Source organism: Mycobacterium sp. OTB74, from assembly GCF_029892685.1.
Lineage (GTDB): Bacteria > Actinomycetota > Actinomycetes > Mycobacteriales > Mycobacteriaceae > Mycobacterium.
The window spans coordinates 114,940-172,610 of record NZ_JARXVD010000003.1 but is presented as its reverse complement, the minus strand read 5'-3'; the positions used below and the strand labels follow the sequence as shown (position 1 = coordinate 172,610).

The 57,671-nt window shown below is 65.7% G+C and carries 51 protein-coding genes, 2 tRNA genes and 1 pseudogene; 27 read left to right on the top strand and 27 right to left on the bottom strand.

Going from position 1 to position 57,671, the window contains the following annotated elements; translation table 11 throughout:
• Nucleotides 1–235 precede the first annotated feature (235 nt).
• A complete protein-coding gene (locus M2432_RS06345; RefSeq protein WP_280825914.1) occupies nucleotides 236–757 on the top strand; it encodes a 2-oxo-4-hydroxy-4-carboxy-5-ureidoimidazoline decarboxylase in 522 nt (173 codons plus the stop codon).
• On the opposite strand, the gene M2432_RS06340 is transcribed toward M2432_RS06345, so the two are convergent.
• Entirely contained in the window at nucleotides 758–2,311 is a 1,554-nt protein-coding gene (locus M2432_RS06340) for an aldehyde dehydrogenase (NADP(+)) (protein WP_280826169.1), read from the bottom strand.
• Between the two features lie 152 nt (nucleotides 2,312–2,463).
• On the opposite strand from M2432_RS06340, the gene M2432_RS06335 reads away from it, so the two are divergent.
• The 5 genes from M2432_RS06335 to M2432_RS06315 are packed head-to-tail and all read left to right on the top strand — an operon-like array spanning nucleotide 2,464 to nucleotide 10,011.
• Nucleotides 2,464–6,321: a Pls/PosA family non-ribosomal peptide synthetase gene (locus M2432_RS06335; protein WP_280826168.1), complete on the top strand. Its 3,858-nt coding sequence runs from the start codon at nucleotides 2,464–2,466 to the stop codon at nucleotides 6,319–6,321.
• A complete protein-coding gene (locus M2432_RS06330) occupies nucleotides 6,318–7,652 on the top strand; it encodes a M1 family metallopeptidase (RefSeq protein ID WP_280825913.1) in 1,335 nt (444 codons plus the stop codon). Before M2432_RS06335 ends, M2432_RS06330 begins: the two co-directional genes overlap by 4 nt.
• Nucleotides 7,649–8,896: a hypothetical protein gene (locus tag M2432_RS06325; protein WP_280825912.1), complete on the top strand. Its 1,248-nt coding sequence runs from the start codon at nucleotides 7,649–7,651 to the stop codon at nucleotides 8,894–8,896. The genes M2432_RS06330 and M2432_RS06325 overlap by 4 nt, the downstream gene beginning before the upstream one ends.
• 21 nt (nucleotides 8,897–8,917) lie before the next feature.
• Entirely contained in the window at nucleotides 8,918–9,637 is a 720-nt protein-coding gene (locus M2432_RS06320) for a glycosyltransferase family 2 protein (RefSeq protein ID WP_280825911.1), read from the top strand.
• Nucleotides 9,634–10,011 (top strand): DUF2304 domain-containing protein, encoded by a 378-nt coding sequence (locus M2432_RS06315; RefSeq protein WP_280825910.1) that lies wholly within the window; start codon nucleotides 9,634–9,636, stop codon nucleotides 10,009–10,011. The genes M2432_RS06320 and M2432_RS06315 overlap by 4 nt, the downstream gene beginning before the upstream one ends.
• Here M2432_RS06315 and M2432_RS06310 read toward each other — a convergent pair.
• Nucleotides 10,008–10,907: a LysR substrate-binding domain-containing protein gene (locus M2432_RS06310; RefSeq protein WP_280825909.1), complete on the bottom strand. Its 900-nt coding sequence runs from the start codon at nucleotides 10,905–10,907 to the stop codon at nucleotides 10,008–10,010. The two genes, M2432_RS06315 and M2432_RS06310, sit on opposite strands and share 4 nt — an antisense overlap.
• Nucleotides 10,908–10,977: 70 nt before the next feature.
• Here M2432_RS06310 and dapA point away from each other — a divergent pair, with 70 nt between their 5' ends.
• On the top strand, nucleotides 10,978–11,862 hold the full coding sequence (gene dapA, locus M2432_RS06305; RefSeq protein WP_280825908.1) for a 4-hydroxy-tetrahydrodipicolinate synthase: 885 nt from the start codon (nucleotides 10,978–10,980) through the stop codon (nucleotides 11,860–11,862).
• Here the strand turns inward: dapA and M2432_RS06300 are convergent.
• The 3 genes from M2432_RS06300 to M2432_RS06290 all read right to left on the bottom strand — a co-directional run bounded on the left by M2432_RS06300 (nucleotide 11,831) and on the right by M2432_RS06290 (nucleotide 15,219).
• Complete coding sequence (locus M2432_RS06300) at nucleotides 11,831–12,433, bottom strand: TetR/AcrR family transcriptional regulator (RefSeq protein ID WP_280825907.1); 603 nt, start codon at nucleotides 12,431–12,433, stop codon at nucleotides 11,831–11,833. The two genes, dapA and M2432_RS06300, sit on opposite strands and share 32 nt — an antisense overlap.
• 1 nt (nucleotide 12,434) lies before the next feature.
• Nucleotides 12,435–14,219: an amidohydrolase family protein gene (locus M2432_RS06295; RefSeq protein ID WP_280825906.1), complete on the bottom strand. Its 1,785-nt coding sequence runs from the start codon at nucleotides 14,217–14,219 to the stop codon at nucleotides 12,435–12,437.
• 67 nt (nucleotides 14,220–14,286) lie between these two features.
• The gene (locus tag M2432_RS06290; RefSeq protein ID WP_280825905.1) at nucleotides 14,287–15,219 is read right to left on the bottom strand and encodes an NAD-dependent epimerase/dehydratase family protein; all 933 of its coding nucleotides are present in this window, start codon (nucleotides 15,217–15,219) and stop codon (nucleotides 14,287–14,289) included.
• Here M2432_RS06290 and M2432_RS06285 point away from each other — a divergent pair.
• From M2432_RS06285 to M2432_RS06265, 5 genes and pseudogenes are all read left to right on the top strand, one after another.
• Nucleotides 15,185–17,028: pseudogene (locus M2432_RS06285) on the top strand (hypothetical protein). The gene M2432_RS06290 and the pseudogene M2432_RS06285 overlap by 35 nt on opposite strands.
• Before the next feature lie 491 nt (nucleotides 17,029–17,519).
• A complete protein-coding gene (locus M2432_RS06280; RefSeq protein ID WP_280825904.1) occupies nucleotides 17,520–18,551 on the top strand; it encodes a peptidoglycan-binding domain-containing protein in 1,032 nt (343 codons plus the stop codon).
• A gap of 46 nt (nucleotides 18,552–18,597) precedes the next feature.
• Nucleotides 18,598–18,963, top strand: coding sequence for a carboxymuconolactone decarboxylase family protein (locus M2432_RS06275; protein WP_280825903.1), 366 nt, complete (start codon nucleotides 18,598–18,600; stop codon nucleotides 18,961–18,963).
• Nucleotides 18,964–19,345: 382 nt separating this feature from the next.
• A complete protein-coding gene (locus tag M2432_RS06270) occupies nucleotides 19,346–19,585 on the top strand; it encodes a hypothetical protein (protein WP_280825902.1) in 240 nt (79 codons plus the stop codon).
• Between the two features lie 356 nt (nucleotides 19,586–19,941).
• Nucleotides 19,942–20,178, top strand: coding sequence for a hypothetical protein (locus M2432_RS06265; RefSeq protein WP_280825901.1), 237 nt, complete (start codon nucleotides 19,942–19,944; stop codon nucleotides 20,176–20,178).
• A 236-nt stretch (nucleotides 20,179–20,414) separates the two neighbouring features.
• On the opposite strand, the gene M2432_RS06260 is transcribed toward M2432_RS06265, so the two are convergent.
• Together M2432_RS06260 and M2432_RS06255 are read right to left on the bottom strand one after the other, a co-directional pair.
• A tRNA-Thr gene (locus tag M2432_RS06260) sits at nucleotides 20,415–20,490 on the bottom strand.
• 67 nt (nucleotides 20,491–20,557) lie between these two features.
• Nucleotides 20,558–21,769 carry a DNA polymerase III subunit delta' gene (locus M2432_RS06255; RefSeq protein ID WP_280825900.1) on the bottom strand — a complete coding sequence of 404 codons (1,212 nt, stop codon included), beginning with the start codon at nucleotides 21,767–21,769 and terminating at the stop codon, nucleotides 20,558–20,560.
• Nucleotides 21,770–21,803: 34 nt separating this feature from the next.
• Between M2432_RS06255 and M2432_RS06250 the strand changes: the two genes are divergently transcribed.
• Nucleotides 21,804–23,462 (top strand): adenylate/guanylate cyclase domain-containing protein, encoded by a 1,659-nt coding sequence (locus M2432_RS06250; protein WP_280826167.1) that lies wholly within the window; start codon nucleotides 21,804–21,806, stop codon nucleotides 23,460–23,462.
• Between the two features lie 31 nt (nucleotides 23,463–23,493).
• Here M2432_RS06250 and topA read toward each other — a convergent pair whose 3' ends face one another.
• From topA to M2432_RS06235, 3 genes are all read right to left on the bottom strand, one after another.
• The gene (topA, locus tag M2432_RS06245) at nucleotides 23,494–26,358 is read right to left on the bottom strand and encodes a type I DNA topoisomerase (protein ID WP_280826166.1); all 2,865 of its coding nucleotides are present in this window, start codon (nucleotides 26,356–26,358) and stop codon (nucleotides 23,494–23,496) included.
• Nucleotides 26,359–26,485: 127 nt separating this feature from the next.
• Nucleotides 26,486–27,079 carry a hypothetical protein gene (locus tag M2432_RS06240; protein WP_280825899.1) on the bottom strand — a complete coding sequence of 198 codons (594 nt, stop codon included), beginning with the start codon at nucleotides 27,077–27,079 and terminating at the stop codon, nucleotides 26,486–26,488.
• A gap of 100 nt (nucleotides 27,080–27,179) precedes the next feature.
• Complete coding sequence (locus tag M2432_RS06235; protein ID WP_280825898.1) at nucleotides 27,180–27,383, bottom strand: cold-shock protein; 204 nt, start codon at nucleotides 27,381–27,383, stop codon at nucleotides 27,180–27,182.
• 301 nt (nucleotides 27,384–27,684) lie between these two features.
• On the opposite strand from M2432_RS06235, the gene M2432_RS06230 reads away from it, so the two are divergent.
• Nucleotides 27,685–30,042, top strand: coding sequence for a DEAD/DEAH box helicase (locus M2432_RS06230; RefSeq protein WP_280825897.1), 2,358 nt, complete (start codon nucleotides 27,685–27,687; stop codon nucleotides 30,040–30,042).
• Between the two features lie 362 nt (nucleotides 30,043–30,404).
• Nucleotides 30,405–31,463, top strand: coding sequence for a PAS domain-containing protein (locus tag M2432_RS06225; RefSeq protein ID WP_280825896.1), 1,059 nt, complete (start codon nucleotides 30,405–30,407; stop codon nucleotides 31,461–31,463).
• A gap of 24 nt (nucleotides 31,464–31,487) precedes the next feature.
• Here M2432_RS06225 and M2432_RS06220 read toward each other — a convergent pair whose 3' ends face one another.
• The 7 genes from M2432_RS06220 to ssd are packed head-to-tail and all read right to left on the bottom strand — an operon-like array spanning nucleotide 31,488 to nucleotide 36,047.
• Nucleotides 31,488–31,829, bottom strand: a complete 342-nt coding sequence (locus M2432_RS06220) for an Rv3654c family TadE-like protein (RefSeq protein ID WP_280825895.1) — start codon at nucleotides 31,827–31,829, stop codon at nucleotides 31,488–31,490.
• Between the two features lie 25 nt (nucleotides 31,830–31,854).
• The gene (locus M2432_RS06215; RefSeq protein WP_280825894.1) at nucleotides 31,855–32,196 is read right to left on the bottom strand and encodes a TadE family type IV pilus minor pilin; all 342 of its coding nucleotides are present in this window, start codon (nucleotides 32,194–32,196) and stop codon (nucleotides 31,855–31,857) included.
• Nucleotides 32,193–32,396: a DUF4244 domain-containing protein gene (locus tag M2432_RS06210; RefSeq protein ID WP_280825893.1), complete on the bottom strand. Its 204-nt coding sequence runs from the start codon at nucleotides 32,394–32,396 to the stop codon at nucleotides 32,193–32,195. Before M2432_RS06210 ends, M2432_RS06215 begins: the two co-directional genes overlap by 4 nt.
• Nucleotides 32,397–32,447: 51 nt before the next feature.
• On the bottom strand, nucleotides 32,448–33,020 hold the full coding sequence (locus M2432_RS06205) for a type II secretion system F family protein (protein WP_280825892.1): 573 nt from the start codon (nucleotides 33,018–33,020) through the stop codon (nucleotides 32,448–32,450).
• Nucleotides 33,017–33,820 (bottom strand): type II secretion system F family protein, encoded by an 804-nt coding sequence (locus M2432_RS06200; protein ID WP_280825891.1) that lies wholly within the window; start codon nucleotides 33,818–33,820, stop codon nucleotides 33,017–33,019. Before M2432_RS06200 ends, M2432_RS06205 begins: the two co-directional genes overlap by 4 nt.
• A complete protein-coding gene (locus M2432_RS06195) occupies nucleotides 33,817–34,980 on the bottom strand; it encodes a TadA family conjugal transfer-associated ATPase (RefSeq protein WP_280825890.1) in 1,164 nt (387 codons plus the stop codon). Before M2432_RS06195 ends, M2432_RS06200 begins: the two co-directional genes overlap by 4 nt.
• Nucleotides 34,977–36,047 carry a septum site-determining protein Ssd gene (ssd, locus tag M2432_RS06190; protein WP_280825889.1) on the bottom strand — a complete coding sequence of 357 codons (1,071 nt, stop codon included), beginning with the start codon at nucleotides 36,045–36,047 and terminating at the stop codon, nucleotides 34,977–34,979. Before ssd ends, M2432_RS06195 begins: the two co-directional genes overlap by 4 nt.
• A 569-nt stretch (nucleotides 36,048–36,616) precedes the next feature.
• Here ssd and M2432_RS06185 point away from each other — a divergent pair.
• The gene (locus tag M2432_RS06185) at nucleotides 36,617–37,405 is read left to right on the top strand and encodes an HAD-IB family hydrolase (RefSeq protein ID WP_280826165.1); all 789 of its coding nucleotides are present in this window, start codon (nucleotides 36,617–36,619) and stop codon (nucleotides 37,403–37,405) included.
• Nucleotides 37,406–37,866: 461 nt separating this feature from the next.
• Here M2432_RS06185 and M2432_RS06180 read toward each other — a convergent pair whose 3' ends face one another.
• Nucleotides 37,867–38,610, bottom strand: coding sequence for an oxidoreductase (locus M2432_RS06180; RefSeq protein WP_280825888.1), 744 nt, complete (start codon nucleotides 38,608–38,610; stop codon nucleotides 37,867–37,869).
• Between the two features lie 117 nt (nucleotides 38,611–38,727).
• Here M2432_RS06180 and acs point away from each other — a divergent pair, with 117 nt between their 5' ends.
• Nucleotides 38,728–40,704 (top strand): acetate--CoA ligase, encoded by a 1,977-nt coding sequence (gene acs, locus M2432_RS06175; protein ID WP_280825887.1) that lies wholly within the window; start codon nucleotides 38,728–38,730, stop codon nucleotides 40,702–40,704.
• A gap of 46 nt (nucleotides 40,705–40,750) precedes the next feature.
• On the opposite strand, the gene M2432_RS06170 is transcribed toward acs, so the two are convergent.
• Nucleotides 40,751–41,461, bottom strand: coding sequence for a S1 family peptidase (locus tag M2432_RS06170; protein ID WP_280825886.1), 711 nt, complete (start codon nucleotides 41,459–41,461; stop codon nucleotides 40,751–40,753).
• A 137-nt stretch (nucleotides 41,462–41,598) separates the two neighbouring features.
• Between M2432_RS06170 and M2432_RS06165 the strand changes: the two genes are divergently transcribed.
• Nucleotides 41,599–42,114: a phage holin family protein gene (locus M2432_RS06165; RefSeq protein WP_280825885.1), complete on the top strand. Its 516-nt coding sequence runs from the start codon at nucleotides 41,599–41,601 to the stop codon at nucleotides 42,112–42,114.
• Nucleotides 42,114–43,079 (top strand): alpha/beta hydrolase, encoded by a 966-nt coding sequence (locus M2432_RS06160; protein WP_280825884.1) that lies wholly within the window; start codon nucleotides 42,114–42,116, stop codon nucleotides 43,077–43,079. The genes M2432_RS06165 and M2432_RS06160 overlap by 1 nt, the downstream gene beginning before the upstream one ends.
• Here M2432_RS06160 and marP read toward each other — a convergent pair.
• The 4 genes from marP to nth are packed head-to-tail and all read right to left on the bottom strand — an operon-like array spanning nucleotide 43,068 to nucleotide 46,373.
• Nucleotides 43,068–44,267, bottom strand: a complete 1,200-nt coding sequence (gene marP / locus M2432_RS06155) for an acid resistance serine protease MarP (protein WP_280825883.1) — start codon at nucleotides 44,265–44,267, stop codon at nucleotides 43,068–43,070. The two genes, M2432_RS06160 and marP, sit on opposite strands and share 12 nt — an antisense overlap.
• Nucleotides 44,264–45,028 (bottom strand): CoA pyrophosphatase, encoded by a 765-nt coding sequence (locus tag M2432_RS06150; protein ID WP_280825882.1) that lies wholly within the window; start codon nucleotides 45,026–45,028, stop codon nucleotides 44,264–44,266. Before M2432_RS06150 ends, marP begins: the two co-directional genes overlap by 4 nt.
• A complete protein-coding gene (locus M2432_RS06145) occupies nucleotides 45,025–45,681 on the bottom strand; it encodes a TlpA disulfide reductase family protein (RefSeq protein ID WP_280825881.1) in 657 nt (218 codons plus the stop codon). The genes M2432_RS06150 and M2432_RS06145 overlap by 4 nt, the downstream gene beginning before the upstream one ends.
• Nucleotides 45,678–46,373 carry an endonuclease III gene (gene nth, locus M2432_RS06140; protein WP_280826164.1) on the bottom strand — a complete coding sequence of 232 codons (696 nt, stop codon included), beginning with the start codon at nucleotides 46,371–46,373 and terminating at the stop codon, nucleotides 45,678–45,680. Before nth ends, M2432_RS06145 begins: the two co-directional genes overlap by 4 nt.
• Before the next feature lie 205 nt (nucleotides 46,374–46,578).
• Here nth and M2432_RS06135 point away from each other — a divergent pair, with 205 nt between their 5' ends.
• A complete protein-coding gene (locus M2432_RS06135) occupies nucleotides 46,579–46,902 on the top strand; it encodes a hypothetical protein (RefSeq protein ID WP_280825880.1) in 324 nt (107 codons plus the stop codon).
• A gap of 104 nt (nucleotides 46,903–47,006) precedes the next feature.
• On the top strand, nucleotides 47,007–47,681 hold the full coding sequence (crp, locus tag M2432_RS06130) for a cAMP-activated global transcriptional regulator CRP (RefSeq protein WP_280825879.1): 675 nt from the start codon (nucleotides 47,007–47,009) through the stop codon (nucleotides 47,679–47,681).
• Nucleotides 47,682–47,769: 88 nt separating this feature from the next.
• Here the strand turns inward: crp and M2432_RS06125 are convergent, their stop codons facing one another.
• The 3 genes from M2432_RS06125 to M2432_RS06115 form a co-directional block, all read right to left on the bottom strand.
• Nucleotides 47,770–48,555, bottom strand: coding sequence for an MBL fold metallo-hydrolase (locus M2432_RS06125; protein WP_280825878.1), 786 nt, complete (start codon nucleotides 48,553–48,555; stop codon nucleotides 47,770–47,772).
• Nucleotides 48,556–48,655: 100 nt separating this feature from the next.
• A complete protein-coding gene (locus tag M2432_RS06120) occupies nucleotides 48,656–49,120 on the bottom strand; it encodes a RidA family protein (RefSeq protein ID WP_280825877.1) in 465 nt (154 codons plus the stop codon).
• Nucleotides 49,117–49,278: a DUF4177 domain-containing protein gene (locus M2432_RS06115; protein ID WP_280825876.1), complete on the bottom strand. Its 162-nt coding sequence runs from the start codon at nucleotides 49,276–49,278 to the stop codon at nucleotides 49,117–49,119. Before M2432_RS06115 ends, M2432_RS06120 begins: the two co-directional genes overlap by 4 nt.
• A gap of 48 nt (nucleotides 49,279–49,326) precedes the next feature.
• Here M2432_RS06115 and M2432_RS06110 point away from each other — a divergent pair, with 48 nt between their 5' ends.
• Both M2432_RS06110 and M2432_RS06105 read left to right on the top strand, forming a co-directional pair.
• Nucleotides 49,327–50,367 (top strand): ArsA-related P-loop ATPase, encoded by a 1,041-nt coding sequence (locus M2432_RS06110; RefSeq protein WP_280825875.1) that lies wholly within the window; start codon nucleotides 49,327–49,329, stop codon nucleotides 50,365–50,367.
• A 23-nt stretch (nucleotides 50,368–50,390) separates the two neighbouring features.
• Nucleotides 50,391–51,494: an ArsA family ATPase gene (locus M2432_RS06105; protein WP_280826163.1), complete on the top strand. Its 1,104-nt coding sequence runs from the start codon at nucleotides 50,391–50,393 to the stop codon at nucleotides 51,492–51,494.
• Between the two features lie 158 nt (nucleotides 51,495–51,652).
• On the opposite strand, the gene M2432_RS06100 is transcribed toward M2432_RS06105, so the two are convergent.
• A complete protein-coding gene (locus M2432_RS06100) occupies nucleotides 51,653–51,982 on the bottom strand; it encodes a WhiB family transcriptional regulator (protein WP_280826162.1) in 330 nt (109 codons plus the stop codon).
• Between the two features lie 312 nt (nucleotides 51,983–52,294).
• Here M2432_RS06100 and ponA2 point away from each other — a divergent pair, with 312 nt between their 5' ends.
• The 4 genes from ponA2 (at nucleotide 52,295) to M2432_RS06080 (ending at nucleotide 57,233) form a co-directional block, all read left to right on the top strand.
• A complete protein-coding gene (gene ponA2, locus M2432_RS06095; RefSeq protein ID WP_280825874.1) occupies nucleotides 52,295–54,748 on the top strand; it encodes a transglycosylase/D,D-transpeptidase PonA2 in 2,454 nt (817 codons plus the stop codon).
• Nucleotides 54,749–54,828: 80 nt separating this feature from the next.
• A complete protein-coding gene (locus tag M2432_RS06090) occupies nucleotides 54,829–55,779 on the top strand; it encodes a metallophosphoesterase (protein WP_280825873.1) in 951 nt (316 codons plus the stop codon).
• Nucleotides 55,776–56,897 (top strand): PLP-dependent cysteine synthase family protein, encoded by a 1,122-nt coding sequence (locus M2432_RS06085; protein WP_280825872.1) that lies wholly within the window; start codon nucleotides 55,776–55,778, stop codon nucleotides 56,895–56,897. Before M2432_RS06090 ends, M2432_RS06085 begins: the two co-directional genes overlap by 4 nt.
• Nucleotides 56,898–57,159: 262 nt before the next feature.
• Nucleotides 57,160–57,233 (top strand) — tRNA-Pro (locus M2432_RS06080).
• Nucleotides 57,234–57,671: the final 438 nt, after the last annotated feature.

Sequence of the window (57,671 nt, the reverse complement as noted above, 5' to 3'; positions counted from 1 at the left end):
ATTCAGCTTCCAGACGCATCGGCTGTTCGTGGCATTGCGGGCGTTGTTGCGCGGCAAGCGATCCGAGACATCACGGGCTGTCGGCGTCGAGGTCGAGGGCGACGCGGACGAACTTGCCGCCGTGCTAACGCCGGACTGAGCCACGACATGTGCAGCGCAGTGCATTCACAGGCAAGTTTGCACCGTTGTAACACAGGGAAATCTGTACGTACCCTGCGAATTCGATGATGACGGTGTGTTGATGCATCAGGGAATCGGACTCGACGCGTTCAACGGCATGTCGAAGCAGCGGGCCATGCACGCCCTGTACGAGTGCTGCTACAGCGTCCCACTGGCCGGCAGCCTGGCCGACGGACGTGCTTACCAGGACCACGACCACCTGTTCCGGCAGGCCGACACGCTGCTGTTTTCCCTGGACGAGGTCTCGATCGATGCAATCCTGCCGGCCTATCCCCAAGTGGGCCGTCGACCAGGCAGCACCCGATCGCACTTCGAACAGTGCGCGGTGTGCGACCAGAACCCTGATCTGATGACGACGCTACGCACCAAGGCCGCTGACTACCGCGGCCATTTCGGCTTCGACTTCGTCATGTACGTGGGCAACATGTCAACGGTCGGGGTGCTGAATCACATGGCCGACCGCATGCTCAACGAGCCCGAAACCGAACGCAAAGTGGTGCGTAACGAGATGGCCCGCATCAACCGGACCCGGCTGGAACGGATGCTCGGACCCGAGGGTGGCTACGACAACTGGTGATCAGTCGCGGCTCAAGCGGCCGTCGATCCGGCGCCAGATGCCGTCCGGATTTCCGTCGGCAATGACTTTGGGCTGCAAGGAATCTGGCAGACTCTGATAGCAAACCGGCCGCAGGAATCGTTCAATCGCGCGGGCGCCCACTGAGGTGCTGCGCGCATCCGTGGTGGCCGGACAGGGTCCACCATGAATCATGGCGTGACCCACCTCAACCCCGGTGGGCCAGTCGTTGAACACAATTCGTCCGGCGATGAGTTCGAGTTCGGGCAGCAGCCGTGCCGCGATCGCCAGGTCGGATTCGTCACTGTGTACCGACACGGTCAACTGGCCTTCCAAATATCTTGCTAAAGCAATCATTTCGTCTTCATCGCGGCAGCGCACCACCACTGCGGCTGCACCGAAGACCTCGGCCTGCAATTCCAGCGAGGCCAGAAACGTCGCCGCATCGGTGCTGAACAACGCTGCCTGACCATGCTGACGAGGGCCCTCCTGGCCCTGCGCAACCAACGCAGCGTGCAGCGACAGTTCGGCGACACCCCGCTCGTAGTTGGCCGCGATGCCCGGCGTCAACATGGGCTGTGCGGGACGACTCTGCAGGTCTTCGCCTGCGGCAGTGAGGAACTCGTCCAGCTCGGGTCCATCGACTCCGATCACCAGCCCTGGGTTGGTGCAGAACTGACCCGAACCCATCGTGAGCGACCCCACGAACCCCGACGCAATCGCAGCTGCTTGCGAACCGAGCGCACCCGGCAGCAGGAATACCGGGTTGATCGCACTCATCTCGGCGTACACCGGGATGGGCTGCGGTCGCGCCGCAGCGATCGCCGCCAATGCCGTTCCGCCGGAACGTGAACCGGTGAAACCCACCGCCTTGATCCTCGGGTCGGCAACCAGCGCGCCGCCCAGTTCCGGCCCGTCACCGTAGAGCAATGAGAAAGTCCCGGCCGGCATCCCGGTGGCACGGACGGCGTCGGCCACCACCCGGCCAACCAGCTCGGAGGTTCCCGGGTGTGCGTCATGCGCTTTGGCTACCACGGGGCACCCCGCGGCCAACGCGGACGCTGTGTCACCGCCGGCCACCGAGAAGGCGAGGGGGAAATTGCCGGCCCCGAAGACCGCCACTGGCCCCAGCGGGACAGCTCGCTGCCGAATGTCGGGACGCGGCGCGGGTGTGCGATCCGGCTGCCCCGGGTCGATCCAGACGCCCTGCCAACTGCCTTCAGCCAGCACCGCGGCGAACAGTCTCAATTGCGCAGCGGTACGACCGACTTCGCCGGCGATCCGCGCCTGCGGCAGGCCGGTCTCGGCTACGGCCCGGTCGACCAGTTCCGGTCCGAGTGTCTCCAGTCCCGCGGCGATCGCCTCCAGGAACTCGGCCCGACGGCGCGGGTCGACGGCCCGATAGACGTGAAATGCCTCACCGGCCGCAGCACACGCGGCGTCGACATGACTCCCATCGCCATATCGGTAGGCAGGTTCAAGCGGTGTCCCAGTCGCCGGGTCGAATCCGCGAACTTCGGCGCCCGTCCCCGCGACGCTCTCACCTGCGATGATCATTCGTCCGGTCAGCTCAGTGGTCACGAATCCACGTTAGCCAAGGCCGCGAGGGCCCAGGTCGGACGCCTAGAACCCGCCATGGCCGCCAGACGGAGGAACGGTCCAACCCTTAGTAGGTTGTACGGGTGGCACAGGAGATCCCCCCGCAGTACATGCGCTCGGCAGACGCACCGCAGGCGCGGACACTCATCGACATCGTCTACGCCACAGCCGAGCGTTACCCTGACGCGCCCGCCATCGATGACGGCGAGGTGCAGCTCACCTACGCCGAATTGATCGCCGACATCCAAGACAGCGTCACTTGGATGGCTGCCCGCGGCATCGGTCGCGGTGACCGCATCGGCATCCGGATGCCGTCCGGTAGTTACGCGCTGTACGTAGCCATCCTGGCTACCCTGGCCACCGGCGCCGCTTATGTGCCAGTGGACGCCGACGACCCCGACGAACGCGCCGAACTGGTCTTCGGTGAGGCCGGTGTGGTCGGCATCATCACCGAGGCCGGGCTGATTCGCGGCCCCGGATCGTCCCGCGGTTGGCAGGCCGGCAGACCCTTGACCCGCGACGACGCCTGGATCATCTTCACTTCTGGTTCTACCGGCACCCCGAAGGGTGTTGCGGTCACGCACCGTAACGCCGCAGCCTTCGTCGACGCCGAGGCCGAGGTCTTCCTGAAGGACAATCCACTGGGGCCTGGCGACCGGGTGTTGGCCGGACTTTCGGTGGCGTTCGACGCGTCCTGCGAAGAGATGTGGCTGGCCTGGCGGTACGGCGCCTGCCTGGTGCCGGCGCCCCGTTCGCTGGTCCGCAGTGGCATGGATTTGGGGCCGTGGCTGGTGTCCCGGGACATCACTGTGGTCTCGACGGTCCCTACCCTCGCGGCACTCTGGCCGGCCGAGGCCCTTGAAGCGGTGCGGCTGCTGATCTTCGGCGGCGAAGCCTGCCCGCCGGAACTCGGCGAACGACTGGCAGTGGAAGGGCGCGAGGTCTGGAACACCTACGGCCCCACCGAAGCTACCGTGGTCGCGTGCCTGGCGCCGCTGGACGGCGGACCGGTCAGCATCGGCCTGCCATTGCCGGGCTGGGACCTCGCCGTCGTCGACAAGGATGGGCAGCAGGTCGGTTACGGCGAGGTCGGCGAACTTGTGATCGGTGGCGTCGGTCTGGCCCGCTACCTCGACCCGGACAAGGACGCCGAAAAATACGCGCCGATGGAGACGCTGGGTTGGGGCCGCGCATACCGCAGCGGTGACCTGGTCCGGTTGGAGCGCGACGGACTGTACTTCCAGGGCCGCGCCGACGATCAGGTCAAGGTCGGCGGGCGCCGCATCGAGCTTGGTGAGGTAGACGCCGCACTGGTCAACCTGCCCGGAGTCAGCGGCGGTGCCGCGGCAGTGCGTAAGACCGCCACCGGCACGCCCTTGCTGGTGGGCTACATCGCCAGCGCCGACCCTGACTTCGATATCGCCGAGGCCCGCAAGGCCCTGGCCAAGGCACTGCCGGCGGCCCTGGTGCCGCGGTTGGTGTTGCTCGACGAATTGCCAACTCGCACATCGGGAAAGGTCGACCGCAACGCACTGCCCTGGCCGGTCGACTCCGGCAGCGACGACGGCCCCGAACTGGCCGGCACCCTGGGCTGGCTCGCCGGACTGTGGCGCGACGTGCTCGCTGCGCCGGTCGACGGACCGAGTGCGGACTTCTTTGCGCTCGGCGGTGGGTCGCTGTCTGCGGCGCAACTGGTTTCACTGCTGCGCGAGAAGCACCCCGAGGTCACCGTCGCCGACCTGTACGACCACCCGCGGTTGGGTTCGCTGGCCAGCTATCTGGACGAGCTGGACCCGCCACCCGTGATCGAAGCCCGCAACGTCGCACCGGTTCCGCTGTTGACCCAGCTGGCTCAGGTGGTGCTGGCGTTGCCGTTGGCGACGCTGTCCGGCATGCAGTGGGTGGTGTGGCTGGCGCTGTTGAACAACGTTGCCGCGAAACTGCATCTGCTGCCCTGGGCCACCACCGTCAACTGGTGGTGGATTCTCGCCGGCTTCCTGGTGTTCGTCACCCCGCTCGGACGGATGGGCATCGCGGCAATCTGTGCCCGGACATTGCTGTCCGGGTTGCAACCGGGAACGTATCGCCGCGGCGGCTCCGAACACCTGCGGGTGTGGCTGGCCGAGCGGCTCAGCGAGGCCAGCGGCGCCGAAAACCAGGCCGGCGCACCGTGGTTGGTGTACTACGCCCGCGCACTGGGCAACCAGGTGGGCAAAGCCGTCGACCTGCATTCGGCGCCACCGGTCACCGGCATGCTCACCCTTGGGCACCGCTGCTCCATCGAGCCCGAGGTCGACCTCACCGGGCACTGGATCGACGGTGACCTGTTCCACGTCGGGCCCATCAACATCGACAACGACGCCACCATCGGCGCGCGAACGACGCTGCTGCCGGGCGCGGTGGTCGGCAAAAACGCTGACGTGGCACCGGGTTCCGGCGTCATCGGCAAGGTCAAGGCCGGCCAGTACTGGAAGGGCTCGCCCGCGGTGAAGTCGGGCAAGGCCCACCACCCGTGGCCCGAGGCGCGCCCGGCCCGAGCGCCGCTGTGGGTCGCCATGTACGGGCTGACTTCGATGCTGCTCGGCGGACTGCCGCTGCTGGCCTTGGGATCCGGTCTGGCCGTGTTGAGTGTGCCTATACGCCACACGCATTCACTGAAAGAGGCGATCCTGCCCGCAGCAATCTGGACTCCTGTCGCCACCGTGGTAGCCCTGGCGGTGTACGCCGCACTCACGGTGATCGGGGTGCGGGTCATGTCGCTGGGCCTGGACGAGGGCTACCACCCGGTGCGCAGTCGGGTCGGCTGGCAGTTGTGGGCCACCGAACGGCTGATGGACGCCGCCCGCCACTACCTCTTCCCCATCTACGCCAGCCTGTTGACCCCGTGGTGGCTGCGCATTCTGGGTGCGAAAGTCGGTAAAGAAACCGAGATTTCGACGGCGCTACTGACACCCAAGTTCACCGAGGTGCAGGACGGTGCGTTCCTGGCCGACGACACCATGGTGGCGTCCTACGAACTGGGCGGCGGCTGGATTCACGTCGCCAAGGCCACCGTCGGACGGCGCGCCTTCCTGGGTAACTCCGGTATCACCCAGCCCGGGCGCCGAGTACCTGACGACGGCCTGGTGGCGGTGTTGTCTGCCACCCCGCACAAGGCCAAGGCCGGGTCGTCCTGGCTGGGCAGCCCGCCGATCAGGTTGCGCCGCCAGCCCACCGAGGCCGATGCCCTGCGCACCTTTCACCCGACCATCTGGCTCAAGGTGATGCGAGGCACGGTGGAGACGCTGCGCATTGTCCCGGTGATGCTGACATTCGCGATCGGTGTCGCGGTGCTCGGTGCAATACAGGCTCTGGCCGGCAGGTTCGGTTGGCTGTGGGCGTCATTGGCCTGCGGTGTGGTCCTGCTCGGCGCCGGGCTGATCGCCGGTGCCATGGCGGTGGCCGCAAAGTGGTTGATGGTGGGCCGGATTCGGGCCGTCGAGCATCCGCTGTGGTCGCCGTTCGTGTGGCGCAACGAAGTTGCAGATACGTTCGTCGAATCCGTGGCCGCGCCGTGGTTTGCCCGGGCGGCCAGCGGAACGCCGGTGATGAACCTGTGGCTTCGAGCACTCGGCGCGGCGATCGGCCGCGGCGTGTGGTGCGAAACCTACTGGCTGCCTGAGGCCGACCTGGTGACTCTGGGCCGTGGCGCGACAGTGAACCGGGGCTGCGTGGTGCAGACCCACCTGTTCCACGACCGGATCATGCAACTGGACACCGTGGTGCTGTCCGCAGGCGCGACGCTGGGCACCCACTGCGTGGCGTTGCCCGCGGCCAGCATCGGCGCGGGCGCGACGGTCGGCCCGGCTTCGCTTGTGATGCGCGGTGATTCGGTGCCACCGTCCACCCGCTGGCAGGGCAACCCGATCGCGCCGTGGACCGGCAAGAAGCGCAAGTCCGGCAACCGCCAAAAGGCAACCGCCGCATGACCCGAGCGAGCAAGAAAGTACGTAAGGCCATTCAACCCGTCATCGATCCATACCTTCCGAATACCGGCAATTTCGGCTACCGAATCTCGCGGTACGAGCTGGCCATCGAGTACAAGATGGAGAGCAACCGGCTGGCCGGGACAGCGACCATCACCGCGGTGACGCTGGCGTCGTTGCGCTCGTTCACCCTGGACCTGTCCGACGCGATGACGGTGTCCAAGGTGGACGTCAACGGCCGCCGCCCGGCCAAATATCGGTGCGCCGCCGGAAAACTGAACGTCACCCTGGCTACCCTGGTGCCGGCCGGTGCGGCGCTGACCATCACCGTGCGCTATGGCGGAAATCCGCGTCCCATCCAATCTGCTTGGGGTCCAGTCGGTTTCGAGGAGCTGTCCGAAGGCGTACTGGTTGCCGGCCAACCCAACGGCGCGGCGTCCTGGTTTCCGTGCGATGACCACCCGAGTTCCAAGGCCAGCTACCGCATCCAGATCAGCACCGACAGCCCCTACCGGGCCGTGGCCAACGGCGAACTGGTCAGCCGGAAAACCCGTGCGGGACAAACCACCTGGACCTACGAGCTGGCCGAGCCGACGTCGACGTACCTGATCACGCTGCAGATCGGACGCTACGAATCGGTGCGTCTGGCCAAATCGCCGGTGCCGCTGTACGCGGCGCTGCCAGCCCGTCTGATCGACAATTTCGAGCACGACTTCGCCCGCCAGTCGCAGATGATGAAGCTGTTCACGAGGCTGTTCGGCCCGTACCCGCTGTCCACCGGGTACACCGTGGTGATCACCGATGACGAGCTCGAAATACCGCTTGAAGCACAAGGGATTTCGATCTTCGGCGCCAATCACTGCGACGGTCGTCGTAGTGCCGAGAGGTTGATCGCGCATGAAATGGCGCATCAGTGGTTTGGTAATTCCGTCACCGTGCGGCGCTGGCGCGACATCTGGCTGCACGAGGGCTTTGCCTGTTACGCCGAGTGGTTGTGGGCCGAAGAGTCCGGCTGGCGCAGCGCCGACGAACTGGCGGTGCATTATCACCAGAAGCTGCAGAGCCGCCCTCAGGATCTACTGCTGTCCGATCCGGGGCCGCAAGAGATGTTCGACGACCGCGTCTACAAGCGCGGCGCGCTCACCCTGCACGTGTTGCGCCGCAGCATCGGGGACGAGAATTTCTTTGCCCTGCTTCGTGATTGGACCACCCGGTACCGTCACTCCACGGCCGTGACCGACGACTTCACCGGGCTGGCCGCCAACTATGCCGAGCAATCGTTGCGCGGACTGTGGACTGCCTGGCTCTACTCGACCAGGCTGCCATCGCTGTGACCGACGGCGCGCCGAGTACCGGAGCCATCAGCCGCGGCAGCGTGGCCCGGGTCGGCGTGGCCACCGTGCTCAGTGCGTTGTGCGGCTACGTCATCCTGTATCTGGCGGCTCGCGACCTCGCCCCGGCGGGGTTCTCTGTGTTCGGCGTGTTCTGGGGCGCGTTCGGGCTGTTCACCGGTGCGGCCAATGGCCTGCTGCAGGAGGCGACGCGCGAGGTGCGCAGCGCGCGCGCCAGCAAGCAGGGCGGAACCCAGCCCGGCCCACACATCCAACCGATCCGGGTGGCCGCAGCCGTCGCGGTCGGGGCCGGTGCGGTGATCGCCGGCACCGCACCACTGTGGGCCGGCCACGTGTTCGTCGCCTCCGAGCCGCTCAGCGTGACGCTGCTCAGCGTCGGCCTGGCCGGCTTTTGCCTGCACGCCACGCTGCTCGGCGTCCTTGCCGGCGTGGACGGCTGGACCCAGTACGGTGCGCTGATGGTCACCGACGCGGGGATCCGCGTCGCCGTCGCTATCGCCTCGTTCCTGTTGGGCTGGGGACTGGACGGCTACCTGTGGGCAACCGTCGCCGGGTCCATGTCCTGGCTGCTGGTGCTGCTGGCCTCGCGGGTGGCCCGGGCCGCCGCGGCGATCAAAACCCCCGGCACCCCCCGCACCTTCCTCAACGGAGCGTGGCACTCGATCGCGGCCGCCGGAGCCAGCGCTGTCCTGGTGATGGGGTTCCCGGTGCTGCTCAAGGCCACTTCCAGCGATCTCGGCGCCACCGGCGGTGTCGTCATCCTGGCGGTGACGCTGACCCGGGCTCCCCTGCTGGTCCCGCTGACCGCTATGCAGGGCAATTTGATCGCCCATTTCGTGGACAACCCGAGATTGCGGGCACTGGTGACGCCGACGCTGGTGCTGGCCGGGTTGGGGGCGCTTGCGGTACTGGCCGCCGGGCTGACCGGGCCGTGGCTGTTGCGCACTTTCTTCGGCCCCGAGTATGTCGCCGACGGAGCGCTGCTGGCGTGGCTGACCGCCGGAGCCGTCGCCATTGCGTTCCTGACCTTGACCGGGGCAGCGACCGTGGCGGCTGCGCAGCACCGCGCATACGCCGTCGGCTGGGTGGGTGCGACGTTGGCCGCGACGCTCTTGTTGCTGTTGCCGATCGATCTGCAGACCCGGACCATCGTCGCCTTGCTGTGCGGTCCACTGGTCGGCATCGCCGTGCATCTGGTTGGACTGATCCGCCTCCGGGCCCGCTGAGCGTGTATTTTCGGCATCAACATGACCCTTCACCACGAACACCTCGGCAACCACCGCCGCGGTGACGTATGGATCATCATCCCTGCCTTCAACGAGGCGAGCGTCATCGCCGACGTAGTCACCGATGTCCGTTCGGCCTTCTCCAACGTGGTCTGCGTCGACGACGGCGGCCATGACGACACCGGCGACCGCGCCTTCACGGCCGGCGCACACGTGGTGCGTCATCCGGTGAACCTGGGTCAGGGCGCGGCTATCCAGACCGGCGTCGAGTACGCCCGATCCCGGCCTGGCGCACGGGTTTTCGCCACCTTCGACGCCGACGGGCAGCATCGGGTCGCCGACGTGTTGCGAATGATCGAGCGGTTGCGCACCGACGATCTGGACATCGTGATCGGCACCCGGTTCGCCGACCACCCACCGGAGCGGATGCCGGTACTCAAACGGCTGCTGCTGCCGATCGTCGCCAAGCTCAGCCCGTCCAGCCGCAAGCTGCACCTCACTGACGCGCACAACGGCCTGCGGGTTTTCAACAAGACTGTCGCCGACGGGCTGAACCTGACCATGAACGGCATGAGCCACGCCAGTGAGTTCGTCACGCTGATCGTGGAAAATCACTGGCGGGTGGCCGAGGAACCGGTGCACATTCTCTACACCGACTATTCGATGTCCAAAGGCCAGTCGCTGGTCAACGGGGTGAACATCATCGTGGATGGACTGTTGCGCGGGAGGTTGCGCCGATGATCTGGACTAAGGGACTGCTGATCGGCTCGGTCGTCCTGTTGCTGGCCTACCTGTTGCGGTCGCGACGCAGCGCCAAATCCCGTGCGTGGGTGAAGCTCGGTTATGCGATGTTCGTGATCGGTGCCATCTACGCCATCATCCGCCCCGACGACACCACGGTGGTGGCGCACTGGTTCGGCATCGGGCGCGGCGCCGATCTCCTGCTGTACGCGATGGTCATCGCGTTTCTATTCACCACGATCAGCGCCTACATGCGATTCAAGGACCTGGAACTGCGCTACGCCCAGCTGGCGCGGGCAGTGGCGCTGGAAGGCGCCCGGGTGCCGCCCGAGTCTCCCGTAGACCCTGCACCCACGGCGTACTTGGGCGACTAACCCTGGCCGGGTGCGCAGGGTGAACAATTCGACTGCGCGGCTACGACCGTCAACGCGGCACGCGCGGCCGCGATCGCCGGGTGCGCGCCGGTCCCCCGGCGGTACGCCAATTGCGTCCGGCGCCGAATCTCGAGCGGGTTGAGCACCACACCGTCCGGGGCCGCCGCCGCGCCGAGTTCGGGCACAAACGCCACCCCCTGACCGGCCGCCACCAGCGCCAGCACGGCGCCGAAGTCATCGACGTGGTGACGGATATGCGGGATGAAACCGGCTGCTGCACATGCTCGTTCGGTCAGTACGTGGCATAGCGTGCCAGCAGTGCCGGCGATCCAACTGGCGTCCCGGCGGTCGATCAACGGGTCGATGGTGAGCGCTGCCAGGTACACCACTTCGTCCAGCAACGGCTCGGTCTGCAGCGCCGCATCGGTGGCTGCCGGGACATAGTCGTACTCCTGCACCAAGGCGATGTCGAGACGTTCCTCGCGCAGCGCGTTCGGCACCTCGGCTGGATCAAGTTCGGTGACAAGCAGATCCAGGTCTGGATGGTCTGCGCTCAGCTCGACGATGGCGGGCGTGAGGATCTCCGCGATGGCCGAAGGAAAGACGCCGACTCGCAGTGCGCCACTGACTTTCGCGGTATCTGAGGCGAGTTCGGCGGCAGCTTCCTGCAATGTCGCGATGACCAATTCGGCGTGCTCGACAAGCCTGACCGCGGCCGCCGTCAGGGTGACCGCACGACCCGTGCGCTCCAGCAGCGGCACCCCGGCCTCTCGTTCCAGCACGGACAGCTGCTGCGACACCGCCGACGGCGTGTACGCGAGCGCCTCAGCGACAGCGGCGATGGTGCCGCGGTGAGCCAGCTCCCGAAGCAGACGCAACCTGCGCACATCAAGCATTAGTTCAACTTACGCTTGCCATCAAAAAGAAGAACTAGACCTACATGAAATATTGGCTGATCGTTGAATCATGTCGTTCACCGGACTCTTCGTTCCGCTCGTCACGCCGTTCACCGCCTCAGACGAACTCGATTGCGGCGCACTGGAAGCGCTTGCACACACCGCCCTCCACGCCGGCGCGGCCGGATTGGTGGCCCTGGGCACCACTGCCGAGCCAGCCAATCTGACTGCATCCGAACGACGATTGGTCGTCGACATCTGTGCGGCGGCGTGCGCTGAACACAACGCACAGCTGATCGTCGGCGCGGGGTCCAACTCAACGGCTGATTCCCTCGGCCAACTGCGGGCTCTCGACCCGCGCAGCTTCGCCGCGCTCACCGTCGTTCCGTATTACACCCGCCCGAGCGAAGACGGCGTCGTCGAACATTTCCGGCGCCTCGCCGCCGCGAGCCCGGTGCCGCTGATCGTCTACAACGTGCCGCATCGCACGGGTCGGGCGCTATCGGCGGAAACCCTGCTCCGGCTTGCCGAACTCCCGAACGTCAGCGGATTCAAGCACGCCGTTGGCGGCATCGACGACACTACCGTCGCATTCATGGCCGATGTGGCGCCCACCGTTTCCGTACTCGGAGGCGACGACCTGTTCGTCGGGCCACTCATCGCGCTCGGCGCCTCGGGCGCAATCATGGCCAGCGCGAATGTGGCCACCCGCAGTTACGCCGATCTGGTGCAGACGTGGCGCAGCGGTCAGATCGAGGATGCGCGCGGTCTGGGCAACCGACTGGCCCCACTGTCAGCAGCTCTGTTTGCCGAGCCGAATCCCGTTGTGATCAAAGGGGTTCTGGCAGCCCAGGGGCAGATATCGAGTCCCCATGTCCGGCTGCCCTTACTACCCGCGAGCCCCGAAGCCGTTGAGGCAGCACTCAGTCTTGAGCCGCTGGTGCCAGCCCGCTGAGCATCGCCAGCAGCAACTGGATGCGACCGTCCTCCAGCTCTGGTTGCGGTAGCGCGGCACGCATCAACCCAGCGCCGTCGAACACATTGATCAGGATCGTGACCAGCATGGCCAAATGCTCGGCCGGAAGCTGGTCCGCTCCCGGCATCGCCTGAGCGGTCTCGTAGATATTGCTGGAGTACTCGATGAGTGCGCCCTGCAAGGTCGTCCGCAGTTTCTCGTCCGTGCGGGCGGCGACCCGCAACTCATGCAGCACGGTATTGGTGGCGTTGCCACTCACATCGCGCAGCGCGACCAGCGCTCCTTCCAAAGCCGGCTTATCGGAAGGAATCTCGGCAACCTGCTTGTTGAACGCGTCCAGCTGCCGGCGCATGACCTCCCGCGTGACCTCCGACATGAAGTCACCCATAGTGGCGAAGTGCTTGAACAGCGCACCGTCGGAAACCTGGGCCCGCTGGGCGATCACCTTCGCCGAGGCCCGGGCGTAGCCCACCTCGACGATGGTGTCGATCGCTGCGTCCAAGAGTCGGGTCCGGGTTTCCTCACGGCGCTGCTGTTGCGTGCGAGCCATGTCAGACCGGCTGCGCCGCAGGAATTTTCGCGCCGCGCGCCGGCAGGTAGTGACCGGACTGCACATCCTTGCCGTAGCCGTCGCGGAACTGGCCGCCACGGAACACCACCTGGCCGCCCACCGCAGTGGCGGCGACGGCGTTGTCATTGCGGTTCACCATGCGGCTCAGGCCGCCGTAGAACGGCACCGAATCCTCTTGGTAGGCATCGACTTCGGCGTTCAGGCCAGCCGGGTCAATCACCACGAAGTCGGCGCGGTCACCCAGACGCAAGGTGCCGGCGTCCAGGCCGAACCAGTCAGCGACCTCACCGGTCAGCCGGTGCACGGCGTGTTCGGTGGTCATGAACGGACGGCCGCTACGGTCGGCATCCCGCACTCGCTTCAACATGCGCAACGCGTAGTTGTAGAACGCCATGTTCCGCAGGTGCGCACCGGCGTCGGAGAAGCCCATGTGCACCGACGGTTCGACGGCCAGCTTGTCCAGTTGCTTGGGCCGGTGGTTGGCCACGATAGTGGTCCAGCGGACGTTGCGCTCACCGTTCTCCACCAGCACATCGAGGAATGCATCCAGCGGGTGGATGCCGCGCTCGTCGGCGATCTGGCCAAAGCTCTTGCCCACCAACGACTTATCTGGGCATTCGACGATGGTGGAGTCGTGGAAGTCGCGGTGCCACAGGGTCGGACCGAGCACCCGCTTGTCGAACGACGTGCGGAACCGGCGCCGGTACTCCGGATCGGCCATCAACTTGTTGCGTTCCAACTGGTCTTTGAGATGCAGGGCTGCGGTGCCGGCGCCGAACTCCTCGAAAACCGGCAGATCGATTCCATCCGAATACAATTCGAACGGCACCGGCAGATGCTGGAAACGGACCTTGGAGTCCAGGAACTTGTTCGCCAGCCGGGTGATGGGGCCCAGCACGTACACCGCACCAGGCGAAGACTTGGCGTCGGCGGACACCAACAGACTCATCCGGACACCGCGACGGCGGCCGAACCAGCCGCTGCTCTCCAGGAAGAAGTTCAGCGCCTCTTGAATTTTGGCGACGTTCGGCGCGCTCTGCAGAATGCGGCCGTGCTTGCGCAGCACCTTGATCAGCCGGCGGCGCTCACGCCACGTGGCAAACGTCGACGGCAGCGCACGCGACCGGAAGCGGTCACCGTCGAGTTTGTCGATAGCGGCGTCCATGCCCGACATGCCGAGCATGCCTGCGTCCAAGGCGGCTTCCAGCCGCGAGGCCATGGCCTCCAGTTCGGCGTTGGTCGGGGTGACTCCGCGGGTGGTGGCGCGGTCCAGACCCAGCACCGAGGTACGCAGATCGGAGTGGCCCAGCAGCGAGCTGACGTTGGGCCCGAGTGGCAAGGCCTCGATCGCACGGACGTAGTCAGCCGGTCCGGACCAGGTCCGGTTCTGCTCCAGCGCGCCGACGACGAAGTTGCGCGGCACCGCCTCGACCCGGCTGAACAGATCAGCCGCGTCATCGTTGTCGGCGTACACCGTCGACAACGAGCACATGCCCAGCAGCACGGTGGTGACGCCATGTCGAACCGACTCACGCAGGCCCGGATCGAGCAGCACCTCAGCGTCGTAATGGGTGTGCACGTCGATGAAGCCGGGCGTCACCCACTTGCCGGTGGCGTCGATGACGTCGGGACAGCCGGTCTCGTCCAGCGGTTCAGCAGACACCGCGACGACGACGCCGTCGCGAATACCCAGGTTTCGCTTCAGGGGCTTGCTACCGGTGCCGTCGAACCAGAGGCCACCCGAGACGATCACGTCGTATGTCATGGCACGACGCTAACCGAAAAGGTCAAAGAAAGTAAGCACTTACAATCTTTTTCTTGAAAGTCCCAGGTCAGACGCGGAAGAAATCGACCGTCCGCGCCACGCCCTCGGTCAACGCCACCTTCGCGCTCCACCCCAGTACCTGCTGCGCACGAGTGGTGTCGAGCTGCGAACGGCGCAGGTCACCGAGGCGGGGCGGGTAGAACTCCGGCGCATCCGGCACCCCGACAGCCGCAGCGATTGCGGTGTGCATCTGCCGCGTCGAGGTTTCGACCCCGGTGCCGACGTTGAACCGCAGTCCACCCCCGGCTTCCCCACCGGCCCGAACAAAGGCGTCCACGACGTCATCGACGAAGACGTAGTCGCGGGTGTCGGTGCCGTCACCGAAAATCTTGGTAGGCCGGCCGGCCAGGAGGGCCTGGCTGAAGATCGCCACCACGCCGGCCTCGCCATGCGGGTCCTGGCGCGGGCCATAGACGTTGGCCGGCGCGATGTGCGAGCAGTCCAGCCCGTACAAGTTGCGGAACATGTTGAGGTACACCTCACCGCACACCTTGCTGGCGGCGTACGGGGACGACGGGTCGGTCGGCATGTCCTCGTTGGTCGGGTAGCCCGGCGGGACGCCGTAGATGGAGCCGCCCGACGACGTGTGGACCACCTTGCGCACGCCGTTGCTGCGCGCCGCCTCTGCCAGCCGCACCGTGCCGACGACGTTGACCCCGGCATCGAACGGCGCTTCCGTCACCGACCGCGCGACGGAGATCTGCGCGGCCAGGTGGAAGATCACTTCCGGCCGCTCCTCGGCCACGATGGCCTGCAGATCGGCGTCGACGATGTCGGCTTTGACGAACTCGAACTTCGCGTTCTGTTCGGCGTTGACGAGGTTGTCAACATTGCCGGTGCTCAGGTCGTCGAGCCCGACGACGTCATGCCCTTCGGAGAGAAGCCGGTCGACCAGCGTCGACCCGATGAACCCGGCAGCACCAGTAACAAGTGTTCGCACGGGGCAACCATACCGACGGTCACTGCCAACTGCCCCGTACAGTCGGCAAGAGTGAACTGGGTCGCCCGAACCACTGCCGCACTGGTGGTGCTGCAGCTTGTATTGCGGGCGGTGCTGGCTTTTCAGGGCTATTTCTACTGGGACGACCTGATCCTGATCGGCAAAGCAGGCACGCACCCGCTGTTCTCTTCGGACTTTCTGTTCAATGATCACGACGGGCACGTCATGCCCGGCGGATTCCTGCTAGCCGGGGCAATCTCCAGGCTGGCGCCGCTGAACTGGTTCTGGCCCGCGGTCAGTCTGGTGGTGCTGCAACTGCTCGCATCGCTGGCTCTGGTGCGGGCGCTGCGGGTAATCCTCGGCTGGCGGCCGGTGCTGCTGATTCCGTTGATCTTCGCGTTGTTCACCCCACTGGGCGTACCCGCGTTTGCCTGGTGGTCTGCCGGCTTGAACGCACTTCCGATGGCCGCCGCAATGGCCTGGGTGTGCGCCGACGCAATCCTGTTGGTGCGCACCGGGAATCAACGGTACGTGTGGACCGGCTGGGCGGCATACCTCGGTGGGCTGTTGTTCTTCGAGAAGTGCGCGGTGATCCCTTTCGTCGCCTTCGCCGTGTGCTGGCTGCTGGCCTATGTCAACGGCACCGGATCAATAAGGACCCTGTGGCGCAGAGGTTTACGCCTGTGGCTCGGGCTGCTGGCCATGACCATCGGCTGGGTCGGGGTGTACGTGCTGGTGGTCAACCAGCAGCGCTGGACCCTGGATCTAGGTATGACGTGGGAGTTGCTGAGTCGGTCAGTCACCCACGGATTAGTTCCGACGCTGGCCGGCGGCCCCTGGGAATGGCAGCGGTGGGCGCCCGCATCACCCTGGGCCACACCGACTTTGGGATCCATGATCCTGGGATGGCTGGTGCTCGCCGCTGTTTTCGCCGTGTCCTGGGCGCGCAAGCAACGGTTGGGCCCGGTCTGGCTCGCGGCGGTCGGATACGTGGTGGCTTGTCAGGTGCCGATCTATCTGATGCGGTCATCCCGGTTCACCGCGCTGGAGTTGGCACAAACGTTGCGCTACCTATCCGATCTGGTGGTGGTACTGGCGCTACTGGCCGCGGTGGCATTCTGCGCACCCAACAGTGCCGACTCACAGCGACTTGATGCGTCCGTCCGCCACAGCGTTGTTGTCACCTGCGCTGCCACACTGTTCGTGGCCAGCAGCCTGTACTCGTGGGCCACGTTCCTGCCCAGTTGGCGGGACAACCCGACGCGCCCATACCTGCAGAACGTCCAGGCCGCACTCGCCGCGGCGCCGCGGGACGTGCCATTGCTGGATCAGGAAGTCGACCCGCTGGTGCTGCAACGGGTGGCGTGGCCGGAGAACCTGGCCAGCCATATGTTCGCACTGGTTCGGGACCGACCCGAATTCTCCTCCAGCACGACCTCTTTACAGATGTTCACCGCGACCGGTCAGATGATCCCGGCCAAGGTGACCTGGGTGCGCACCATTGTGCCCGGGCCCGCGCCTCACTGCGGCTACCTGGTCCAGACCGACGCCCCGGTGAGCGTGCCACTGGACGGCCCACTGCTGCCGGCCGACTGGACCGCCGAGATCAACTACCTGGCCAACAGCGACGGATCGATGACGCTGTCACTGACCGAAGGGCACGACGCCCGGGTTCCCGTGCATCCCGGACTGAACCGGGTGTTCGTCCGATTGTCCGGCGCCGGCAACACAATTCGCGTGCGCGCCAACACCGCGGCGCTGTCCGTGTGCCTGGCGTCCGGCCCGGTCGGGTTCCTGGCGCCGCGGTAACTACGGGCGGCCTTCTTTTCCCTCGTTTTCGGGTTCGGTCCAGTCAACCCATTCCAGCAGCGGCAAGTCGGGCATCTCGCCCCCGCGCAGCCCGTACTCCCCGATGTTCGGATCGCGATACGCGCGCGTAATTTGACCACCCGCCGACGCCGGATATAGGTGACCACAATGGTCACCACTCCGATAGCGATGAACGCCAGCAAGGCGATTTTCAGGACTCCACGACCATCGGATTCCCCTTTTGCGCGGTTACACGCTAGCGGTTGAACAGCCCCGAACGAGTCCTTCGATCCGATTTATAAGCAAGACGCATTGCAAGGTGCTTGAGGTAGTTCGGCACACCTCGTTGATCAAAATTGAGTAGTCAACTACGCAAGGACTTCGAGTCAACGCTCCCTAGCATCGACCGTGCGGCGGTCCTGCGAGAGATCACCACGGCGAGGTCCTCGACCTGGGGCCGTCGCGACAACGACAAGCTAAGGAGCCCCCCGATGCCTCTACCATACGAGCTCGGCGCCCACGGTCCCGAAATCGAATACTGGCAGGCCTGGTTCCAGCGTGTGTACCGCGCGTACGCGCCGACGAAGGACGGCATCTACGGTCAGGGCGATGTCGCCGCGGTCAACGAAATGCAACGGCGCCTGGGGCTGCCGCAGACCGGGATCTTCGACGACACAACAGCGCAAGCGGCCCGCTTCACACCGCCGCCGCCAAATCTGCTGCCGATCATGTTCACCGTCGAGGGTCACATGTCGGACATGTTCCACGGGCCGGTCGCGGACACCGCGACAGACCTTGAGTCCAAAGGCATCTGCCATCACCAGCCCATCGGCTACGACTGTGGGGCGCTCCCGTTCGACAACGACAGCGGTGTCGACGAGCTCGCCCGACTGGTCGGCGCCACACAGATGGACAACGGTGTGCCGTTCCCGGAGGGAACGCCTTGGTCGCTCGGCATCTACTCCCAGGGCGCGATCGTGGGTTCGTACTTCTACTTCCGATACCTGCAGCCTGGTCAGCCGCTAGCCTGGCGCACCCCGGACCTCAAAGGCGTTCTGACGTACGCAAACCCGTGCCGGCAGACCGATTCCATCGCGTCCTGGGCCAGACCGTGGGTGAAAGCGACCGGCACGCACGGCCTGGACCCGATCCAGCGGTTCGGGTTGCCCGGGTTCCCCACCAAGCCCGACAACTGGGTGGACGTCTACCGGGAAGGCGACATCTTCTCGGAAAACCGCGACGACCAGGCCAGTGCGGTCCGAGCCGCCGTCTATGAGGCGGTGATGAACGACTGGACCACCGAGCCGTTCTCCCTCGCCGGGCAGATCGCGGCGGCTCTGCATGCGCCGTTCGAGGAGGTTATCGCCGTGATCCAGGCGATCGTCTCGGGCCTGGTGTTCCTGGCCAGCAACCCGCAGCCGCACTACTCGCCGTTCGAGATCACGGGCGGCATCGCCTGGATGCGGGGACGACTTGTCCCCGGGTCCGTTGAGGCACAGGAACTCGCACCGGGAATCTTGTGACCATCACGATTCACCTTCGCACCCCCGTACTGGCACGATCGTCGGTGTGACCAACTGGCGTGAAGAAGGTTTGAAGGTGTTCCGCAAGATGCTGCCGGGTGTGCTGCCCGACGGTGACGTGGACTTCGGCGGCGGGTTCGCCCCAGAGTTGATGGACATCGGAGTTGAGGGCATCTTCGGCCGACTGTGGAGTCGCGAAGGATTGAGCCTTCGCGACCGCAGTCTGGTGACTTTGGGCATCCTGATCGCCCTCCGGGCCGAGGACGAACTACAGGCACACTTCAAGATCGCCCGGCAGAACGGCCTGACCGACGACGAACTGGCCGAGGTCATCTACCACTCCAGTGGATACGCCGGCTTCCCCGCTGCTAACACCGCCAAGGGTGTCGCGGCCAAAGTGCTGAAGCCTTAAAGGCAATCCGGGCGTCGGAGCATGCCCGGCATCACGCAGGCTCAACGCCAAGGATGATGGAGCCGCCTGGGGGAAACGAACCCCCGACCTGTTCAAGCCACTTTCCCGAACATGCGACTTCGCGTGAGTGCGTTAAAGTGTTGTGCTGCAATCACTCTCACTGGTAACCGATAGGCAGAGATACAGGTAAGTACACCGCGAATCAGGGGCGTTTTTACGGGGAAAATACGGAGCAGCTGCAAACGTGAACTGTTGCCCCTACACCCGGAGCGCGGTGCCGCTTCCTGAAGCGCCTCGTTGTTCGGGCCGCAACCACTCCCAGGTGGCGGCCCGACATCATTTATATCGACAGACTCAGCTCCACAGGGGCACACTGATTGTCATGATCGCAATGACCGAAAAGCAGATCATCGACGAACTCTATGGCCGACTCGTCGCGTCCTACCAGCAGGTCGAACCGGCCCAAGTCCACCGCATCATCGAAGACGAGTACGCCCGGTTCGAGGGCAGACCAGTTCGCGACTTCGTCCCGTTGTTCGTGGAACGTCACGCCAAGGAAGCGCTGTCTATGCTCGGCGCCGCAGTTCCTTCTCGTCAGGAAACCGTCGCCCGAGCGCTCTGAGCATTCGATCGATCGCACCCAGGTCACCCACGGTTTTGCTGATCGCAACACGTGCCTGGCTAATTGAAGTCAGCTCGCCCCCGTTCGTGCACATTGTCAACCGAAGTGCCTGTACAGCAAGAAGCTCCTCGAGCTCGGATTTCTTCTGCTCGAGGAAGGCGCGGTAATACTGGGCTTGAGCCTTGTCAGCCACGCCGGTCGGGTGATGCTGCCCCCACATTCGAGTCAACATAGCCCCACCGCTCAGCGATTGGGGAGGATTTCCCACACTCGGCCTTCGGCGCAGTCATTCCAATATGGACACAACACATCTCAACCAAACGACTCGCAACACGAAGGCTGCGATGATGCGAATCGTGGACGGTGCAAACACCGCGCAGGCCCGCGTTCTGCTGGCCGCGCTGTGGGAGCAGGTGAACGAAACGTCATCGATGCTCGAAGCAGCCGAACACCGGCTGGCGCATAAACACTCGCAGCACTGCCGACGGGCCGCAGCCGACCTGCGACATGAGCTCTACCACACACATCGATTGATCGACGGGCTGCATCGTCGCTTTCCCGCGACGCGCCCGGAACGCACCGCCACGCCGTAGCGGCCACGCGGGCAAGGCGACTCCCTGGTAGTTCATGATCGGGCTTCTAGAGCTGCCCAGCTCGCAACGACTGAGGGACACTATGCGCAGCGGGTGACCGCCGGACCGGATACTCGCGCTGTGCTGGACCAATGGGCCGGCAACGCGATCTGAGAATCGAATCTACGGGGAAAGTACGGGATTCAGCCCCGCCGAGTTTGCCGGCAAACCAGCATATATGCCCTGAACTGGGCAAATGGAGCCGCCTGGGGGAATCGAACCCCCGACCTATTCATTACGAGTGAATCGCTCTACCGACTGAGCTAAGGCGGCGTGCCCCACGTAAGCGGGGCGGCACGAGTCTACGGCAGAGCTTCGGCACCACCAAAGTCAGTGCCGGTCAGCCCCGCAGTGCCTGCCCCATGGTCGCCACCATAGCGTCCACCGCGAACTTCGGTTTGACGTTGGTGGCCAGCGCCTCGCGGCACTCCAGTACGGCTTCGATGCAGCGGAGCAGCCGATCTGCAGGCGCGTGCGCGGCCATGGCCGCAGCCTTGTCCGCCATGTCCGGATGGTTTGCCGACGCCGCACCAGCAGCACCGGACGCCACCAGCAATGCGTCCCGGAAATAGGTGGCCAGGTCGATCAGTGCCCGGTCCAGCGCATCCCGCGAGGCCCGGGTCTGCCGTGATTTCTGTCGCTTCTCAAGGTCTTTCAGCGCCCCGGCCGCACCGCGCAGGGCGCCCGCCGCGCCTTTGCCGGTGCCACCGGCACCGAGGGCCGTCCTCAACTCCTCGGTCTCGGCCTCGTTGCGGCTGGCCGTCAGCGCCACTGCCTCGGCCTCCGCGGAGGCCACCAGCTCCTCGACCGCGCCAAACGCCCGGGACGGGGTGGCCGCGTCGCGGGCCAGGCCCAGCGCCCGCTCCCGCCGCGACCGGGCCTGCTCATCGGTGGCCAACCGGCGCGCACGGCCCACATGACCACCACTGACCGATGCCGCCCAGCGAGCGTCAGCCTCATCCAGGCCGTCGGCATCCATCAGTACCTGCGCTATCGCGTCGACCCGCGGCGTAGTCAGCGCGACGTGCCGGCACCGCGACCGCAGCGTCACGGCTATGTCCTCGGGGTCCACCGATGGCGCACACAACAGGAACACAGTCGACGGCGGAGGCTCCTCGACCACCTTCAGCAGCGCGTTGGCCGCGCCTTCTGTGAGCCGGTCGGCGTCCTCGACCACCACGATCTGCCAGCGGCCGGTACCTGGACGCCGCGACGCGGTCTGCACGATGGCCCGCATCTCGTCGACGCCGATGGACAAGCCCTCGGGGATGACGCGCCGCACATCGGCGTGAGTGCCCGCCATGGTGGTCGTGCAAGCCCGGCACTGCCCACACCCCGGTTCGTCCTCGGAGGTGCATTGGAGGGCCGCGGCGAAGCACACCGCGGCGATGGACCGGCCAGATCCCGGCGGACCGGTGATCAGCCAGGCGTGCGTCATGCTTCCGGTGGTGACGCCACTGTGAGCTGAATCACCTCGGGCGGCCCTGGCTGCGGCCACCAACTCCGCTTCCACGGCGTCCTGACCCACCAACCGCGAGAAAACTCCGCTCATCGGGGCCAACCCTAGCGCCCGACAGGGACACGACCTGCACACAGCGGCTCTACATGACGGTCGCGACCGATACGGTTGTCGGGTGGCCACCGGTGCGTTAGATGTCCGGCGAATCAGCGGATTCGCCCGATGGGTCGCGCGCACACCGTGGCCGGTGTTCACCCTGAGCCTGCTGCAGGCCGATATCATCGGCGCCCTCTTCGTGCTCGGCTTCCTACGCTTCGGTCTTCCGCCCGAGGACCGCGTCCAGTTGCAAGACCTGCCCGCGCTGAACCTGGCCATCTTCCTGGGCTATCTGTTCGTGTCGTTCGTGGTCTTGGCCTGGCTGAGCCTGCGGCTGCTGATCCCCGTAATCCGCTGGCAGCGGCGCGACACCCTACAAGTAGACGATGACCCGGCCATCACCGAACAGGCCCGGGTCAGGGCGCTGAAGATGCCCTTTTACCGCACCATGATCAGCGTTGCGAACTGGTTGATGGGCTCGGTCGTCTTCATCATCGCCAGCTGGCCGGTGGCCAGCAGGTCTGCGCCGGTGGTGGCGGTGGCCAGCGCACTGGGCGCGACCGCCACCGCGATCATCGGCTATCTGCAATCCGAGCGGGTGCTGCGCCCTGTGGCCGTGGCCGCGCTGCGCGGCGGTGTGCCGGAGAACTTCCGTGCGCCCGGCGTCATTCAGCGGCAGGTGCTGGCCTGGCTGTTGGCCACTGGTGTGCCCCTGTTGGCCATCGTGTTGGCGCTGGTGGCCAGCAAGTACGAAATTCTGGTGGCGACGCCCAACCGGCTCACCACGCCGCTGCTACTGCTGGCCATCGCCGCGCTGGTCATCGGCCTCGCGGGCAACGTCCTGGTGGCCATGTCCATCGCCGACCCGCTGCGCCAGTTGCGTTGGGCGCTGGGCGAGGTGCAGCGCGGTAACTACAACGCGCACATGCAGATTTACGACGCCAGCGAGCTGGGCCTGCTGCAGGCCGGCTTCAACGACATGGTGCGTGATCTGTCCGAACGGCAACGGCTGCGCGACCTGTTCGGCCGCTACGTCGGCGAAGACGTGGCTCGTCGCGCGCTGGAACGCGGCACCGAACTCGGTGGGCAGGAACGCGATATTGCGGTGCTGTTCATCGATCTGGTGGGTTCGACGCAGCTCGCTGCGACCAGACCAGCCGCCGAAGTGGTGGTGGTGCTCAACGAGTTCTTCCGGGTCATCGTGGACACCGTCAACGCCCACGGCGGATTTGTGAACAAGTTTCAGGGTGACGCCGCCCTGGCGATATTCGGTGCCCCCATCGAACATCCCGATGCCTCAGGCGCGGCCCTGGCAGCATCCCGCGACTTGCACGACCAGTTGGTAACCGTGCTGGGCACAACCGAATTCGGTATCGGCGTATCCGCCGGGCGGGCCATCGCCGGCCATATCGGTGCACTGGCCCGGTTCGAATACACAGTGATCGGCGACCCGGTCAACGAGGCCGCACGGCTCACCGAGCTCGCCAAGATGGAAGAAGGGCACGTGCTGGCGTCGGCCGTGGCGGTAAGCGGCGCAGTGGATGCCGAGGCCTTGTGCTGGAATGTGGGCGAGACGGTCGAATTGCGCGGCCGAACCGCGCGCACCCAGTTGGCCCGGCCAGTCGTCCTGGCTTCCCCTGCCAGCACCGCCTCAGTAGCCAGCAGCGCGTCGAGACCGGCTGACGACTAACCAGATTCGACAGGTCCCTGCTTCAGCGGGATCAGGCCTTCTTTGCCGCAGCCTTCTTCGCCGGGGCCTTTTTCGCGGCAGCCTTCTTGGCTGCAGCCTTCTTGGCGGGCGTCTTCTTGGCCGCCTTCTTCACCGGACCACGGGCGCGCCTGTCGGACAACAACTCCGAGGCGCGCTCGTCGGTGATCGACATTACGTCGTCGCCCTTGCGCAGGCTCGCGTTGGTCTCACCGTCGGTGACGTACGGGCCGAATCGCCCGTCCTTGATCACCATCGGCTTGCCCGAGACCGGATCCGTACCGAGCTCACGCAGCGGCGGGGTGGCCGCGCCTTGGCGCCCGCGGCGTTTGGGCTCGGCGTAGATCTTCAGCGCCTCTTCAAGGGTGACGGTGAACATCTGGTCTTCGCTGGCCAGCGACCGAGAATCACTGCCGCGCTTGAGGTATGGGCCGTAGCGGCCGTTCTGCGCGGTGATCTCCTCGTTGTTCTCCGGATCAACCCCAACCAGGCGCGGCAGGGACAGCAGCTTTAGCGCGTCCTCCAGCGTCACGGTCTCCAGATCCATTGAGCGCAAAAGGGATCCGGTGCGCGGCTTGGGTCCGGTCGGCTTCTTGGCCTTCTTCGCGCCGGTACCAGCGTCAGGGTCCTCCGGGGGCGCGGGCAGCACCTCGGTGACGTACGGCCCGTACCGCCCGTCCTTCGCGACGATCTCATGTCCGGTCGCCGGGTCGACACCCAGTACCCGGCCCTCTTGCGGTGTGGCGAAAAGCTTTTCGGCCAACTCCAGGGTGAGTTCATCAGGGGTCAGGTCGTCATTGAGGTTGGCGCGCTGCGGCTTGAGCTCACCGTCCGGGGCGTCAGGATCAATGACCATGCGCTCCAGGTACGGCCCGTTGCGGCCGACGCGGACGTTGATGGCCCTGCCTTCGGCATCATCAAAAAGCTTGATGGAGTTGACTTCTCGAGCGTCGATGCCCTCGATGTTGACGCCGACCAGCTTCTTCAGCCCGCCCGCGCGCGCCACCGACCCGTCCACACCGTGGTCGCCACCGAAGTAGAAGTTGTTGAGCCAGTTGGTGCGGTGCTCATTGCCTGCGGCGATCTCGTCGAGCTCGTCCTCCATGGCGGCGGTGAAGTCGTAGTCCACCAGCCGGCCGAAATGCTGCTCCAGCAGGCCGATAACCGCGAACGCCACCCAGGCAGGCACCAGGGCGCTGCCCTTCTTGTAGATGTAGCCGCGGTCCTGGATGGTCTTGATGATGGACGAGTAGGTCGATGGACGGCCGATGCCGAGGTCTTCCAGCGCCTTGATCAGCGAGGCTTCGGTGTACCGGGCCGGCGGGTTGGTGGTGTGGCCGTCGGCGGTCAGATCGGCCGCGTCGACCCGCTGACCCTGGGTGAGGTTGGGCAGCCGACTCTCGGCGTCGTCGGACTCACCGCCGGCAAGCTCGTCGATGCTCTCGACGTAGGCCTTCAAGAAGCCCGGGAAGGTGATGGTGCGGCCGGAGGCGTTGAACACGACCTGATGAACGCCAGCGGTGCCCCCGTCCAATGTCGCCGCCGGAGCAGCTCCGGCGATACGCAGCGACAGCGTGGTACCGCGGGCGTCAGCCATCTGCGACGCCACGGTGCGCTGCCAGATCAGCTCGTAAAGGCGGAACTCGTCGGTGTCCAGCGCGCCGTGCAGCTGTCCAGGGGTCTGGAAGACGTCACCGGCGGGCCGGATGGCCTCGTGGGCCTCCTGCGCGTTCTTGACCTTGCGGGTGTACTGCCGCGGCGACGGATGCACGTACTCGTCGCCGTACAGCTGACGTGCCTGGTTGCGGGCGGCGTTGATGGCTGACTCCGACAGCGTGGTCGAGTCAGTACGCATGTAGGTGATGTAGCCGTTCTCGTACAGCCGCTGCGCGATGCTCATGCAGCGTTCCGATGAGAACCTCAGCTTGCGGCCGGCCTCCTGCTGCAGCGTCGAGGTCATGAACGGCGCGTAGGGCCGCCGGGTGTACGGCTTCTGCTCCACCGAGCTGACGGTCAGCGACGAACCGCGCAGACCGGCGGCCAGCGCCCCGGCACTGGCCTCGTCGAGCACCAGCACCTCGTCGGGCTTGCGGACCACACCGAGCGAGTCGAAATCCCGGCCGGTGGCGACGCGACGCCCGTCGACGGTGTTGAGCTTGGCGGTGAACTTGGGCGGAGACGCAGCGGGGTCTGACACGCTGGCGTCCAGCTCAGCGGTGACGTCCCAGTAGCCGGCGCTGCGGAACGCCATGCGCTCGCGCTCGCGCTGCACGATGATCCGGGTCGCGACCGACTGCACACGGCCGGCCGACAGCTTCGGCGCAACCTTCTTCCACAGCACCGGGCTGACCTCGTAGCCGTACAGCCGGTCCAGGATGCGTCGGGTCTCCTGCGCGTCGACCAGTGAGATGTCCAGGTCGCGCGGGTTCTCGGCGGCGGCGCGGATGGCGGGCTCGGTGATCTCGTGGAACACCATGCGCCGGACCGGCACCTTGGGCTTGAGCGTCTCCAGCAGGTGCCACGCGATGGCCTCGCCCTCGCGGTCACCGTCGGTAGCGAGGTAGAGCTCGTCGACGTCTTTGAGGAGGCCCTTGAGCTCGGTGACCGTGCCCTTCTTATCGGGGCTGACGATGTAGAGCGGCTCGAAGTTGTCGTCGACGTTCACGCCCAGCCGGGCCCACGACTCCGACTTGTACTTGGCCGGCACATCTGCGGCGTTACGCGGCAGATCGCGAATATGGCCGCGCGATGATTCGACGACGTAGTTGGAGCCGAGATAACCGGCAATTTTGCGCGCCTTCGTGGGCGACTCGACAATGACGAGTCGCCGGACCCGGCCGCCGCTGCCGGCACCGTCCTGGTCAGCCACCGTATCTATACGCTCCAGTTCTTTGTTTGCCGTTTCGATACCGGATGCATGCCTAACCCGTCATCCGGCCCGATAGCAAGTCACAATTTGACACCCACAGCTCAGGGACGCAAACCGGCCCTGGCCCGATAGACCTCTAGATGCGCGGCCAAGACAGGAAAGCTTCGGTGTCCCCGGGCGGCTCTCCCACGTTCTCTACCAGGCGCGATAGCCTCCGGCGACCGCTGATCCGCAGCGCCGGACGGTGGCCACGGGTGCCGATCAACGTGGGGGCGATTCCGACCCTCATAAGCGCCGATGCAAGTGCCGCGTGAGTATCGGGCGCGTGTGGATCCACCCCGAGTAGATAGCCGTTCGGCTCCGGTGTGCCCGCAGCGAGGGTCCATGCGCGCAGTTCGCGCGGACCGGGCAGCCACCCGTCAGGCACGGTCTTGACCGCACCACGCGTCCACTCTGCGGCCATCGGCGCCAGCCGGATGTCCGCCGTGGTGCGTACCAGCGGGGTCTTTTCCTCGGTGTGGGTGACCTCCGGCATCAAACCAACCACGGCGATCATCTCGGCCACTGCCTCAGCCCGCCACAGCGCGTCCACCACCACCGACAGCCGCACCGCGCGGTCATCGCCCGCGAGGCCGACCAAAACCAGCTGGCCGGGCGCGGCGAGCAGCCCCGTCAGATCGGCGACCGCAGGCGGCACCGATTCAGCTGAGAAGAATGACAGCTGGCTCACCCTGCCGACAGTAGGCCAGCAGCGCGCAAAAGGTTGGATAGCGAAACGCCCCCGCGTCGTCAACCAACGATGCGGGGGCGTTTCCTGGCGTCTGTGTGTCTCAGACGGGACGAACGTTCAGAGCCTGCGGACCCTTCGGGCTCTGCTCGATCTCGAAGTCGACCTTCTGATTCTCCTCAAGGGTGCGGAACCCGTTGGACTGAATCTGCTTGTAGTGGACGAAGACGTCGCCGCCGCCGCCTTCCTGCTCAATGAAGCCGTAACCCTTTTCCGGGTTGAACCACTTCACAGTCCCCTGTGGCATTTGTCTTTCGTTTCCTTCTTGTTACTGCGGGTGCGGTCCATCGAGTCTTCCGATGTACCGGGCCCGTTCCGACCGCCATACCAACGCGTGAGTCGCCGGAACTACCGGACCTACAACCCTCCCGAAGGAACCGCGGCCGCAACGTCGTTCCTGCGGGTGCTCACACACGAACACAGAAGCTGCGACCGCCATTAGTCAACCACGTTCAGGGCTCCCGCGACAGCTCAACGGCAAACCTATGGTTAACAATTCATCAGAGGACGATGCACAGGGCAGAACCCCATCTCCAGAAGGGTTTACGGTGACGCACGGGCAGCCCGATGCCGGGGACCAAAACTTCGGGCGCGAGCTTCTATCGTGCGCGTTGGACGGCACCGACCCATCCGAGCGGCCACTACGTCATGTGACCGACATTTCGCCCCGGCAGGCGCGATTATTTCCCTGGCCCCCTTGGGTCGGTCCCGACGTGACGCAGGTTTTCGCCAACCGTGGAATCGCCCAACCGTGGTCGCATCAGGTGGCCGCGGCCGACCTGGCACATGCGGGTCGGCACGTGGTGATCGCGACGGGTACCGCATCGGGAAAATCCCTTGCCTACCAGCTACCGATCCTGACTGACCTGCAGAGCGACAGCCGCGCCCGGGCACTGTATCTGTCCCCGACCAAAGCCCTCGGACATGACCAACTCCGCGCCGCGCAGTCGTTGTGCGCCGCGATTCCCGCCCTCACCGACACGGCACCAAGTGCGTACGACGGCGACAGCTCTACGGATGCAAGGCAATTCGCCAGGGAACGGTCTCGCTGGATCTTCTCCAACCCGGACATGATCCATCTGTCCATGCTTCGCAACCACGCCCGATGGGCGGTGTTCCTGCGCAACCTACGGTACCTGGTGGTCGACGAATGTCATTACTACCGAGGAATTTTCGGCTCAAACGTGGCAATGGTGCTGCGGCGGCTGATGCGGCTGTGCGAGCGGTACGGCTCTAGCCCAACTGTCGTCTTCGCCAGTGCCACCACCGCCGCACCGGCACATACCGCCTCAGAGTTGTTGGGCCAGAGCGTCACTGCGGTCACCGAGGACGGCTCCCCGCATGGCGGCCGCACCGTGGCTCTGTGGGAGCCTGCGCTGCTGACCGACCTGATCGGCGAGAACGGCGCTCCGGTACGCAGATCCGCGGGCGCCGAGGCCGCGCGGGTGATGGCCGACCTGATCGCCGAGGGGGCCCGGACGCTGACGTTCGTGCGGTCCCGCCGAGGTGCCGAGTTGACCGCGCTCGGTGCTCGCGCCCGCCTCGAAAACGTGGCTCCGGCGCTGGCCCCCCTGGTGGCGTCATACCGGGCCGGCTATCTGGCCGAGGACCGCCGCGGCCTGGAACATGCCCTCGCGGAAGGGGAACTGCGCGGACTGGCCACCACCAATGCGCTGGAACTCGGGATCGATATCGCAGGCCTCGACGCGGTGGTGCTTGCCGGCTTCCCGGGCACCGTGGCGTCGTTCTGGCAGCAGGCCGGACGGGCCGGCCGACGCGGTCAGAGCGCATTGATCGTGCTGATCGCCCGGGACGACCCGTTGGACACCTACCTGGTGCACCACCCGTCGGCACTCCTGGACAAGCCCATCGAGCGGGTGGTCATCGACCCCAACAACCCTTATGTCCTCGGCCCGCAGTTACTCTGCGCTGCAACAGAATTGCCGTTGACGCCCGCGGAAATCCGAAACTGGGAAGCCGAGGCCGTGGCGGAGTCTCTGGTTGACGACGGATTGCTGCGCAAGCGGCCGGGGGGCTTCTTCGCGGCACCCGGCGTGGACCCGCATCCCGCGGTCGACATCCGCGGTTCGATCGGCGGCCAGATCGCCATCCTGGAGTCAGACACCGGCCGGATGCTGGGCAGCACCGGCGCCGGCCAGGCCCCGGCGTCGGTACATCCCGGTGCGGTATATCTGCACCAGGGTGAGACGTTTGTGGTGGACACCCTGGATTTTGAGGCCGGCGTTGCCTTCGTCCACCCCGCGGACCCCGGCTACTCCACCTCGGCTCGCGAGGTCACCGACATAGCCGTGACGGGGACGGGCGAGTTGCGCCGGTTCGGGCCGGTGACGGTCGGCCTGGTGCCCGTATCGGTGTCCAACACCGTGGTCGGCTATCTACGTCGTGGATTGGACGGGGAGGTCATCGATTTCGTCGACCTCGACATGCCGACCCGCACCCTGGAAACCATGGCCGTCATGTGCACTATGACTCCGGAAGTGCTGCTGGACAACGGAATCGATCAGCTGCTGGTACCGGGGTCGCTGCACGCCGCCGAGCACGCGGCCATCGGCCTGCTGCCGCTGGTTGCCAGTTGCGATCGCGGCGACATCGGCGGGGTATCGACTGCGTGCGGACCCGCCCCGGGTGATTTATCCGGTTTGCCAACGATTTTCGTCTACGACGGCTATCCCGGCGGAGCCGGATTTGCCGCCCGCGGATTTCGGGAACTGAGCACGTGGTGGGGCGCAACCGCAGCCGCGATCGAGGCATGCGAATGCCAGCACGGATGCCCGTCTTGTGTGCAATCCCCCAAGTGCGGCAACGCCAATGATCCGTTGGACAAGGCGGGTGCGGTGCGAGTGCTTCGCCTGGTGCTCGACGCCGTGGCGAGCCACGTTATGTAACGCGTGGCGAGCCAAGTCATCTAACACGTCATGCAACCGGTGACGGACCACGGGCCCTGGGCCCGCGCGGAAACGACCTACCCCTCGACGGTCGCCGTCCACACCGCGTCTCACGGTATAGCGCCAGATAGCACTAAAACGTCAAGACACACAGGCGAAGCGGCGAACGGCCGGACAACACGATCCGTTCCCAAGTCCCGGCCAGCCGGGCGCAGTGGCAAAGTACCGCCTGCCCGGCGTCGGCGCAAGATTTATCCGCAAAACAGTTCGATCTGGATGGCAAAGGGAGATCAGGCCGTCACGCCGAGCGAGCAAACCATTGCGCCGGACGGGCCGCGCACGGGTGCAGATAAGCTACCGACATGACCCAGGAGTGGCTCCTTGTCGAAACTCTCGGCGCCGAGCCCGCGGTGGTTGCCCAGGGGCGGCAAACCAAGAATCTGGTGCCCATAAGCGCGTTCCTGCGCCGTAACCACAATCTGATGGCCATTCAGTCCGCCATCGGGGAAACGGTGCGCGGCGGCCAACCGCTGACCAGCATCACACCCAAGAGTGATCGGGTGATCCGGACTGAAGTCGTCCAGATGACCGACGGCCGGATTCACGGTGTGCAGGTGTGGGTCGGTCCACCCGATGTCGAGCCGCCCGAGCGGGTCATCCCGGGCCCGCTCATCTGGAACCTGACCGACGGCATCGCCACCGATACCCCCGAATCGCTATCCAACAGCGGCCTGAACCCAGAGACCGAGGCGACTCATGGGCGGGCATTCGCCGAGGACATGCCGGCCCGTGCACTCAATCCGAATGAGGCGCGGGTCATCTCGACGGTGATCAATCCTGAGGTCGGCCAGACATTTTGCAGCGCGTGGGACGTGACTGATTTTCAGGGCAATCCGATCACCGTCGGCTTCGTCGCACGAATTCTGACCGAGACCACAGACGACGGGCGCGAGCGATTGATCTGCCGGGCAATGAACTGGCGCAGCGTCCGCGACGAATCTTCGGCCGCCGCACCCGTTGATCTGGCGCAGCGCATCGTCGACGGCATGTCGCAGCCGGGAGTGCACCGCGCGATGGTCGACCTGGACAGCTGGAAGCTGATCAAGTGGCTCGACGCGCCATGCCCGTTCTTCGACTGGCGTCCAAACGATGAGGCTCACCCCGTCGTCCACCCCGACGAGGTCAACGAAATGGCAGCAATGACTGTGGAATTCGGCGCCGGCCCGACCGCGCGGGTGCTTCGATTGCGCGCGCACGACGGCGGGTGGACGTTGATTCACGTCACTGCGCACCGGATCGAGGTTGCCGAAAACACCTTCGCAGGGATGTTGTCGTTGCGACTGCCCACCGACGACGAGCGGACAGTTGCAGAGGCCAGGATCGCCGACGAGAAAACACCAGACGGTGACGAATCCACGTGACACGGCGCAGCACGACGTGCCACTTCATGGCGTTCCATTTGCCACTTGGGGTCCAGCACGCGCCTGACCATGAGCGTCACCGAGAGTCCAACGGCCAAAGCGGATCCCGAGGTCAACGTCGACAAGCACATCGAGTTGACGCACCGTGCAACTGCTGACCCGTACTCCCATCGCCTCTGCGATCGAGGATGCCTGGCCACAAGCTCCGGCAGCGCCGCCTGCCAGACTGCCCGCGGCCGCCAATGCAGCCAGATCCGCGGCGGCCTGGGCCTGGTGCCGACCGATCACTGCCGCGCCGACCGCACCAGCTCCCGTTGTGAGTGCGATCAGCACGGCGATCAGTGCCACCGTCATCACAGTGGCCACTCCGGCGTCGCCGGGCAGAGCCTGGTCAAACCCCCGGCTCAGGCGCCGCGACCGCCTCTGCCCGCAGTACGACTCCTGGCAGCAGCGGAGCCCGGGCGGTGACCCGCGCGACCACGCGGCCACCGTCGTGCCGGACGTCGACGACGGCACCCGTGGGTCCGATGCGCCCGGCAACCTCCGCGGCGCGCACATCACCTCGGGCCGCCAGCCGTGCCGCCTCTCGCGCGGCGTCGACGCAGCGGACCTGCGACGAAATTGCCGCCAGCCCACCGAAACAGAGCACCGCAACCACCACCAACCCCGCGACGGCGAATGCTGCCTCCACGGTGACGCCACCGGAATCCCCACGCAACGACGGAGAAGTCACTTGGTGGTCAGTGCACGCGCGATGATGTTGGTCAAGGCGTTGACTATCGAGTCACCCGTGACGACCGTGTACAGAATCGCTCCGAAGGCGGCCGCAGCCACGGTCCCGATTGCATATTCAACGGTGGACATGCCGTCCTCATCAGACAGCAGTACCGCAACTCTAGCTGACAGCAGCGTGCGAAAACCTTTGTATCTCATAGTTTTTCCTCCCCATTTCTACATTTGACTCCGACACCGAGCCGGTATCGGTCACAGCACTCCTGAGCGCAAGACATCGTCAGCAAGACCAGCAACAACCGGGACGATGCCCAGACACACGAACGCCGGCAGGTAACACAGCCCGAGCGGTCCGGCGATCAGCACCGCGGCACGTTCGGCCGCGGCGTCGGCAGCATCGGTCACGTCGGCCCGAGCCTGCTCGGCAAGTTCAGCGACGCCACGTGCCAATGCCGCACCGGAGGACGCTGATCGCCGTGCGAGCCGCAGCAGTGCCTGCACCTGTGGGCCGGCCGAACCCGCAGGCTCAGCCCACGCGGTTGCCGGAGCTGCGCCCAGCGCCAGTAGTTCCGCGGCCCGACGCAGCACCTCGCCAAGTTGTCCTGGTGCCGACGTTGCTGCTGCCGCGGCCGCGCTACCGGTTGCCATTCCGGCCGACAGGCAGGCAGCGAAGACATCGAGGCTCGACGGGACCGCCAGCGGGTCCTCCCGTCCAGCCGTGGTCCACGGCTCGGCCGCCAGGTCGGCGCAGGCGCGCAGCCGCTGGTGACCGGGAGCCGGCAGCAACACTAGAGCCAGCGCCAAAAGTAAAGCCGCACTGATCATTTACCGGCCGCCCGCCCGATGATCTGGTCCGACCACAGCAGCCCCAGACACGACAGCACGACACCAACGACCAAAACAACGCCGCCGGCACCACCACCGAACAGGAAACTCAGCGGACGCGCACCGATCAGCTGCCCGAGGAGCAGGCCCAGCAGCGGCAGCCCGGCCAATACCCCCGCAGTAGCCCGAGCGCCAGCCATCGCCGACTCGATCCGCGATGAAAAGCGTTCGCGGGCAACGATGTCGCGCTCGCCGGCACGCATGAGAGGCGATATGGCCAAACCGTGATCCCGGGCCAGCGCCCAGTACACGGCCAGTCGCTGCCAATGCACGGGCAGTTCCGCGCGTGCCGCGACCGCGCACAATCCGCCGGCGACGTCCGCTCCCAACCGAGCGCGCGCCGCAACCTCGCCCAACGCAGAGGCCACCGGCCCGTCGACCTCCCGCGCAGCGGCCTCGAATGCGGCGACCGGGTGCGCGCCCGCGCGCAGTTCACCGACCAGGATGCTCAACGCCCCTTGCAACGACGCGGCCTCCCGCGTGCGCTTTACCTTCCTACGGGCGCGGCGCCTGCGCACCGCCAATGTCGCCACCGCCGCGGCGGCTGAAAGCGCAGCAGGCACCGGTAACGCGACCGCTGCCACCAGGGTCGCCAACGTAGCCAGACCCGAGCCGGCACGACCGTGGCCGAGGGGAACACGCCTGTGCCACAAAGCCTTCCGGCTACCCAGCCGTGACGAAGCCGAGGCCTGCGGTGCCACCAACAGCGCACAGGCCAGTACGAGCGCAGCGGCACTCACAGTGCACCCCAACTCGACAGCAGCTCACGCAGCGGCCCCATACCCGGCCCGTCTCCGCGACGGGCATGCCACGCACTCGACGCGCTGACCATGGCACCCGGTCCAAGCTGCAATACCGCCACCTCGCCAAGGTGGCGCCGACCCGTACTGTCGCGACAGGTATGCAGGACCACTCGACACGCTGCCGCAAGCTGGCTGTGCAGCGCAGCGCGGTCCAACCCGCCCAATGCCGCCAATGCCTCGAGTCTGGCCGGAACCTCGCTGGGGCTGTTGGCATGGACGGTGCCTGCTCCGCCCTCGTGCCCGGTGTTGAGAGCGGCCAGCAGGTCCACCACCTCGCCGCCACGGACCTCGCCGACAACGATCCGATCCGGGCGCATCCGCAGTGCCTGCCGAACCAGGTCACGGACCGACACATCGCCGACCCCCTCGACGTTGGCGGCGCGAGCGACCAGGCGAACCAGATGTGGATGCGCAGGTGCCAGTTCGGCGGCGTCCTCGACGCACACGATCCGCTCGCCAGGATCGACGGCACCGAGCAGCGCCGAGAGCAATGTCGTCTTGCCGGCGCCGGTGCCACCGGAGATGAGAAACGCCAGCCGGGCATCGATGATCCGGTCGACTAGTTCGGCGGCCGGTGGCGCAATCGCACCGGAGGAGACCAATGACGAAAGGTTCTGGGACGCCGGGCGCAGTACGCGCAGTGAGAGACACGTCCCCGCCACCGCGATCGGCGGCAGGACCGCGTGCAATCGGACGCTGAACTCGCCGCCCAGACCGCCGAGTTGACCGTCGACCCACGGCTGGGAATCGTCGAGCCGGCGCCCCGCCGCCAAGGCCAGCCGCTGCGCCAACCGCTGCACGGCTGCTTCGTCGTCGAATTGAATGTCGGTGCGGCGCAATCCGTTTCCGTCGTCGACCCACACCTGGTCGGGGGCACTGACCAGGACATCGGTGGTGCCGGGCGCACGAAGCAGCGGCTCCAGGATGCCCGCACCGGTCAACTCGGTCTGCAAGAGGCGGAGGCTGGACAACACTTCGGTGTCGCCGAGCACGCCGCCGGATTCGGCTCGGATGGCCGCGGCCACGGCACTCGGCCCCAGCAGACCGGGTTGCGCGGCCAGCCGTTCGCGGACCCGGTCGACCAGCGATGCGCTCATGCTGCCGCACCCGGCTGTTGCCGCAAGGCCCCCAATACCCGCCGCGCCGCGGCCACCAACGGCGACCGGCCGCCGAGCTGCAGTCCGCCTTCCTCAAGGGCGGCTGCCAACCGTGCCTCGGCGCGCATTGCCGCCAGCAGCGGCAGCCCTAGAATGGTCGCCATCTCCGATGCCCGCAGACCACCGGGCGCGGGCCCGCGGACCACCAGTCCGACATTCGGGTTGACTCCTGCGACCCAACCCGCGACTGCGCCGGTCGCCGCGCACGAACGGACATCAGCCGGACAGACCACAGCCACCAGATCGGCAGCGACCAAAGCTGCCTCGGCCACCACTGATGCCTGTCGAGGCAGATCGCAGATCACCGTCGTACCGGCTCTGCTGCCCGCATCGACAACCGCAGCCAGCGCACCTGCATCCACCTCCGCGCCTCGCCTGCCCAATGACAGCACCGAGACCCCGCGCCGCGTCGGAAGTGCGTCACGCAACGCCGAATAGTTCAGCCGGCCGCCCTGGACCGCCAAGTCAGGCCACCGCAGCCCGGAATCCTGTTCGACCCCCAACACCAGATCAATGCCACCGCCCCACGGATCGGCATCGACAAGCAGAGACGCCCCCAAGGCCTGTGCCGCCACCTGCGCCAATGCGACAGAGAACACCGTTGCGCCACCCCCACCGCGGCCTCCAATGACGGCCACGACCGGAGCGTTACGAGCACCGGATGCCGGGTCAGCAATTTCAGAGAGCAGGCTGACCAATTCGGTCTCCTGGCCCAGCAACGTGATGACCCGCTGGGCGCCGACCGCGATCGCCACCTCGAACTCGTCGGCCTCGGGCTCCTCGGAAAGGACCAACACAACATGTTGCCGACGGGGCAGGCCCAGGTCGCGACAGCGCCGCGCAGCCGCGACGTCTACCAGCACCGCCGAAGCGCCGGTCCACACCATCCGCCGCGATGGCGGTTCTTCGGCATGGACCACGCGGATGCCGGCGGCCGCGGCGATCTGGTCGATCTCGCCGCGTAAACCCGGATCCGCCACCAGGGCGAGCACACCATTTGTCGTCACGTCTTCACCGTGGCGCGCGGCGCCGGAGCCCCGCCAGACCCGAATCCCGATCTGTGGATGGATCGTGAACTGTGGATGAACTGGACCCACCCCAGGCGACCGTGAAGAAACCCATTACCAACGGCGGAAATCAGATTCCGCAACTTTCGCGGGTACTGCGAATCACATCCGACACGCCCTATTAAGCGAGCCTGAAGGGAGCGGCAAAACTGCCGGAAGGACCGTCAATAAACGTGGAATGCCCCACAAAAGGGACGACCCCCGCCAGGGGGGGAGGAGGCGGAGGTCGTCGTGGATCAGCCCCGGGGGGTCGGGCTGATGCACACCCGGCGCAAGCCGGGTAATGCCCACTATACACATGTCAACCAGACACTGCGCAACTGTTGATTGGCTGGGAGAGCCGCGTATCAGCACCGGAATCACCGTGGTCTGTTGTCGCCAGCGACCGACACCCTGCCGCCGTGTGCTACGGCCAACGAACGCAACCCTATGCTGGAGTCGTGACCGCATCTGATCCGGACACCCAGGCCGGGGCCGCGCCGCGGCCCGACACCCACACCACCGGACCGATTCGCACCGCCGCGTTCTTCGATTTGGACAAGACGGTGATCGCCAAGTCCAGCACGCTCGCTTTCAGCAAACCTTTCTTCAATCAGGGACTGCTGAATCGGCGGGCTGTACTCAAGTCCACCTACGCGCAGTTTCTGTTCCTTATGTCGGGCGCCGACCATGACCAGATGGACCGCATGCGCACCTACCTGACCAACATGTGCACAGGCTGGGACGTCGAGCAGGTCAAATCCATTGTGTCCGAGACATTGCACGAGATCGTCGATCCGCTGGTGTTCGCCGAAGCGGCCGAACTGATCGCCGACCACAAGTTGTGCGGCCGTGACGTCGTGGTGGTATCGGCGTCGGGCGAAGAGATCGTCGACCCGATCGCCCGCGAACTCGGTGCGGCGCATTCGATGGCGACCCGCATGGTGGTCGAGGACGGCAAGTACACCGGCGAGGTCGCGTCCTATTGCTTCGGGGAAGGCAAAGTAGAGGCCATCCGCGAGCTCGCCGCGCGCGAGGGCTACACCCTGGAGCACTGCTACGCCTATTCGGATTCCATCACCGACCTGCCCATGCTGGAAGCCGTGGGCCATCCGGCCGTCGTCAACCCGGACCGCGCGTTGCGCAAGGAGGCAGCCACCCGCGGCTGGCCGGTGTTGACGTTCATTCGTCCGGTGTCGTTGCGCGACCGGTTCTCTGCCCCGTCAGGTGCCGCGATCGCGACCACACTGGCTGTGGGCGCCAGTGCCGTTGCTGCCGGCTTCCTGACCTATTCGTTGATGCGCCGACTGGCCATCTGACCACCACCCGAGAGCTCGGCCTACAGTCCGGTTATTGGTTGCTAGAACCTCACGCGTAACAATCGCGAATCGCCGCCCGATTGACTCTTGATGTGACCGCAGTCACGGAGTACAAAGGAAGCACGGAAGCCCCGGAGGCCAAGGTCGAACCGGAAGAGAAGGTTCGAACTCCTGAAACGGGCGTCCCAGCACGGAACCCGGTACCCACGCGGAGCACATGCCGCGACAATGGTAGAAGTGTTGCGGGCCTGCGTAATTGCGAAAAGCGAACGGCTAAATGGATTCCTTGGGTGGAGTTGTAGCCGCAGCGCATTGTTAGAACGCCGAGGCCACCCACGCAACCCACAGAAGCACGCATGGTAACCGGTATTCCGTGCTAGCGGGCGGCGAGCCGAGTCAGATTAAATCTGACGACGGAGCGCCGCCTGCTTTTATGTCTGCACCTTTGCTGACACTCCGGGCTACTTGGCGGCCTGCGCAATCGACAGTGCCTCCCGCGCACCGGCATGCAGGCCACGGCTGCTGCAAATCAGCCACGCCGCCAGACCGTCAGCAGTCCCTGATTCGAAACCCCGTGCGGCGGCGCGATATTCATTGACTTGGCGCATCCAGTACATCTCCGGAACGCCCAGCCCGTGCGGGTCCAGACCACTGGCGATGGTGATCAGCCGCGACACCGCACGCGCCACCACACCGTCAGCAACCCCGAACGGGGCCAACGTCAGCAGCTCGCCATGAGCGACGGCGGCCAGCACCGTCGCCGGCACCTTGCTTCCGCCGCCCACCACCTCGCCGAGCAGTTCCAGCCGTCGGCCGACATCGGGGTCGGAGCGGGGCCGACCAAGCTTGTCGTCGTCGGTCAGATCCGCGGCGGCCAGCGCATGCAGCCGGGCCATGGCCTGCATTGGCGCCCGCTGCCAGACCCCCACCAGGCTCGTCGCGCCGCCTTCCAACGCCTCGGCCACCCGCAACGCCCCGGCCAGCACCCCGTCGGGATCCCCATCCTCGGCGAAACTCAACGAGCCACCATCCAGCACCGACGATGCCCGAGCCGCCCTCATCGACGCCTCGGCAGCCGTCGCCGGCCAACCACGCAAGTTGGCCTTGTGCCGGTGTGCCCGGCCCAGCGCCTCGCGGGCCTCGTCCCCGGCCTCGGCGACGCCGGGGAGGTCAGCCAGAGGAGCCAGCGGGTCAGGTGCAGCCACGACCGCACACGGTAGCCGCCCCAGGACTGATATCCCAGTTCGGCGGTCATCGCCAGATGACCACCTGATGGTGACTACCAACGTGCATGCAACCTGTGAGTGACTACGCTCACAGCCATGACACAAGATACCGGTCTCGTTGTCGGCACCGCCGATGACGAGGTGCCGTCTGCGTACCCTCCCCCCGCCGCGTTCGCCGCGCAGGCCAACGCCACCGCCGCACTGTACGAACAGGCCGCCGCCGACCGGCTCGAGTTCTGGCGCCAACAAGGACAGCGATTGTCCTGGGCCACACCTTTTACCGAAGTTATGGACTGGTCACAGGCACCGTTCGCCAAGTGGTTCGCCGACGGGAAATTGAACGTTGCCTACAACTGCGTCGACCGCCATGTCGAGGCCGGCAACGGCGATCGGGTCGCCATCCAATGGGTCGGCGAACCGGTGGCCGATGAGCGTGCCATCACCTACGCCCAACTCAAGGACGAGGTCTGCCGGGCCGCCAACGCCCTGACAGCCCTGGGCCTGCGGGCCGGCGACCGCGTCGCCATCTATATGCCGATGGTGCCCGAAGCCATCGTCGCCATGCTGGCGTGTGCGCGCCTTGGCCTGATGCATTCGGTCGTCTTCGCTGGATTCTCGGCTTCGGCGCTCAAGGCGCGCATCGATGATGCCGAGGCCAAGCTCGTCATCACCACCGACGGGCAGTACCGGCGCGGCAAGGCGGCCTCACTCAAGGACGCCGTCGACGAAGCAGTCGCAGATGCGCCGAGCATCGAGCACGTGCTGGTGGTGCGCCGCACCGGAATCGACGTCAACTGGACCGAGGGCCGCGACCTGTGGTGGCACCAGACCGTCGACCCGGCCTCGCCCGAGCACACCCCCGAAGCATTCGACGCCGAGCAGCCACTGTTCCTGCTCTACACCTCCGGCACCACGGGCAAGCCCAAGGGCATTGTGCACACCAGCGGCGGCTTCCTTACCCAGGCGTCCTACACGCACTACAACGTCTTCGACATCAAGCCCGAGTCCGACGTGTTCTGGTGCACCGCCGACATCGGCTGGGTCACCGGGCATACCTACATCACGTACGGGCCGCTGTCCAATGGCGTCACCCAGATCCTGTACGAGGGAACGCCCGCCTCACCGACCGAACACCGGCACTTCGAGATCATCGAAAAGTACGGTGTCACAATCTATTACACGGCTCCCACGCTGATCCGCACGTTCATGAAGCTGGGTCGGCAGATCCCAGCCGCGCATGACCTGTCCAGCCTGCGCTTGCTGGGCAGCGTCGGCGAACCCATCAACCCCGAAGCCTGGCGCTGGTACCGCGAAGTCATCGGCGCCAACAAGACCCCCATCGTGGACACCTGGTGGCAGACCGAAACCGGCTCCATGATGATCTCGCCGCTGCCCGGTGTGACGGCCACCAAACCCGGCTCGGCGATGACCCCACTACCGGGCATCAGTGCCAAGATCGTCGACGACGAGGGCAAGGAACTGGTGCCCGGCGCCGATGACGAGGAACACGTCACCGGCTACCTGGTGCTCGATCAGCCGTGGCCGTCGATGCTGCGCGGCATTTGGGGCGACGACGAGCGTTTCAAGGAGACCTACTGGTCCCGGTACGCCGAGCAGGGTTGGTACTTCGCCGGCGACGGCGCCCGTTACGACTCCGACGGCAACATCTGGGTGCTGGGCCGCATCGATGACGTCATGAACATCTCCGGACACCGCATCTCCACCGCCGAGGTGGAGTCCGCGCTGGTCGGGCATGCCGGGGTGGCCGAGGCCGCCGTCGTCGGCGCCAGCGACGACACCACCGGCCAGGCGATCTGCGCATTCGTCATCCTCAAAGAAAGCGCCCACGGCGGTGCCGACAACATGATCGATGAACTGCGCGCACAGGTGGCCATGGAGATTTCGCCGATCGCCAAGCCACGGGAAATCCACGTGGTCCCCGAGCTGCCGAAGACCCGCAGCGGCAAGATCATGCGGCGTCTGCTGCGTGACGTCGCCGAGGGTCGCGAACTCGGTGACACCTCGACGCTGGTGGATCCCACCGTGTTCCAGGCGATCCGGGCCAGCAAGTAGCGAGACTGGCTTCGCCCGCGAGCGGTTCGCTGCTCGCGGGCGGAGATCAGGCTCCGACCGGAACGAAGCCCGCCCCCGGCCGGTTCTTGGCCGCGACGTCCCCGAGCACTGCATTGATCGACACCGTCACAGCGGGCGTGTGCAGCGGCACGTACTTCACCACGCAAGTGGGCAGGTTGTCGCTGAACGCGCCATGGATCATGCCGACCAGCCGGTTGTCCACGGTCACCGGTGCGCCCGAGTCTCCCGGCTGCCCGCACACCTGGTCCACGATGGTGCCTGGATCCTGTCCCGGCCCCCAAGTGACGCCACAGGTGTAACCAGTCGTACGCCCCAGCTTGCAGGCGACCTGGCCGAATGCCGGGTCCGGGCCAATGCCATCGATTGCGAAGCCGTTGACGGTGTTGACCGGCTGCACCTTCGCCGGGTCGAACTCGATGACGGCGTAGTCCAGGGCCTCATTGCCGGCCACCATCGTCCCGACGATTCCGTGATCCTCTGCGCCCTCTGCGGACACCTGATGGCCGGGGCCGCCGCAGTGCGCCGAAGTGAAGCCGACCAGCTTGCCTCTGTTGTCGGTGCCGATGGTAGTGAGCGTGCAGTAGGTGTCGCCGTCCACCACGATGCCCGAACCCCCACCGAGCGGCAGCAGTGGCGCCGCATGCGCCTGGGGTTCCAACCCTCCAGACCTGATGACAAGTGCAATGAAGAGCAGAGGCACTGCCACCAGAGCGGGCCAACGGAGTCGCAAACGCATCGTGAGACATCTCCAGATCTGCGGCGACGACATACCCGTCACCAAGCCGGGCCATTCTAACGTCGGGCCCCATCGTTAACCGGCTTCCCACGTGGCAACATATGCCAGGACTACACCGACGCCGGGAGGACGTGTTCGTGAGCAATGGCGACCGCAAGAATGGCGCAGTTCCAGCCACGGTGACATCGATCCCGCTGGTGGATCCACACGCACCGAAGGCCGATCCGTCGATCGGTGATCTGGTCAAGGACGCCACCGCACACATGTCGACACTGGTGCGCGCCGAAGTCGAGCTGGCCCGCGCCGAGATCACCCGCGACGTGAAGAAGGGCCTGACCGGCAGCATCTTCTTCATCGCAGCACTGGTGGTGCTGTTCTACTCCACCTTCTTTTTCTTCTTCTTCCTCGGTACGGTGCTCGAACTGTGGGTGTGGAAGTGGGTGGCCTACCTGATCGTGTTCGTGCTGATGCTGCTGACGACGGGCGCACTGGCTTTGTTCGGGTATCTGAAGGTCCGCAAGATCCGGGGTCCGCAGGACACCATCGCTTCGGTGAAGGAAGCCAGGGTGGCGCTCACGCCAGGCCATGACAAGCCCGCGGACGCGGCGCTGCGTCCGGGCGGCACGCCCACGAGCGACCCTTCAGGCTGGTAGTGCCAGCGCCTGACCCCTCGATCGTCTGGATCGACGGCCCGTGGCGTCATCTTCAGGTTCACGCCAACGGCATCCGGTTCCACGTTGTGGAGGGCGAGAGCTCGCAGCCCGACCGTGGAAAAGCGGGCGATTCCGCCCACGCCGACCGCCCGCTGATCATCCTGCTGCACGGTTTCGGCTCGTTCTGGTATTCGTGGCGGCATCAACTGCGCGGCCTGTCCGGTGCCCGCGTGGTTGCGGTGGATCTACGTGGCTACGGCGGCAGCGACAAACCCCCGCGCGGCTATGACGGCTGGACGCTGGCCGGCGACACCGCGGGGCTGGTGCGGGCGCTGGGACACAAGTCGGCCACGCTGGTCGGCCACGCCGACGGCGGGCTGGTGTGCTGGGCGACCGCAGTGCTGCACCCGCGGGCGGTCCGCAGCATCGCGCTAATCAGCTCACCCCATCCGTTGGCGCTCCGCAGGTCGGCGCTAGCCGACGCACACCAACGCGCCGCGCTGTTGCCGTGGATGCTGCGCAATCAGATGCCGCGCTGGCCCGAGCATGTCCTGACTCGCCGCGACGGCGCCGCCGTCGAGCAACTCGCTCGCAGCCGCGGCGGAGTGGGGTGGGTCGCCTCAACCGACTTCTCCGAATCGATGCGGCACATGCGCACCGCCATCCAGATACCGTTCGCTGCCCACTCGGCGCTGGAGTACCAGCGGTGGGCGGTGCGCAGCCAGTTGCGCAGTGAGGGTTGGCGATTCATGCGCGCCATGAAGCAGCCCACCCAGGTTCCGGTACTGCACATCCACGGGTCCGCCGACCCGTACGTGCTAGACGCCCCGGTGCGTGACACGGCGCGCTATGCACCCCAGACACAGTTCGTATCCCTCACCGGCACAGGGCATTTCGCGCACGAAGAAAGCCCCGCGGAGGTCAACAAAGAGTTGTCGGGCTTCCTGACCCAGCTACCCGGCTGACACGCACTTGCCGGTCGGCACCGGGTCCTGGTTGGCCGCCTTGAGCACCTGCTTGGATATTTCGTTCGCAGTCAGCACGAAGCCGGTATCGGCATCGTCGACCGCGGCCCCGAACACCACCCCGAGCACCTTGCCGCCGCGGTCGATCAGCGGGCCGCCGGAATTGCCTTGCCGGACATTGCCTCTGATGGTGTAGACCTCACGCGTCACCGTGGTGGTGTGGTAGATGTCCGGCCCGTTGAGTTTGATGATCTCGCGAATGCGCGCCGGAGTCGCAGCGAAGTTGCCGCCGCCTGGATACCCCATGACGATGACGTCGGTGCCGGTGGCGGCCTCACGCATGTCGAGGTTCAGGGGCGGTGACGGCAGGTTCGGCACGTCCAGGATCGAGATGTCGGCATCCGGGTCGTAGGACACCACCTTGGCGTCGTAGGTCTTGGCGTCAGGGCCGGTCACTTCGACGGTGACCGAGTTGGATCCGGCGACCACGTGTGCGTTGGACATCACCCGGTTGGGCGCCACCACAAAACCCGTGCCTTCCAACACCTTCTGGCAGCTCTGGGCCACGCCACGAATTTTCACGACGCTGGCCTGGTCGGCACCAACCACCGGATCGCTCGCAAGCGTCGCATCAGGAGCGTCGACGTTGATCACCGGCGTGCGCCCGAACGGCAGCACGGCCGGCAGACCGGAACTGTTCAAGAGCGTCGACAGGCGCGTCGGCACCCGCTTCAGCCAGGACGGTGCCACGCTGTCCACCTGGGACAGCAGCCGCGAACCCCGCACCGCAGCAGCCAAATTCGGCTGGTCCGATGTAGCCAGCGGGGTGGCCAGCAGCCATGCGACCAATAGCACCGCGATCACCTGCAGGGCGACCCCGACCACCGAATCCAGTCCCCGCAGCGCCCGATTGCGGATGGCCCCGCGTACTGCACGGCCCAGTACGACACCGGCGATCTCGCCGATGACCACCAGACCCAGGATCAGAAACAGCGCTACGAACAACTTGGTGCGCGGCCCGGTGATGTGTTCGACGACGTGCGGCGCCAGCAACACGCCGGCCACTGCGCCCAGCACTACGCCGAGAAAGGACAGCAGGGAGCCCAGCGCCCCGGAACGCCAGCCAGAGATGGCGAAAACGAAAGCGACTGCCAGGACGGCCATATCAAGCCACTGTGATGGTGTCATTGTTGGTGAACACGGTATCTGTTGAAGTTGCCGACGAGCGCCATTGCCTCGTCCAGTTCATGCACGTCATCGGTGTTCCATGGCTGCGCCCACCCGGCGACGTCCAGGATTGCCGAGATCACCTGTCCAGTGAAGCCCCACACCAGCATCTGGTTGAGCAGGAAGGCCGGCCCGGCGAACCGGCTGGTGTTCTCCTTGCGGTACACCATCAGCCGGTTCTCGGGGTTGACGAACGCGCGGACCGGAACCCTCGCGACGATCGCTGTCTCGGCCGGATCGACGACTTCGACGGGACCCGGCTCGGGCGAGTACGCCAAGACCGGGACGACGTGAAAACCCGAGGGCGGGATGAACATTCGATCCAGCGTCGCCAGGGGCTGCAGTCTGGTGGCATCCAGCCCGGTCTCCTCGCGGGCCTCGCGCAGCGCCGTGCCCACTGGTCCGTTGTCGCCCAGATCGGCGGCACCGCCAGGAAACGCAGCCTGTCCGGCATGGTGCCGCAATGTCGAAGCCCGCACGGTGACCAGCAGGTCGGCGTCGGGCGGAAGTTGCCCGGCCGGCGCGTCCGGGGCCCCGGAGAACAGCACCAGCACCGCGGCGTCCCGCTTGGAGCCGGTCAGCGCCGCGGTGGCACCGGCCGCAGTTATCGAGGCCAGCACGCTCGCCGGCACCCGACGCCGATAGGCCTGCGGCAGGTCTGCGGCGTTCTCGACCAGTGGGCGCAGCCAGGCCGGGGCAGCCTGTGGGTTCAGTTCACTCACCCCGACACTCCTAACTGTGGGTTCACGGCCGCGGCGATCTCGTCGGCGCTGGTGAACGGCCGGGGCAGGATTCCAGCAACGGTACCGTCTGAGCGCAGCACGGCGGTCGCTGGCATGACATTGGGGACGTGCAGCGCGGCAGCGATCAGCCGTCGACCGTCTTGCAGCGTCGGTAGGGTGACGCCGAGATCGGCCAGCCGCAGTAACCCGGCGGTCTCGTTCTCGTCCTGGTGCACCGTCACGACCGTCACCTTGTTACCCATCCGGCGCTGATATTCCGCCATGGCCGGCAGTTCGTCGGCACACGGCCCGCACCAATAGGCCCACAGGTTCAGCACCACCGCGCGGCCGGCGACCATCGCCTCGACATCGACCGAAGAGCCGTCGGCGGCGCATTCCGCTGAGATGCCGCGCAATGCCTCGGGCCCCGGCCCGGTACCCGCCGGCGGGCACGGCCGCAGCGCTGCGCGAGCGCGCGGGCCGGCCAGGGCCTGGGCAGTGTCGGCGTCGCGGTGCGCGCGGGCGGCCGCCGAAGGCCCCGGCGATGCCGGGGCACTGCGGGGCTGCTCATCGTCCAGTTGACGCCAAAGCGCCACTCCGATGACCACGAAGACAGCAAGCACCGCAATGGTCCAGCGACCTGCATTGCTCACGCGTCGGCCTCCACCACACCCGCCAACGCCAGCAGATGTTCGGTCTCGGGACCTTTCACCAGGGCGGCCGCCGTTGCGAGGTCGGTTGGTCCTGTGCCGAACGACGGGCAGTCGGCGGCCAGCACGCACACCCCACACGCCGGCTTGCGGGCATGGCACACCCGGCGGCCGTGGAAGATCACGCGGTGCGACAACACCGTCCACTCTTTGCGGGGGATCAGTTCGCCGACCGCGAATTCGACCTTGACCGGGTCCTCTTCTTCGGTCCAGCGCCAGCGTCGCACCAGCCGGCCGAAATGGGTATCCACGGTGATGCCCGGGATCTCGAAGGCGTTGCCCAGGACCACGTTGGCGGTCTTGCGACCGATGCCTGGCAATGTCACCAGTTCGTCGAGCGTATGCGGCACCTCGCCGTCGAAACGGGCCACCAGCTCCTGTCCCAGACCCATCAGCGAGGACGCCTTGTTGCGGTAGAAGCCGGTCGGCCGGATCAGTTCTTCGAGCTCGGTCCGGTTGGCTTGGGCATAGTCGAGCGCGGTGCGGTAGGTGGCGAACAGCGCCGGGGTGGTCAGGTTGACCCGCTTGTCGGTGCTTTGCGCCGACAGGATGGTAGCCACGGTGAGCTCAAGCGGATTGGTGAAATCAAGCTCGCAATAAACATGCGGAAAGGCTTGTGCTAGTTCACGATTCATGCGACGCGCGCGGCGCACCAAGCCGAGGTGGGTTTCACGGTCATATTTCGCGGCGGAGCGTCTGGCAGGCACGCCGGTAAGCGTACTGAGAGAAACGCCTAAGGATACTTTGACCGGTGGCGTTTCGTGACCACCCTGAGACCTTCGGCGTGTTTACTTCAGCCTTGTGTCTTGGTTGCTCGTTGTGTGCATCCCCGGGTTGCTAATGCTGGCAACCTTCGGGTTGGGCCGCCTTGAGTCGATGTTGGACACCTCGAAGGACACCTACACTGCCGCCGATGTGAAGGCATTCGTAGAGAAGGTCAAGGCCGCATGTGCCCTGACCACCTCCGATGCCGACACGCTGCCGCACAGGGTGACATCGCGAATTGACGCTCCGCGGGCTCTGCCCACAGCATCCCCGCTGCGGAACAACCCATTAGGAGCATTCAGCGAACCCGAACTGCCCAGCCCGATGTACGCGCACTCGGGGACGCACTCGGGAGCCAATCCGCAGTTTCGGCAGACCCGGCATGCAAATCGTGTGTAGCGTTGGCATGTTGCGATGCGGCTTACTACTAGACTGACTTCGTTAACCAGTTCACTGGTTGGCCTGCGCGCGTGTCATATCACTCATCAGCATTAGGGAGCAACGTGGACGAGATCCTGGCGAGGGCCGGAATCTTCCAGGGTGTAGAGCCCACCGCGGTATCCGCACTGACCAAGCAGCTACAACCGGTCGATTTCCCGCGCGGACATACCGTGTTCGCCGAGGGCGAGCCCGGTGACCGCCTGTACATCATCATCACCGGCAAGGTGAAGATCGGTCGCCGTTCACCGGATGGCCGCGAGAACCTGCTGACGATCATGGGACCGTCGGACATGTTCGGCGAGCTGTCGATCTTCGACCCGGGCCCGCGGACGTCCAGCGCCACCACCATCACTGAGGTGCGCGCCGTGTCGATGGATCGCGAGGCGCTGCGTGCCTGGATCGCCGATCGACCGGAGATCGCCGAGCAGCTGCTGCGGGTTCTGGCCCGCCGCCTGCGTCGCACCAACAACAACCTGGCTGACCTGATCTTCACCGACGTGCCCGGCCGCGTAGCCAAGCAGCTGCTGCAGCTGGCCCAGCGCTTCGGCACCCAGGAAGGCGGCGCGCTGCGGGTGACGCACGATCTCACGCAAGAAGAGATCGCCCAGCTGGTCGGTGCCTCCCGCGAAACGGTGAACAAGGCATTGGCCGACTTCGCCCACCGGGGCTGGATCCGGCTCGAGGGCAAGAGCGTGCTGATCAGCGACAGCGAGCGCCTCGCGAGGCGCGCCCGCTAGTTCTCGGCTAGCTTTCGCCGAAACTGCATTCCGGCAGGTCCGTACTCGGACTTCTCCTGCAGGAATGCAGTTTCGGCGTCTCTGGCGGTCAGCGCCGCAAGTAGTCCAGTTGGGCCGTCACCGATTTCTCGGCTGCGTCCCACAGCTTCTGGTCGACGTCGGTATAGACATGCTCGACGACCTGCCGTGCGGTTGCGTCCTCGCCTAGCGTCCGTAGAGCGTCGCGCACCTGGTCCAGCCGCTCTTCGCGATGGGCCAGATACATGGTGGTCACCTCAACCAGGTCGGGCAGGTCGGGCCCGTGGCCGGGCAGCACGGTGCGCGGCCCCAGACCCTGCAGTCGACGCAGCGATTCCAGGTACTCACGCAGGCTGCCGTCCTCGCTGTCGATGACGGTGGTGCCGCGGCCGAGCACGGTGTCCGCGGTCAACACAGCACCGCCACCGTCGCCGTCATCAATCAGGAACGACAACGAATCCGCGGTATGCCCCGGCGTAGCAAGAACTTTGATTCGCAGGCCGGCGGCATCGATCACCTCGCCGTCGCTCAGTGGACCGCCGAGCCCTCTCAAGAAGCCACTGCCCACCGACCGCACCACCGCTCCGGTCAGGTCGACCAGCTTGTCTATGCCACCGGTGTGGTCGTCGTGCTTGTGACTGATCAGCACCAGCTGAATCTTGCCCAGCGCGGCGACGCGCTCGAGATGGGCGGCATCGTCCGGCCCAGGGTCGACGATCACCATCTCATCCGAGCCGGAGCCGTGCAGCACCCAGGTGTTGGTGCCGTCCAGCGTCATGATGCCGGGGTTGTCGCACAGCAGCACCGACGCCGACTCAGTCACCGGGCGCAGTTCGCCATATGCGGGATGGGTCACGCGACCTCCGCCTGACCGTCGCTCACGCGACCTCTGCCTGACCGTCGCTCACGCGACCTCCGCCTGACCGTCGCTCACGCGACCTCCGCCTGACCGTCGCTCACGCGACCTCGACGATCAACTCCACCTCAACCGGCGCATTCAACGGCAACTCGGACACCCCGACCGCCGAGCGCGCATGCGCACCGGCCTCACCGAATACCTCACGGAGCAACTCCGAAGCCCCGTTGACGACACCCGGTTGGCCGTTGAATCCAGGCGCCGAAGCGACGAACCCGACCACCTTGACCACTCGCACCACCGAGTCGATACCGACCAGAGAGTGCACGGCAGCCAAGGCGTTCAGGGCGCATACTCGCGCAAGTGCCTTGCCCTCGTCAGCGGTCACCTCTGCGCCGACCTTGCCGTCGCGGGGCAGCTTGCCGGACTGCATCGGCAGTTGGCCCGCGGTGTACACCAGGTTGCCGCTCCGCACGGCCGGCACGTAGGCCGCCAGTGGCGCAACAACTTCCGGCAGTTCCAGACCGAGTTCGGCCAACCGTTGCGACCAGTTCCCCGCGCTCACTTCGGCCGCTTCAGGTACGCGACGTGCTGCTCACCGCTCGGGTTCGCCAGCACCGACACCAGCTCCCAGCCGTCCTGACCCCATTGATCGAGGATCTGCTTGGTGGCGTGGATCAGCAACGGGACGGTGGCGTATTCCCACCGGATCGGTTCGCTCATGGCACCGAGCTTATCGGCCGCCAACTATCCCATGGTTAACATGCTGGGGTGACAACCGAATCCACCGGCCATGCGCACCTCGGCTGGCCGGCGCGCCTGAACAAGGCACGTCTGCATTTCGTCACCGGTAAAGGCGGAACCGGCAAGACGACCATCGCCGCCGCGCTGGCCCTTGCCATGGCCTCAGATGGTCGCAGCGTGTTGCTGGTCGAGGTGGAGGGGCGGCAGGGCATCGCTCAGCTATTCGACGTGCCGCCGCTGCCGTACGACGAGGTCAAAGTCGCCACCGCTGAAGGTGGCGGACAGGTCAATGCGCTGGCCGTTGATACCGAAGCAGCGTTCCTGGAATACCTGGACATGTTCTACAACCTCGGCATCGCCGGCCGCGCCATGCACAAGATCGGTGCCGTCGAATTCGCCACCACCATTGCCCCTGGCCTGCGCGACGTGTTGCTGACCGGCAAGATCAAAGAGATCGTGACGCGCAACGAGAAGGGCGGGAAGGGCCTCAAGGGCAACCAACGCGTGTACGACGCGGTGGTGGTGGACGCTCCGCCGACCGGTCGGATCTCCCGATTCCTCGATGTCACCAAGGCCGTGTCCGAACTAGCCAAGGGTGGCCCCGTGCACTCGCAGGCCGACGGCGTGGTCAAGCTGCTCCATTCGGAACTGACTGCCATCCATCTGGTGACCCTGTTGGAGGCGCTGCCGGTGCAGGAGACCCTGGAGGCCATCGACGAACTGCGCGGGCTGGGACTGCCCATCGGCAGCGTGATCATCAACCGCAACATCCCGGCCTACCTGTCCGATGAGGACCTCGCCAAGGCGGCGGAGGGCGACATCGATGCCGATGCCATCCGCGCCGGGCTCACCGAAGCCGGAATCACGTTGTCCGACGACGACTTTGCCGGGCTGCTGACGGAAACCATCCAGCATGCGACCCGCATGAACGCACGCGCCGAAAGCGCCGACCAGCTCGAGGCGATCAACGTCCCGCAGCTGGAGCTTCCGGCCCTGCCCGAGGGCGTCGACCTGGGCAGCCTGTACGAACTCGCCGAAGCCCTGGAAGAGCAAGGGGTAAAGAAGTGATCAGCAAGCCCCCGCCGCTCGACATGCACGCGGTCCTGTCGGATCCGGAGACCCGCGTCGTCGTGTGTTGCGGCGCAGGCGGAGTCGGCAAGACCACCACCGCCGCCGCAATGGCGCTGCGGGCCGCCGAGTACGGGCGTACCGTCGTCGTGCTGACCATTGACCCGGCCAAGCGACTCGCACAGGCACTGGGCATCAAAGACCTTGGCAACACCCCGCAGCGGGTCCCGCTGGCGCCCGAGGTACCCGGCGAACTGCACGCCATGATGCTCGACATGCGGCGCACCTTCGATGAGATGGTGACGCAGTATTCGGGTCCGGACCGCGCCGACGCGATTCTGGAGAACCAGTTCTACCAAACCGTCGCCACCTCATTGTCGGGCACGCAGGAGTACATGGCGATGGAGAAACTAGGCCAGCTGCTGTCCCAGGACAAGTGGGATCTGGTGGTCGTCGATACCCCGCCGTCACGCAACGCGTTGGACTTCCTCGACGCGCCAAAACGCTTGGGCAACTTCATGGATAGCCGACTGTGGCGGCTCCTGCTGGCGCCGGGTCGCGGATTGGGCCGGCTGGTGACCGGCGCCATGGGCCTGGCCATGAAGGCACTCTCAACGGTACTGGGCTCCCAAATGCTTTCCGACGCAGCCAGTTTCGTGCAATCCCTGGATGCGACGTTCGGTGGATTCCGGGAAAAGGCCGAGCGCACTTACGAATTGCTGAAGCGCCCAGGCACGCGGTTCGTGGTCGTCTCGGCCGCCGAACCCGATGCCCTGCGGGAGGCGTCGTTTTTCGTGGACCGGTTGTCACAGGAGAAGATGCCGCTGGCCGGCCTGATCCTGAACCGCACCCATCCGATGCTGTGCGACTTGAGCCACGATATCGCTAGCGAGGCGGCCGACTCCCTGGACGGCGCCGATGAATCCGATGCACTGACCGCAGCTGCGTTGCGCATTCATGCCGACCGCACCGTGGTGTCCAAGCGTGAGGTACGGCTGCTGTCCCGTTTCACTGGGGCCAATCCACATGTTGCTTTGGTCGGCGTGCCGTCACTGCCGTTCGACGTCTCAGACCTGGATGCGTTGCGCGCCATCGCCGATCAGATCACCGGGGACGCCAAAGCCTGACGCGGTTCACGGCTTAGCGCGATCGCAACACGAAAGTCGGGCGTCGCCCTTTTCGGGCATGGTCGGACACCTGACTGAAAGACCGCACTCACCTCAGAATGCGGCGGCACAAACCGACGCGGTCGCGCCCCGCTGAATTACGCAGCGCCAGTACCGAATTAAACCGCGCTGCGATGCTTGCGCTGAGTGGCGAAGAACTCCGCCCAAGACACCACCTCGGGGTGCTGCTTGAGCAAAGCTCGGCGCTGACGCTCAGTCATGCCGCCCCACACACCGAATTCGACGCGGTTATCCAGAGCGTCTGCGCCGCATTCGAGGATCACCGGGCAATGCCGGCAGATAACGGCTGCCTTGCGCTGGGCGGCGCCGCGGACGAACAGCTCATCGGGATCGGCCTGCCTGCAGCGGGCCTGCGACACCCAGGCGATTCTGGCCTCGGCCTCTGGCTGGACTACCTGGACTACACCGTCAACGGTAGGGCTAGCGATTGTCCTGCTAACTACTGGCCGAGTATCTGCCACCAGCGATCCCTTCGTCACACCGTCTCACGACGGCCCAGCCACGGCACGGATCGCTGATGCGATTTATGCCACATTGCGCTCCATAGTGTTACCTAGGTCGCATTGTGTGTCCAAGTTAGGTGGTCAGGGGCCATCTGCGCAATGGTTGACGGCCGCTTTTTTGGGACGAGCGTCCAGCCGTCAATTTTGCGCCGTGTCGTAGCGCCATGCATCCGCTGGCTACGTGGTATGCGACCGGTGTGCGGGGAGTTCCCGGGCAGTGTGGCTACTCTGTTACCCATGTCCGAGCGACCGCAGAGCCGTCCGCAGACTGGTCCTCCGACCGCGGTCACCGTCGTGAAGCTGGCTTGGTGCTGTCTACTGGCCAGTGTCGTGCTCGCTGCCATGATGTTTCCCGTCGTGGGCGGCATCGGCCTGATGTCCAATCGGGCGTCAGACGTGGTGGCTAACGGCTCGGCCCAACTGGTCGAAGGTGACGCACCGGCGGTGTCGACCATGGTCGACATCAAAGGCAACCCGATCGCCTGGCTATACAGCCAGCGTCGGTTCGAGGTGCCCAGCGACCAGATCGCCAACACCATGAAGCTCGCCATCGTCTCGATTGAGGACAAGCGGTTCGCCGAGCACAACGGTGTCGACTGGAAAGGCACGCTGACCGGCTTGTCAGGCTATATGTCCGGCGCTCCTGACACTCGCGGCGGTTCGACGCTGGAACAGCAGTACGTCAAGAACTACCAACTGCTGGTGATCGCCCAGACCGACGCCGACCGTCGCGCCGCCATCGAGACCACTCCGGCCCGCAAGCTGCGCGAGATCCGGATGGCGCTGACCCTAGACAAGACGTTCACCAAATCTGAAATCCTGACCCGCTATCTGAATCTGGTGTCGTTCGGTAACGGCGCGTTCGGCATCCAAGATGCGGCCCAGACCTATTTCGGCATCAATGCCTCCCAGCTCAACTGGCAGCAGGCCGCGCTACTGGCGGGCATGGTGCAGTCCACATCCGGGCTCGATCCATACACCAATCCTGAGGGCGCTCTGGCCCGTCGGAACCTGGTGCTCGACACGATGATCGAGAACGTCCCGCAGGAGGCCGACGCGTTGCGTGCGGCCAAGGAGCAGCCGCTCGGAGTGCTGCCCCAGCCAAACCAGTTGGCGCGCGGCTGCATCGCAGCCGGTGATCGGGCGTTCTTCTGCGACTATGCGCTGGAGTATCTGGCCCGTGCCGGGATCAGCAAGGACCAGGTGGCCAAGGGCGGTTACCTGATCCGCACCAACCTGGACCCCGACATCCAGAACACCGTCAAGTCGTCGATCAATGGCATCGCCTCGCCCACCATCGACGGCATCGCCAGCGTCATGAGTGTGATCAGGCCGGGCAAGGACAACCACGCGGTGGTCGCCATGGCCAGCAACCGCACCTACGGCCTTAACTCCGATGCCAAAGAGACCATGCAGGCGCAACCCTTTTCCCTCGTCGGTGACGGTGCTGGGTCCATTTTCAAGCTGTTCACCACCGCGGCTGCGATGGACATGGGTATGGGCATCAACGCAACCTTGACCGTGCCGTACCGGTTCGAGGCCAAGGGGCTGGGTAGCGGCGGTGCGAAAGGTTGCCCGAAGGACACCTGGTGTGTGGAGAACGTCGGCAAATACGCGGGCTCCATGAACGTCACCCAGGCCCTGGCTAGCTCACCCAACACGGCGTTCGCCAAACTCATCTCGCAGATCGGCGTAGGGCGCGTGGTCGACATGGCGGTCAAGCTGGGCCTGCGTTCGTATGCCGAACCGGGCACAGCCCGGGCGTATGACCCGAACAACAACGAGAGCCTGGCCGACTTCGTCAAGCGGCAGAACATTGGCTCGTTCACCCTCGGCCCGATCCAGGTCAACGCCCTGGAGCTGTCCAACGTGGCAGCGACGCTGGCGTCCGGCGGCAAATGGTGCCCGCCCAACCCGATCGACAAGATTTACGACCGGCGCGGCAACGAGGTTTCGGTAACGACCCAGACCTGCGAGCAGGTGGTGCCCGAGGGGCTGGCCAACACCCTGGCCAACGCCATGGGTAAGGACGCCATCAGCGGTACCGCGGCTGGTTCGGCCCACTCGGTGGGGTGGAACTTCCCGGTTTCCGGAAAGACCGGTACCACCGAGGCCTACCGGTCCTCGGCATTCGTCGGCTTCACCAATGCGTACGCCGCTGCTAACTACATCTACGACGATTCGGCGACGCCGTCAGACATCTGCTCGTTCCCACTGCGCCAATGCGGCAAGGGTGACCTGTACGGCGGCAAGGAGCCAGCGCAGACGTGGTTCACCGCCATGAAGCAGTTCACGCCGCCGAATGTGGTACTACCGCCCACCGATCCGCAGTACGTCGACGGCGGGCCCGGTTCCAAGGTGCCCGATGTCAACGGTATGGACCTGGACTTGGCCCAGAACCGAATCAAGGAGGCCGGGTTCCAGCTGTCCCCGCAGCCTTCCTGGGTTAACAGTTCCGCACTGTCAGGGCAGGTGATCGGGACCAGTCCGTCGGGCTCGACCATCCCTGGTTCGATCATCACGATCCAGGTCAGTAACGGCATCCCACCGGCGCCACCACCACCGCCTCCGATCTCGCTTCCGATACCTGGCCTGGACGGCGGACCACCGCCTCAAGTGGGATCGACGGTTGTGGAGATTCCTGGCCTGCCACCGATCACGGTGCCGGTGCTCGGCCCGCCGCCGCCATAACGGTAAACAGCTGTGTGGTCTTTGTAACGATGACCAGCGAGAACAGGTCATCAGCGCCAGCAAGCAAGTAGGCTGCGTTCATGTCTGCGATCGTGCGTAATGCGGCCATCACCATCGGCGGATCATTGGCGACAGGCATCGCCTACGCGTCACTGATCGAGCGCAACGCATTTGTGGTTCGCGAGGTAACCATGCCGGTGCTGTCGCCTGGCTCGTCGCCGCTGCGGGTGCTGCACCTATCCGATCTGCACATGATGCCGCGGCAGCACCGCAAGCAGGCCTGGCTGCGCGAGCTGGGCTCCTGGGACCCCGACCTGGTGGTCAACACCGGCGACAACCTGTCTCACCCAAAGGCGGTGCCGGCCGTCGTGCAGGCCCTCGGAGACTTGCTCGCAGTGCCGGGCCTGTTTGTGTTCGGTAGCAACGACTACTTCGGCCCGAAGCCGAAGAACCCGGCCAACTACCTGTTCAAGCCTTCACACCGGATCACCGGCGAACCGTTGCCCTGGCAGGACCTGCGCGCAGCATTCACCGAGCGCGGCTGGCTGGACATGACGCATACCCGCCGCGAGATCGAGGTGAACGGTCAGCTGATTGCGGTGGCCGGTGTCGATGACCCGCACCTGAACCGCGACCGCTACGACACCATCGCCGGGCGGCCGAACCCCGCGGCCAATCTCAGCCTGGGCGTGACCCACGCGCCCTACACGCGGGTGCTGGACCGGTTCGCCGAAGACGGTTATCAGCTGGTGCTGGCCGGGCACACCCACGGCGGGCAGCTGTGCGTTCCGTTCTACGGCGCCCTGGTGACCAACTGCGACATCGACACGTCGCGGGTCAAGGGTCCGTCTCGGTGGGGGTCGCACACGCAGCTGCACGTGTCTGCAGGCATCGGCACATCGCCGTACGCGCCGGTGCGCTTCTGCTGCCGACCGGAAGCGACGCTGCTGACTCTGGTGGCCGCCCCGACCGGCGGTGGCCGGGCCGGGATCACCGCGGATGTGACACTGCCGGCTATCTCGGCGCGGTGAATTCCGGGATCTCGGCACGCGGCACCGACCGGCACTGGGTCGACAAAGCCGTCCGGTTGATCGAGGCCGACGCCCGGCGTAGCGCCGACACCCACCTGCTGCGGTACCCGCTGCCGGCCGCGTGGAGTTCCTCCGTCGACTTGCAGCTGTACCTGAAGGACGAAAGCACCCACATCACCGGCAGCCTCAAACACCGGCTGGCGCGGTCGCTGTTCCTGTACGGCTTATGCAATGGCTTGATCGGCGAGAGCACCACGGTCATCGAGGCCTCCTCGGGATCCACAGCAGTGTCGGAGGCTTATTTCGCGGCGCTGCTGGGCCTGGAGTTCATTGCCGTGATGCCGGCTTCGACCAGCCCAGCCAAGATCGAGTTGATCGAATCTCAAGGCGGCCGTTGCCATTTCGTCGACGAGTCAGCGCAGGTGTACGACGAGGCCGAACGGCTGGCGCAGCAGACCGGCGGACACTATCTGGACCAGTTCACCAACGCTGAGCGGGCCACCGACTGGCGCGGCAACAACAACATCGCGGAGTCCATCTACGCGCAGATGCGCGACGAGGCGCATCCGGTTCCCGAGTGGATCGTGGTGGGCGCCGGCACCGGTGGCACCAGCGCGACCATCGGACGTTTCATCCGCTATCGGCGCCATGCCACGCGGCTGTGCGTGGTGGATCCAGAGAATTCGGCGTTCTACCCATCGTGGCTCCAGGGTGACCGCGAGGTGTTCACGGGCGCGTCGTCTCGAATCGAAGGCATCGGCCGGCCGCGGGTGGAACCGTCATTCCTGCCGGGCGTCGTGGATGCCATGGTGTCGGTGCCCGATGCCGCCTCGGTGGCCGCGGCACGTCACGTCGGCACGGTTCTGGGGCGCCGGGTGGGGCCGTCGACCGGCACCAATCTGTGGGGCGCGTTTCAGTTACTGGCCGAGATGGTCGCTGCGGGGCGTAGTGGTTCGGTGGTCACGCTGCTCGCCGACAGCGGCGACCGCTATGCGGACACCTATTTCGACGACGCGTGGGTCAGCAGCCGCGGGCTGGACTCGCCGGAGGCGGCCGCGACGCTGGCAGAGTTCGAACGCTCCGGACGATGGATCAGACCGGCCCAGTTCGGGCGGTAATCCGACGTGACGAACAACCACAGCGCAGCCAGGCCAAAGAACCCGTAGTAGAGCACCGCTCCCAAACTGGTCATGTCCATCCTCGCTTTCGTGGCATCCAGTTTTTCCGACAGTTGCTTGATTCAACGCACGGCGCGCTTAAATACATCCCGATATCTGCCGTGATATATGCCGCTACCCGCCTCCACCAGCGGCTACCTCACCCGGTGAGGGCCGTTTGGCTTCTGACCGCCCTAGTGCGATACGCTGTCGTGGCTTCACGCGGGGTGTGGCGCAGCTTGGTAGCGCGCTTCGTTCGGGACGAAGAGGTCGTGGGTTCGAATCCCGCCACCCCGACCGCGTTAACGCAGCTAAGAGGCCCTGACCGGTGATTCTGGTCGGGGCCTTTTTCTGTGCCGGTCCGCAGCTGGTCCGCTGTAGTTCGGAGGGCGGCTTCGCGCGCCTTGTCCGGTGCCGCTCCAACGAGCTCCAGGTCATCTGGGAATAGGTCGGCGTAGGTATCCATCGTCAACACAGCCGACTGGTGCCCCAACATTGTCTGCACCGCTTTCGGATTCGCGTTACCGCTGATCGCCAACGAGACGGTCAGCCGCCCTGCTCAGCAACGCCCTGGGCATAGCCACCGCCAACCGTGATCTGCAGGCCGGCGGCATGCAGTCACTCCGACCACAGCGTGCAAGGTGAATTCACCTGCTGGGCTTTCATGGACCCAAGCGCTCCGGGCCGGTGCCGACGGGGTCGATCGGCAACTGCCACGACAACGTGATGATCGAA

Excerpts from the sequence above, each read along its gene's own strand:
- M2432_RS06340 (WP_280826169.1), bottom strand. The coding sequence starts at position 2,311 with ATGATCATCGCAGGTGAGAGCGTCGCGGGGACGGGCGCCGAAGTTCGC.
- M2432_RS06335 (WP_280826168.1), top strand. The coding sequence starts at position 2,464 with ATGCGCTCGGCAGACGCACCGCAGGCGCGGACACTCATCGACATCGTC.
- M2432_RS06330 (WP_280825913.1), top strand. The coding sequence starts at position 6,318 with ATGACCCGAGCGAGCAAGAAAGTACGTAAGGCCATTCAACCCGTCATC.
- M2432_RS06320 (WP_280825911.1), top strand. The coding sequence starts at position 8,918 with ATGACCCTTCACCACGAACACCTCGGCAACCACCGCCGCGGTGACGTA.
- M2432_RS06315 (WP_280825910.1), top strand. The coding sequence starts at position 9,634 with ATGATCTGGACTAAGGGACTGCTGATCGGCTCGGTCGTCCTGTTGCTG.
- M2432_RS06310 (WP_280825909.1), bottom strand. The coding sequence starts at position 10,907 with ATGCTTGATGTGCGCAGGTTGCGTCTGCTTCGGGAGCTGGCTCACCGC.
- dapA (WP_280825908.1), top strand. The coding sequence starts at position 10,978 with ATGTCGTTCACCGGACTCTTCGTTCCGCTCGTCACGCCGTTCACCGCC.
- M2432_RS06300 (WP_280825907.1), bottom strand. The coding sequence starts at position 12,433 with ATGGCTCGCACGCAACAGCAGCGCCGTGAGGAAACCCGGACCCGACTC.
- M2432_RS06295 (WP_280825906.1), bottom strand. The coding sequence starts at position 14,219 with ATGACATACGACGTGATCGTCTCGGGTGGCCTCTGGTTCGACGGCACC.
- M2432_RS06280 (WP_280825904.1), top strand. The coding sequence starts at position 17,520 with ATGCCTCTACCATACGAGCTCGGCGCCCACGGTCCCGAAATCGAATAC.
- M2432_RS06270 (WP_280825902.1), top strand. The coding sequence starts at position 19,346 with ATGATCGCAATGACCGAAAAGCAGATCATCGACGAACTCTATGGCCGA.
- M2432_RS06255 (WP_280825900.1), bottom strand. The coding sequence starts at position 21,769 with ATGAGCGGAGTTTTCTCGCGGTTGGTGGGTCAGGACGCCGTGGAAGCG.
- M2432_RS06235 (WP_280825898.1), bottom strand. The coding sequence starts at position 27,383 with ATGCCACAGGGGACTGTGAAGTGGTTCAACCCGGAAAAGGGTTACGGC.
- M2432_RS06225 (WP_280825896.1), top strand. The coding sequence starts at position 30,405 with ATGACCCAGGAGTGGCTCCTTGTCGAAACTCTCGGCGCCGAGCCCGCG.
- M2432_RS06210 (WP_280825893.1), bottom strand. The coding sequence starts at position 32,396 with ATGAGATACAAAGGTTTTCGCACGCTGCTGTCAGCTAGAGTTGCGGTA.
- M2432_RS06205 (WP_280825892.1), bottom strand. The coding sequence starts at position 33,020 with ATGATCAGTGCGGCTTTACTTTTGGCGCTGGCTCTAGTGTTGCTGCCG.
- M2432_RS06195 (WP_280825890.1), bottom strand. The coding sequence starts at position 34,980 with ATGAGCGCATCGCTGGTCGACCGGGTCCGCGAACGGCTGGCCGCGCAA.
- acs (WP_280825887.1), top strand. The coding sequence starts at position 38,728 with ATGACACAAGATACCGGTCTCGTTGTCGGCACCGCCGATGACGAGGTG.
- M2432_RS06170 (WP_280825886.1), bottom strand. The coding sequence starts at position 41,461 with ATGCGTTTGCGACTCCGTTGGCCCGCTCTGGTGGCAGTGCCTCTGCTC.
- marP (WP_280825883.1), bottom strand. The coding sequence starts at position 44,267 with ATGACACCATCACAGTGGCTTGATATGGCCGTCCTGGCAGTCGCTTTC.
- nth (WP_280826164.1), bottom strand. The coding sequence starts at position 46,373 with ATGAATCGTGAACTAGCACAAGCCTTTCCGCATGTTTATTGCGAGCTT.
- M2432_RS06135 (WP_280825880.1), top strand. The coding sequence starts at position 46,579 with ATGCTGGCAACCTTCGGGTTGGGCCGCCTTGAGTCGATGTTGGACACC.
- M2432_RS06115 (WP_280825876.1), bottom strand. The coding sequence starts at position 49,278 with ATGAGCGAACCGATCCGGTGGGAATACGCCACCGTCCCGTTGCTGATC.
- M2432_RS06105 (WP_280826163.1), top strand. The coding sequence starts at position 50,391 with ATGCACGCGGTCCTGTCGGATCCGGAGACCCGCGTCGTCGTGTGTTGC.
- ponA2 (WP_280825874.1), top strand. The coding sequence starts at position 52,295 with ATGTCCGAGCGACCGCAGAGCCGTCCGCAGACTGGTCCTCCGACCGCG.
- M2432_RS06090 (WP_280825873.1), top strand. The coding sequence starts at position 54,829 with ATGTCTGCGATCGTGCGTAATGCGGCCATCACCATCGGCGGATCATTG.